This window comes from Serratia grimesii (assembly GCF_900186025.1).
GTDB classification, from domain to species: domain Bacteria; phylum Pseudomonadota; class Gammaproteobacteria; order Enterobacterales; family Enterobacteriaceae; genus Serratia; species Serratia grimesii.
Window position 1 is genome coordinate 357,281 of the sequence record NZ_LT883155.1, and the last position, 57,671, is coordinate 414,951.

The 57,671-nt window shown below is 53.5% G+C and carries 50 protein-coding genes, 4 tRNA genes, 1 rRNA gene and 1 pseudogene (1 of these 56 cut by a window edge); 35 read left to right on the top strand and 21 right to left on the bottom strand.

Annotation, left to right across the window (positions count from 1 at the left end):
• Positions 1 to 74: 74 nt before the first annotated feature.
• A 5S ribosomal RNA gene (gene rrf, locus SGBXF1_RS01615) occupies positions 75 to 190 on the top strand.
• A 285-nt stretch (positions 191 to 475) separates the two neighbouring features.
• Here the strand turns inward: rrf and actP are convergent.
• The 3 genes from actP to acs all read right to left on the bottom strand — a co-directional run bounded on the left by actP (position 476) and on the right by acs (position 4,487).
• Positions 476 to 2,128 carry a cation/acetate symporter ActP gene (gene actP / locus SGBXF1_RS01620; RefSeq protein WP_061808703.1) on the bottom strand — a complete coding sequence of 551 codons (1,653 nt, stop codon included), beginning with the start codon at positions 2,126 to 2,128 and terminating at the stop codon, positions 476 to 478.
• Positions 2,125 to 2,436 carry a DUF485 domain-containing protein gene (locus tag SGBXF1_RS01625; protein WP_037426939.1) on the bottom strand — a complete coding sequence of 104 codons (312 nt, stop codon included), beginning with the start codon at positions 2,434 to 2,436 and terminating at the stop codon, positions 2,125 to 2,127. The genes actP and SGBXF1_RS01625 overlap by 4 nt, the downstream gene beginning before the upstream one ends.
• 92 nt (positions 2,437 to 2,528) lie before the next feature.
• Positions 2,529 to 4,487: an acetate--CoA ligase gene (gene acs / locus SGBXF1_RS01630; RefSeq protein ID WP_061808704.1), complete on the bottom strand. Its 1,959-nt coding sequence runs from the start codon at positions 4,485 to 4,487 to the stop codon at positions 2,529 to 2,531.
• 811 nt (positions 4,488 to 5,298) lie between these two features.
• Here acs and gltP point away from each other — a divergent pair.
• Complete coding sequence (gene gltP / locus SGBXF1_RS01635) at positions 5,299 to 6,615, top strand: glutamate/aspartate:proton symporter GltP (protein ID WP_037426887.1); 1,317 nt, start codon at positions 5,299 to 5,301, stop codon at positions 6,613 to 6,615.
• Between the two features lie 65 nt (positions 6,616 to 6,680).
• Here gltP and actS read toward each other — a convergent pair whose 3' ends face one another.
• Entirely contained in the window at positions 6,681 to 7,433 is a 753-nt protein-coding gene (actS, locus tag SGBXF1_RS01640; RefSeq protein ID WP_186427725.1) for an amidase activator ActS, read from the bottom strand.
• A 165-nt stretch (positions 7,434 to 7,598) separates the two neighbouring features.
• Here actS and SGBXF1_RS01645 point away from each other — a divergent pair, with 165 nt between their 5' ends.
• Entirely contained in the window at positions 7,599 to 8,345 is a 747-nt protein-coding gene (locus tag SGBXF1_RS01645; RefSeq protein WP_037426891.1) for a sulfite exporter TauE/SafE family protein, read from the top strand.
• A gap of 27 nt (positions 8,346 to 8,372) precedes the next feature.
• Here SGBXF1_RS01645 and SGBXF1_RS01650 read toward each other — a convergent pair.
• Positions 8,373 to 8,857 (bottom strand): annotated as a pseudogene (locus tag SGBXF1_RS01650) (DUF4942 domain-containing protein); the annotation flags it as partial.
• A gap of 773 nt (positions 8,858 to 9,630) precedes the next feature.
• Here SGBXF1_RS01650 and SGBXF1_RS01655 point away from each other — a divergent pair.
• From SGBXF1_RS01655 to SGBXF1_RS01680, 6 genes are read left to right on the top strand one after another with little or no spacing between them, the layout of a single operon-like run.
• Complete coding sequence (locus tag SGBXF1_RS01655) at positions 9,631 to 11,241, top strand: tryptophan halogenase family protein (protein ID WP_186427726.1); 1,611 nt, start codon at positions 9,631 to 9,633, stop codon at positions 11,239 to 11,241.
• The gene (locus tag SGBXF1_RS01660) at positions 11,241 to 12,323 is read left to right on the top strand and encodes a monodechloroaminopyrrolnitrin synthase PrnB family protein (RefSeq protein WP_037426637.1); all 1,083 of its coding nucleotides are present in this window, start codon (positions 11,241 to 11,243) and stop codon (positions 12,321 to 12,323) included. The genes SGBXF1_RS01655 and SGBXF1_RS01660 overlap by 1 nt, the downstream gene beginning before the upstream one ends.
• Before the next feature lie 44 nt (positions 12,324 to 12,367).
• Entirely contained in the window at positions 12,368 to 14,071 is a 1,704-nt protein-coding gene (locus tag SGBXF1_RS01665) for an NAD(P)/FAD-dependent oxidoreductase (protein ID WP_130382660.1), read from the top strand.
• Positions 14,072 to 14,092: 21 nt separating this feature from the next.
• On the top strand, positions 14,093 to 15,187 hold the full coding sequence (locus tag SGBXF1_RS01670) for a Rieske 2Fe-2S domain-containing protein (RefSeq protein WP_202819435.1): 1,095 nt from the start codon (positions 14,093 to 14,095) through the stop codon (positions 15,185 to 15,187).
• Positions 15,187 to 15,357 (top strand): flavin reductase, encoded by a 171-nt coding sequence (locus SGBXF1_RS01675; RefSeq protein ID WP_186427727.1) that lies wholly within the window; start codon positions 15,187 to 15,189, stop codon positions 15,355 to 15,357. Before SGBXF1_RS01670 ends, SGBXF1_RS01675 begins: the two co-directional genes overlap by 1 nt.
• Positions 15,354 to 16,598, top strand: coding sequence for a cation:proton antiporter (locus tag SGBXF1_RS01680; RefSeq protein ID WP_186427728.1), 1,245 nt, complete (start codon positions 15,354 to 15,356; stop codon positions 16,596 to 16,598). The genes SGBXF1_RS01675 and SGBXF1_RS01680 overlap by 4 nt, the downstream gene beginning before the upstream one ends.
• 393 nt (positions 16,599 to 16,991) lie before the next feature.
• Here SGBXF1_RS01680 and SGBXF1_RS01685 read toward each other — a convergent pair.
• From SGBXF1_RS01685 to aspA, 6 genes are all read right to left on the bottom strand, one after another.
• Positions 16,992 to 17,067 (bottom strand) — tRNA-Phe (locus SGBXF1_RS01685).
• A 159-nt stretch (positions 17,068 to 17,226) separates the two neighbouring features.
• Positions 17,227 to 17,802 (bottom strand): division control transcriptional repressor DicD, encoded by a 576-nt coding sequence (gene dicD / locus SGBXF1_RS01690; protein ID WP_037425894.1) that lies wholly within the window; start codon positions 17,800 to 17,802, stop codon positions 17,227 to 17,229.
• Positions 17,803 to 17,842: 40 nt separating this feature from the next.
• Positions 17,843 to 19,549, bottom strand: a complete 1,707-nt coding sequence (locus SGBXF1_RS01695) for a protein-disulfide reductase DsbD (RefSeq protein WP_186427729.1) — start codon at positions 19,547 to 19,549, stop codon at positions 17,843 to 17,845.
• Positions 19,525 to 19,848 carry a divalent cation tolerance protein CutA gene (gene cutA, locus SGBXF1_RS01700; RefSeq protein WP_037425900.1) on the bottom strand — a complete coding sequence of 108 codons (324 nt, stop codon included), beginning with the start codon at positions 19,846 to 19,848 and terminating at the stop codon, positions 19,525 to 19,527. Before cutA ends, SGBXF1_RS01695 begins: the two co-directional genes overlap by 25 nt.
• A 125-nt stretch (positions 19,849 to 19,973) precedes the next feature.
• Positions 19,974 to 21,275, bottom strand: coding sequence for an anaerobic C4-dicarboxylate transporter (locus tag SGBXF1_RS01705; RefSeq protein WP_037425903.1), 1,302 nt, complete (start codon positions 21,273 to 21,275; stop codon positions 19,974 to 19,976).
• A gap of 249 nt (positions 21,276 to 21,524) precedes the next feature.
• Entirely contained in the window at positions 21,525 to 22,961 is a 1,437-nt protein-coding gene (gene aspA, locus SGBXF1_RS01710) for an aspartate ammonia-lyase (RefSeq protein WP_061807521.1), read from the bottom strand.
• A 346-nt stretch (positions 22,962 to 23,307) separates the two neighbouring features.
• Between aspA and SGBXF1_RS01715 the strand changes: the two genes are divergently transcribed.
• From SGBXF1_RS01715 to SGBXF1_RS01730, 4 genes are all read left to right on the top strand, one after another.
• On the top strand, positions 23,308 to 23,799 hold the full coding sequence (locus tag SGBXF1_RS01715; protein WP_186427730.1) for an FxsA family protein: 492 nt from the start codon (positions 23,308 to 23,310) through the stop codon (positions 23,797 to 23,799).
• A gap of 185 nt (positions 23,800 to 23,984) precedes the next feature.
• On the top strand, positions 23,985 to 24,278 hold the full coding sequence (locus SGBXF1_RS01720) for a co-chaperone GroES (RefSeq protein ID WP_004952634.1): 294 nt from the start codon (positions 23,985 to 23,987) through the stop codon (positions 24,276 to 24,278).
• 45 nt (positions 24,279 to 24,323) lie between these two features.
• Complete coding sequence (gene groL / locus SGBXF1_RS01725; protein WP_037425911.1) at positions 24,324 to 25,970, top strand: chaperonin GroEL; 1,647 nt, start codon at positions 24,324 to 24,326, stop codon at positions 25,968 to 25,970.
• A gap of 238 nt (positions 25,971 to 26,208) precedes the next feature.
• Positions 26,209 to 26,553 (top strand): DUF4156 domain-containing protein, encoded by a 345-nt coding sequence (locus SGBXF1_RS01730; protein ID WP_037425914.1) that lies wholly within the window; start codon positions 26,209 to 26,211, stop codon positions 26,551 to 26,553.
• A 78-nt stretch (positions 26,554 to 26,631) separates the two neighbouring features.
• Here SGBXF1_RS01730 and epmB read toward each other — a convergent pair whose 3' ends face one another.
• Positions 26,632 to 27,660: an EF-P beta-lysylation protein EpmB gene (gene epmB / locus SGBXF1_RS01735; RefSeq protein WP_037425917.1), complete on the bottom strand. Its 1,029-nt coding sequence runs from the start codon at positions 27,658 to 27,660 to the stop codon at positions 26,632 to 26,634.
• 42 nt (positions 27,661 to 27,702) lie between these two features.
• Between epmB and efp the strand changes: the two genes are divergently transcribed.
• The 4 genes from efp (at position 27,703) to sugE (ending at position 29,240) form a co-directional block, all read left to right on the top strand.
• Positions 27,703 to 28,269, top strand: a complete 567-nt coding sequence (gene efp, locus SGBXF1_RS01740) for an elongation factor P (protein ID WP_004952647.1) — start codon at positions 27,703 to 27,705, stop codon at positions 28,267 to 28,269.
• Positions 28,270 to 28,343: 74 nt separating this feature from the next.
• Positions 28,344 to 28,472, top strand: coding sequence for an entericidin A/B family lipoprotein (locus tag SGBXF1_RS01745; protein ID WP_232103375.1), 129 nt, complete (start codon positions 28,344 to 28,346; stop codon positions 28,470 to 28,472).
• Between the two features lie 121 nt (positions 28,473 to 28,593).
• Positions 28,594 to 28,725 (top strand): entericidin A/B family lipoprotein, encoded by a 132-nt coding sequence (locus SGBXF1_RS01750; protein ID WP_012004877.1) that lies wholly within the window; start codon positions 28,594 to 28,596, stop codon positions 28,723 to 28,725.
• 197 nt (positions 28,726 to 28,922) lie between these two features.
• Positions 28,923 to 29,240 (top strand): quaternary ammonium compound efflux SMR transporter SugE, encoded by a 318-nt coding sequence (gene sugE / locus SGBXF1_RS01755; RefSeq protein WP_037425920.1) that lies wholly within the window; start codon positions 28,923 to 28,925, stop codon positions 29,238 to 29,240.
• Here the strand turns inward: sugE and blc are convergent.
• From blc to frdA, 5 genes are all read right to left on the bottom strand, one after another.
• Positions 29,234 to 29,767: an outer membrane lipoprotein Blc gene (blc, locus tag SGBXF1_RS01760; protein WP_186427731.1), complete on the bottom strand. Its 534-nt coding sequence runs from the start codon at positions 29,765 to 29,767 to the stop codon at positions 29,234 to 29,236. The two genes, sugE and blc, sit on opposite strands and share 7 nt — an antisense overlap.
• 87 nt (positions 29,768 to 29,854) lie before the next feature.
• Positions 29,855 to 30,214 (bottom strand): fumarate reductase subunit FrdD, encoded by a 360-nt coding sequence (frdD, locus tag SGBXF1_RS01765; RefSeq protein WP_020824891.1) that lies wholly within the window; start codon positions 30,212 to 30,214, stop codon positions 29,855 to 29,857.
• A 12-nt stretch (positions 30,215 to 30,226) separates the two neighbouring features.
• Complete coding sequence (gene frdC / locus SGBXF1_RS01770) at positions 30,227 to 30,619, bottom strand: fumarate reductase subunit FrdC (protein WP_037425927.1); 393 nt, start codon at positions 30,617 to 30,619, stop codon at positions 30,227 to 30,229.
• Between the two features lie 15 nt (positions 30,620 to 30,634).
• Positions 30,635 to 31,369, bottom strand: coding sequence for a succinate dehydrogenase/fumarate reductase iron-sulfur subunit (locus SGBXF1_RS01775; RefSeq protein ID WP_037425930.1), 735 nt, complete (start codon positions 31,367 to 31,369; stop codon positions 30,635 to 30,637).
• Positions 31,362 to 33,158, bottom strand: coding sequence for a fumarate reductase (quinol) flavoprotein subunit (gene frdA / locus SGBXF1_RS01780; RefSeq protein WP_037425933.1), 1,797 nt, complete (start codon positions 33,156 to 33,158; stop codon positions 31,362 to 31,364). The genes SGBXF1_RS01775 and frdA overlap by 8 nt, the downstream gene beginning before the upstream one ends.
• 385 nt (positions 33,159 to 33,543) lie before the next feature.
• Here frdA and epmA point away from each other — a divergent pair, with 385 nt between their 5' ends.
• Positions 33,544 to 34,521, top strand: a complete 978-nt coding sequence (gene epmA / locus SGBXF1_RS01785) for an elongation factor P--(R)-beta-lysine ligase (protein ID WP_037425937.1) — start codon at positions 33,544 to 33,546, stop codon at positions 34,519 to 34,521.
• A gap of 250 nt (positions 34,522 to 34,771) precedes the next feature.
• On the opposite strand, the gene mscM is transcribed toward epmA, so the two are convergent.
• From mscM to rsgA, 3 genes are all read right to left on the bottom strand, one after another.
• Entirely contained in the window at positions 34,772 to 38,119 is a 3,348-nt protein-coding gene (gene mscM / locus SGBXF1_RS01790) for a miniconductance mechanosensitive channel MscM (protein WP_061807518.1), read from the bottom strand.
• A 13-nt stretch (positions 38,120 to 38,132) separates the two neighbouring features.
• Positions 38,133 to 39,026 carry an archaetidylserine decarboxylase gene (gene asd, locus SGBXF1_RS01795; protein WP_186428452.1) on the bottom strand — a complete coding sequence of 298 codons (894 nt, stop codon included), beginning with the start codon at positions 39,024 to 39,026 and terminating at the stop codon, positions 38,133 to 38,135.
• A 75-nt stretch (positions 39,027 to 39,101) separates the two neighbouring features.
• Positions 39,102 to 40,151, bottom strand: coding sequence for a small ribosomal subunit biogenesis GTPase RsgA (gene rsgA, locus SGBXF1_RS01800; RefSeq protein ID WP_186427732.1), 1,050 nt, complete (start codon positions 40,149 to 40,151; stop codon positions 39,102 to 39,104).
• 183 nt (positions 40,152 to 40,334) lie between these two features.
• On the opposite strand from rsgA, the gene orn reads away from it, so the two are divergent.
• The 4 genes from orn to SGBXF1_RS01820 all read left to right on the top strand — a co-directional run bounded on the left by orn (position 40,335) and on the right by SGBXF1_RS01820 (position 41,430).
• Entirely contained in the window at positions 40,335 to 40,880 is a 546-nt protein-coding gene (gene orn, locus SGBXF1_RS01805) for an oligoribonuclease (protein WP_061807516.1), read from the top strand.
• 204 nt (positions 40,881 to 41,084) lie between these two features.
• Positions 41,085 to 41,160 (top strand) — tRNA-Gly (locus SGBXF1_RS01810).
• Between the two features lie 64 nt (positions 41,161 to 41,224).
• Positions 41,225 to 41,300 (top strand) — tRNA-Gly (locus tag SGBXF1_RS01815).
• Positions 41,301 to 41,354: 54 nt separating this feature from the next.
• Positions 41,355 to 41,430 (top strand) — tRNA-Gly (locus SGBXF1_RS01820).
• Positions 41,431 to 41,728: 298 nt separating this feature from the next.
• Here SGBXF1_RS01820 and queG read toward each other — a convergent pair.
• Entirely contained in the window at positions 41,729 to 42,868 is a 1,140-nt protein-coding gene (queG, locus tag SGBXF1_RS01825) for a tRNA epoxyqueuosine(34) reductase QueG (RefSeq protein WP_037426493.1), read from the bottom strand.
• On the opposite strand from queG, the gene nnr reads away from it, so the two are divergent.
• From nnr to rnr, 13 genes are all read left to right on the top strand, one after another.
• A complete protein-coding gene (gene nnr, locus SGBXF1_RS01830) occupies positions 42,867 to 44,378 on the top strand; it encodes a bifunctional ADP-dependent NAD(P)H-hydrate dehydratase/NAD(P)H-hydrate epimerase (protein WP_186427733.1) in 1,512 nt (503 codons plus the stop codon). The genes queG and nnr overlap by 2 nt on opposite strands.
• 14 nt (positions 44,379 to 44,392) lie before the next feature.
• Positions 44,393 to 44,863 (top strand): tRNA (adenosine(37)-N6)-threonylcarbamoyltransferase complex ATPase subunit type 1 TsaE, encoded by a 471-nt coding sequence (gene tsaE / locus SGBXF1_RS01835; RefSeq protein ID WP_037426487.1) that lies wholly within the window; start codon positions 44,393 to 44,395, stop codon positions 44,861 to 44,863.
• Positions 44,864 to 44,870: 7 nt separating this feature from the next.
• Complete coding sequence (gene amiB, locus SGBXF1_RS01840) at positions 44,871 to 46,667, top strand: N-acetylmuramoyl-L-alanine amidase AmiB (RefSeq protein ID WP_037426485.1); 1,797 nt, start codon at positions 44,871 to 44,873, stop codon at positions 46,665 to 46,667.
• A gap of 22 nt (positions 46,668 to 46,689) precedes the next feature.
• The gene (mutL, locus tag SGBXF1_RS01845; RefSeq protein WP_037426482.1) at positions 46,690 to 48,564 is read left to right on the top strand and encodes a DNA mismatch repair endonuclease MutL; all 1,875 of its coding nucleotides are present in this window, start codon (positions 46,690 to 46,692) and stop codon (positions 48,562 to 48,564) included.
• Positions 48,557 to 49,498 (top strand): tRNA (adenosine(37)-N6)-dimethylallyltransferase MiaA, encoded by a 942-nt coding sequence (miaA, locus tag SGBXF1_RS01850; protein ID WP_186427734.1) that lies wholly within the window; start codon positions 48,557 to 48,559, stop codon positions 49,496 to 49,498. Before mutL ends, miaA begins: the two co-directional genes overlap by 8 nt.
• A 114-nt stretch (positions 49,499 to 49,612) precedes the next feature.
• Positions 49,613 to 49,921, top strand: a complete 309-nt coding sequence (hfq, locus tag SGBXF1_RS01855) for an RNA chaperone Hfq (protein ID WP_012004894.1) — start codon at positions 49,613 to 49,615, stop codon at positions 49,919 to 49,921.
• A 95-nt stretch (positions 49,922 to 50,016) separates the two neighbouring features.
• On the top strand, positions 50,017 to 51,297 hold the full coding sequence (gene hflX, locus SGBXF1_RS01860; protein WP_037426478.1) for a ribosome rescue GTPase HflX: 1,281 nt from the start codon (positions 50,017 to 50,019) through the stop codon (positions 51,295 to 51,297).
• Positions 51,298 to 51,501: 204 nt separating this feature from the next.
• Positions 51,502 to 52,761 carry an FtsH protease activity modulator HflK gene (gene hflK / locus SGBXF1_RS01865; protein WP_037426476.1) on the top strand — a complete coding sequence of 420 codons (1,260 nt, stop codon included), beginning with the start codon at positions 51,502 to 51,504 and terminating at the stop codon, positions 52,759 to 52,761.
• A gap of 3 nt (positions 52,762 to 52,764) precedes the next feature.
• Positions 52,765 to 53,772 carry a protease modulator HflC gene (hflC, locus tag SGBXF1_RS01870; RefSeq protein ID WP_037426474.1) on the top strand — a complete coding sequence of 336 codons (1,008 nt, stop codon included), beginning with the start codon at positions 52,765 to 52,767 and terminating at the stop codon, positions 53,770 to 53,772.
• 63 nt (positions 53,773 to 53,835) lie between these two features.
• Positions 53,836 to 54,036, top strand: coding sequence for a DUF2065 domain-containing protein (locus tag SGBXF1_RS01875; protein WP_020438320.1), 201 nt, complete (start codon positions 53,836 to 53,838; stop codon positions 54,034 to 54,036).
• 97 nt (positions 54,037 to 54,133) lie between these two features.
• A complete protein-coding gene (locus SGBXF1_RS01880; RefSeq protein WP_061807523.1) occupies positions 54,134 to 55,432 on the top strand; it encodes an adenylosuccinate synthase in 1,299 nt (432 codons plus the stop codon).
• A 224-nt stretch (positions 55,433 to 55,656) separates the two neighbouring features.
• The gene (gene nsrR, locus SGBXF1_RS01885) at positions 55,657 to 56,082 is read left to right on the top strand and encodes a nitric oxide-sensing transcriptional repressor NsrR (protein ID WP_061807511.1); all 426 of its coding nucleotides are present in this window, start codon (positions 55,657 to 55,659) and stop codon (positions 56,080 to 56,082) included.
• A 59-nt stretch (positions 56,083 to 56,141) separates the two neighbouring features.
• Positions 56,142 to 57,671, top strand: partial view of a ribonuclease R gene (gene rnr / locus SGBXF1_RS01890; protein ID WP_037422566.1) — the 5' portion only. The gene runs 954 nt beyond the window's last position; the window shows 1,530 of its 2,484 coding nt (coding positions 1-1,530); its start codon is at positions 56,142 to 56,144; its stop codon lies beyond the right edge, outside the window.

Consider the following 57,671-nt stretch of genomic DNA (forward strand, 5'->3'; position numbering starts at 1 on the left):
CTAGATTTTCAGCGATGTTCCGAGATTGGTTCTGATGGCTACGTGAGGTAGCGGTTGGAATGAAACAGAATTTGCCTGGCGGCAATAGCGCGGTGGTCCCACCTGACCCCATGCCGAACTCAGAAGTGAAACGCCGTAGCGCCGATGGTAGTGTGGGGTCTCCCCATGCGAGAGTAGGACACTGCCAGGCATCAAATAAAGTAGAAAGCCCCATGCGAAAGCATGGGGCTTTTTGCTGTGTCTGCTATCCGGAGTTTGGCGCTGGCATGGAGATTAATACAACAACAAGGCCACCCTTACGGATGGCCTTGTTGTTATGTGCGAAAGTAACAAACTGTGCAGCTACGCTACAGCTCGGTATTTCTATTAGCAATATGTTCTCTGCAGCACACCGTCAGCCATCATCCGCCAAGAGAAAAGGCCCCGAAGGGCCTTTGATTAGGGTGTGTTTGTTTTTTTTCACTTATTATTCAGGTTAATGCGAGCTGCCTTGTGAGATCCCCAACCCGGTTTGCGAACGAACAAACTGGGCACGGAAGCGTTCACGTTCTTGTTGTCCGGCCAGAGAACTGTCGGTAACCGAGAACAGCCAAGTGCCGACAAAGGCCACGATCATGGAGAACAAGGCAGGATATTCGTAAGGATAAATCGGTTTCTCATGACCGAGGATTTGCACCCAAATGGTCGGCCCGAGAATCATCAGGATCACCGCCGTCAACAACCCTAACCAGCCGCCAATCATGGCCCCACGCGTAGTCAGGCGCGACCAGTACATTGAAAGAATGATAATCGGGAAGTTACAGCTGGCGGCGATGGAGAATGCCAGGCCCACCATAAAGGCGATATTCTGTTTCTCAAACAAAATCCCCAGCGCAATGGCCACAACGCCCAGTATGACTACGGTAATTTTGGACACTCGCAGTTCGTCACGCTCAGTTGCTTTGCCGTTTTTAATCACACTGGCATACAAATCATGAGATACCGCAGATGCACCCGCCAACGTTAGCCCAGCGACGACGGCCAAAATGGTGGCAAAGGCGACGGCCGAAATAAAGCCAAGGAAGAAGTTACCACCGACCGCATTGGCTAAATGCACCGCAGCCATATTGGTGCCGCCCAGCAGTGCCCCTGTGGCGTCTTTGAACGCAGGATTAGGGCTAACTAACAAAATGGCACCGAAGCCGATAATAAAGGTCAGGATATAGAAGTAACCGATAAAACCGGTCGCATAGAACACGCTCTTACGGGCCTCTTTTGCGTCACTGACAGTAAAGAAACGCATCAGAATATGCGGTAGACCGGCAGTACCAAACATCAGGGCTAACCCTAAAGAAAGCGCTGAAATAGGATCGGAGACCAGCCCTCCTGGGCTCATGATGGCGATACCTTTCGGATGCACCTTCACAGCTTCGGCAAACAGGGTATTGAAGTCAAAATTCACTGATTTCATTACCATTAATGCCATGAAGCTGGCACCTGCCAACAGTAATACCGCTTTGATAATCTGTACCCACGTGGTGGCTAACATGCCACCGAATAAAACGTACAGCACCATTAAAATGCCAACCAAGATAACGGCCACGTGGTAGTTGAGACCAAACAGCAATTGGATCAGCTTACCGGCCCCGACCATCTGTGCAATCAGATAGAGCGCGACAACCACCAGTGAGCCACAAGCCGAGAGCGTGCGAATCGGTTTTTGTTTCAACCGGTAGGAAGCCACGTCGGCAAAGGTGTAACGGCCCAGGTTACGCAGGCGTTCTGCAATCAGGAACAAAATGATCGGCCAACCAATCAGGAAGCCGATGGAGTAAATCAGCCCGTCATAACCCGAGGTATACACCAGTGCAGAAATGCCGAGGAAAGAGGCCGCTGACATAAAGTCGCCAGCAATAGCCAGACCGTTTTGCAGGCCGGTAATTTTCCCGCCGGCAGTGTAGTAATCCTGGCGTGAACGGGTGCGCTTAGAGGCCCAATAGGTGATGTACAGTGTGGCGCCGACAAACAGTACGAACATGACAATCGCCTGAATGTTCAACGGTTGGCGTTTCACTTCACCACCAATGGCATCGGCAAAGGCCAGACCTGGCAGGGTCAGCAAAGCGGCGGCAGACAGTAAACGCTTCATTGCTTCACCTCACGCAGGATTTCTGCAGTCAGGCGATCAAATTCGCCATTGGCGCGGAACACGTAGATCCCTGTGAGAACGAAAGAGATCACGATCAGGCCAACGCCAACCGGGATCCCGCGGGTAATGGTCGATCCTTCGGCGATCGGTGTGCCCAACCACTGAGGATCGAAAGCGATCAATAAAATAAAGCCAACATAGAGGGCTAGCGTAATCAGCGAGAGCAGCCAGGCAAAGCGGCTACGTTTTCGCACCAACTCTATAAAGCGCGGGTTTTCCTCAATCCCTTGATAAATGGTGTCATTCATCAGAGTGTCTCCAGTAGGTATTGAACGAATGCGCCGCGCTTACGGCCGATCAGCGGGTTATTTCCCCTTTGATCGGCCTGAGGCGGCGTAAATTATGACGGCACTTTCATTGATTGTTTTTCTTCCAACAGCTTGTCGACTACGGCCGGATCTGCCAGCGTTGAGGTGTCCCCCAGGTTGCTGGTATCGCCGGCGGCAATTTTGCGCAGGATACGACGCATGATCTTGCCGGAACGCGTCTTGGGCAGCGAATCTGTCCAGTGCAGGACGTCCGGCGTGGCGATCGGCCCTATCTCTTTGCGTACCCAGTTACGTACTTCGGTATAGAGCTCTGGTGAAGGTTCTTCGCCATGATTCAGTGTGATATAGGCGTAAATCGCCTGACCTTTAATGTTATGCGGGATACCCACGACTGCGGCTTCAGCGATTTTCGGGTGTGATACCAGAGCTGACTCGATCTCGGCGGTACCCAAACGGTGGCCGGATACGTTCAGCACGTCGTCGACGCGGCCGGTGATCCAGTAATAGCCATCTTCGTCACGGCGAGCGCCGTCACCGCTGAAATACATGCCTTTAAAGGTGGAGAAATAAGTTTGTTCGAAGCGGTCGTGATCGCCAAACAGAGTACGTGCCTGGCCCGGCCATGAATCGGTGATTACCAGGTTACCTTCACAGGCACCTTCCTGCAGTGTACCTATGTTATCGACCAGCGCTGGCTGTACGCCAAAGAATGGTCGTGTCGCGGAACCAGCTTTTAACTCGGTAGCTCCAGGCAGTGGTGTGATCATAAAACCACCGGTTTCGGTCTGCCACCAGGTGTCGACGATCGGGCATTTGCCGTTGCCGATTTTATTGTAATACCACTCCCAGGCTTCCGGGTTGATCGGCTCACCGACCGACCCCATGATGCGCAGTGAGTCGCGCTTGGTACCTTCAATTGCCTTGTCACCCTCGGCCATCAGGGCGCGAATGGCCGTCGGCGCGGTATACAGGATATTGACCTGGTGTTTGTCGATGACCTGCGACAGGCGGTTTACACCAGGGTAGTTAGGGACACCTTCAAACATCAGGGTAATGGCACCGCAGGCGAGTGGGCCATATAACAGATAGCTGTGCCCAGTGACCCAGCCAACATCGGCGGTGCACCAGTACACGTCGCCATCATGGTAATCAAATACATACTTAAAGGTCATTGCGGCATACACCAGATAACCACCGGTAGTGTGCAGCACACCCTTGGGTTTGCCGGTCGATCCTGAGGTATAAAGGATAAACAACGGATCTTCAGCATTCATCTCTTCTGGTGGGCAATCGGCTGAAACACCTTGGGTGAGTTCATGCCACCACAGGTCACGCCCTTCCTGCCAGTAGCCTGGTTTGCCGGTGCGTTGGAACACGACGACATTGGTGATGCTTTTCACGCCTGGGTTCTTTAATGCATCATCGACATTCTTTTTCAGCGGAACGGCACGTCCGGCGCGCAGGCCTTCATCAGCTGTGATAACCAGCTTGGAATTAGAGTCGATAATACGGCCGGCTACCGCTTCCGGCGAGAAACCACCAAAGATTACCGAATGTACGGCTCCGATGCGGGCACAGGCCAGCATGGCGACAGCGGCTTCGGGTACCATTGGCATATAGATAGCTACGACGTCGCCTTTTTTGACACCCAGCTTTTTCAGCACGTTGGCGAATTGGCAGACATCGTGGTGCAGCTGTTTGTATGTCACTTTTTTTGACTGGGTGGGATCGTCACCTTCCCAGATAATAGCCGTTTGGTCACCACGCTCGGCCAGATGGCGGTCGAGGCAGTTGGCTGCGAGGTTCAGCGTACCATCCTCAAACCAGCGGATGCTGATATGGCCCGGATCGAATGAGGTATTCTTTACCCGGCTATAAGGTTTCATCCAGTCCAGGATTTTTCCCTGCTCGCCCCAGAAGGCTTCTGGGTCTTGCACAGATTGTTGATAATATTGTTGATATTGTGTCGGATTAATCAGGGCGTGTTCTGCAATTGCAGAAGGAATAGCGTGTTTATGCACTTGGCTCATAGCTTTTCTCCTTGAAGTTGTTAATGATATGTCAACTGAAGGTTAAGTATAGTTTGCTCCGATTCTTTGTTTCTTTTTTGCGCGGCAGATCACGCAACGAAGATATTGATTTGTAATAGTTCTGCCTCATTTGCGTGGGGTATCTGCCTGCTTGGCGGGAGAAAACGGTTAGATAGGAAGTTTTGGTCAGAAAACGCTATCTAAAGAACTAAAAAGAATAAACAAGTCACCGGTAAATTCATTTCTATAGAGAATAGTAGACACAATACAGACTGAATTAACTGTCCTTTAAATCATTATGGAGCATAGACTTTCGTTAATATTCGATGTTGATATTAATTCTCTGCTTGCCAGATTGGTTTTTTAATAGTTAAACGGTTCTGGTTAATCTTAACTTTCGATATTTTTCATTTATTCTAGACGATTTTCATTTTTAAAACTTTTACGCAACACAATATAAACACCCGTATCGGACTAAACATGCAAAATTAACGCATATTTGCTGAAATTAAATATCCTGCCACACTCTGGTTTCGTGATGTCCATCACATAAAATTACCCTGTTAATAACAACAAGTTATGTGCATATAAATGAAGATTAAAATTTTAATAGATTAAATTTTGCACTAAAGTCAGATAAAACAAGGCTTGCAGACCATGCCACTCAGATGGTACAGATTTAGATAGCGGCACACTAAGGGCAGGTGATCGCTTCCTGGTTATTAACATAAGCCTGTATTAGATGATTAAGTGCTTTTTTCGTCGCGTTAATATAAATACGCCGAAAAGAGCTTTTGAGGACTTTTTGGGTATGAAGAGTGTAAAAATCAGTCTTGCTTGGCAAATTCTGATCGCATTGGTGCTGGGTGTTATTGTAGGGGCGGTGCTCCATAATCAAACTGAGTCACGTGAGTGGCTGGTCAGTAATATTCTTAGCCCGGCGGGCGATATATTTATTCGTCTGATTAAGATGATTGTGGTACCGATTGTTATTTCTACATTGGTTGTGGGTATCGCCGGGGTAGGGGATGCGAAAAAACTAGGCCGGCTCGGATTGAAAACCATTATTTACTTCGAAGTGATCACTACGATTGCCATCGTGGTGGGGCTGACGTTAGCTAATGTTTTTCAACCCGGCCATGGCATCGATATGTCGACGCTAACCGCGGTCGATATCTCGCAATATGAAAAGACCACGGAGCAGGTACAAAGTGGTTCACATAGCCTGGTGGCGACTATTTTGTCGTTGATCCCATCAAACGTCTTTGCCTCAATGGCGAAAGGCGACATGCTGCCGATTATCTTCTTCTCGGTGTTGTTTGGTCTTGGTCTGTCGTCATTACCGAAAGAAACCAAAGAGCCGTTGCTGAAGGTGTTTAAAGCCGTTTCTGAAAGCATGTTCAAAGTGACTCATATGATCATGCGCTATGCGCCGGTAGGGGTGTTTGGTCTGATCTCAGTGACGGTTGCCAACTTTGGCTTTGCCTCGTTGTTACCGTTGGCCAAGTTGGTGCTGCTGGTATATTTCGCGATTGCCTTTTTCGCACTGGTGGTTCTGGGGGCAGTGGCCCGTTTGTGCAATCTGCGTATTTGGACGCTGATCCGCATCCTAAAGGATGAATTGATCCTGGCCTTCTCCACCGCCAGTTCGGAAACGGTGCTGCCGCGTATCATTGAAAAGATGGAAGCTTATGGTGCACCGAAAGCGATCACCAGTTTTGTTGTGCCGACTGGTTACTCTTTCAATCTGGATGGTTCCACGCTGTACCAAAGCATTGCTGCCATTTTTATTGCTCAGCTATACGGAATTGAGCTTTCCCTGGGTCAGGAAGTTGTCTTAGTGGTGACGCTAATGCTGACCTCGAAGGGCATTGCCGGTGTGCCGGGGGTGTCCTTTGTGGTGCTGTTGGCAACATTAGGCAGTGTTGGGATCCCACTGGAAGGGTTGGCATTTATTGCTGGCGTTGACCGTATCCTGGATATGGCGCGTACGGCGCTGAACGTAGTGGGCAATGCGCTGGCTGTGCTGGTAGTTGCCAAATGGGAACATCAGTTCGACAGCAAAAAAGCGTTGGCCTACGAGAAAGCGTTTTTGTCCGGCCAGGCAAAGCAGATAAGTGAGTCTTAATCGCTTTTTGACGAGATGATAAAAAACCCGCCTGATGGCGGGTTTTTTTATTGTCTATTCCTGGTTCAGCAGGCAGGTGCAGAGCCTTGAGCTGGCAAGAAGCGGAGCGGATCTAATGCGGTGGCACGATAGCGGATTTGGAAGTGCAGCATCACCTTGTCAGTGCCAGTACTCCCCATGGTGGCAATTTTCTGTCCGGCTTTTACTTCCTGAGCATTGCTAACCAGCAGGGTATTGTTATGAGCATAAGCACTGATGTACTCATCATTGTGTTTGATCATAATCAGGTTGCCATAACCTCGCAGCTGATTGCCAACATACACCACCCGACCTTTGGCAGCAGCAAACACGGGCTGGCCGCGGTTACCGGCAATATCAATGCCTTTGTTACCGCCGTCGGCCGTAGAGTACTTACTGACGATATTGCCCTGGGTTGGCCAACGCCAGCATTTGATACTGCTACGGATTGGAGGTGGTGCCGCTGCCGCGATCTGGCTGGCGGATTGTGTTTTGCGGGATTTGCCTTTCTTCGCCGTCGCGTTATTTAACGCCAGCTTTTGGCCAATCTCGAGGTTGTAAGGTTTGGGGATCTTATTGCGTCGGGCTAACTCGCTGACTTCGCTGTTGGTGATCCAGGCAATATAAAACAGCGTATCGCCGCGCTTGACGGTATAGGTGTTGCCGTTATAACTGCCTCTGGCTAACTGATCATAATCGCGATTGTAGCTGTTCGATTTCTTTCCGGAGCCGCACCCCAATAATCCCAGACTGACCACGCACACGGCGATCAGCCGCCATACAGCGAATGTGCTTCCCATACTCAAATATCGTCCTTAAACGTCGTCGCGCTTGATAGTGATCTCCATATAGTACCACCAACGGTCAGGTGGTCAAAAACGCCGCCATAGACTAAATTCTACCGGGCTAAAGCAGCAGGCTTTACCGTTCGGCTCAATAATGTTCATGGATTGGGAACAGCTAATATGCAAGAAACGTTAACGCTATCAAGCTATCTGGTACTGGCAGTCACTTTATTAGTGGCTTATGTCATCTTTGGTATAGCTGGTTTTGGTACTGCATTAGTCGCCAGCCCGGTGATGGCGCTTTATATCCCGGTTGCACAAATCGTCCCTTTGCTGGCGCTGTTGGATATGTGTGCGGCTATTATTAACGTCAGTCGCGATGGACGTAATGCACAGTGGTCGGAATTGAAACGACTGGTTCCATTGATGATAATCGGCAGCTTGTTGGGGGCGGCGATCCTGCTCAAGACTCGGCCAGAAATTCTGTTGCTGGCGCTGGGAATTTTTGTGGTGGTTTACGCGCTCTATTCACTCAGTGGTTTAAAGCCCGCCCGGCAATTTTCACCCAGGGCGGCGGTACCTTTTGGTTTGGTTGGGGGGATATTCAGCGCACTATTTGGTAGCGGCGGTTTTATTTATGCCATCTATCTCAGTGGTAGAGTTGAAAAAAAAGAGGCTTTTCGCATAACCCAGACCACGCTTATTGGCATGAGTACCCTGACCCGTGTGATCATTTTTGCAGTAGCCGGCGTGTATCTGGATGTGGACTTACTGTTGTTGGCATTAGCCTTGGCGCCGGGAATGTTGGTGGGTATTACTTTGGGCCGGCATTTCACCTTGAGGATGTCGCGTGAGCAATTCCTCAAGCTCATCAATGTGATCTTGTTGGCTTCCGGAGCTATGTTGATTGTTAAGTACTTTAGTTGACGGCGATGGCGGGGCGAAGCTGAACTACCAACGGTTATAGCTCACCAGATTGTTCACGATGATTTTTTATCAAATTGACATGGGCTGCTGCTTTTATAATCCCAGCTCAAACCTCTAGACACATTGAACACACCCCGCTCAAAGACTTCAGCTTTGCTGTGGTGTAACTGCTCAAAGGTGCTGAGAATGTGTCCTCACTGATTTCCGGCAAGTCTCCGTCATCCAAGCTTTATTCCACTGGTCACGTGCTTGTGCATCCATCAACGAAAGCATCCCGGACTTCAACATCAGGTCACGTCAGATGCTGCGATCGATGTTACGGGTGATGGCTTTCATCGCTGTTTCCGTTTTTCCGTAAACCAGCAGTCATAGCGATGCCCCGGGCGCATAGCCCAGTCTTTGGCGTTGCCGCCACCAATGGCACTGGTCAGCGTCGATATTTCGCTAAGTTGGTGGATAAGGGCGGTAATTTGTACCAGCGCAGCATTACGCTCAGTGACGATACGCTCAATGCTGGTGTACCAACGGTGGGTTCGCTGTGGCGTGGTAGCCTGTGGGGATGGGAGAAGGAATTATACCCACCAATATTGCCCTCGACGATATGTCAATGGATGGGTATTTGAGGCAGAAAACAATTTCCGAATATCGTTGAGTATTCGTATGAAAGTTAAATGGATAATTGTTTTTAGACTGAATGCTTGACTGTGCAAATAATATTATTCTACGGATATTTTTATACGTAAGTAACGTATGAATCGGTATCGATTATTTTTGTTGGCTGGCAAGTTGATAATGCACCACCTATAACTAACTGGGTGTTTAATTCATAGCATTGTAAGCGTGCTAACAATTCAAAATCCATTAATATCTAATTGATAGGGTATTGATTTAAAGAATAGGAAAAATCTTAACTAGCGGTGGTTGAAAACATAGAACATGAAATTTTAGATAAGGTGCGCCGCCTCTTTTGTTATAAAAATACAGTTAAAATAGTGCGTTATGCGTAAATTGCTTTGGGGTTGCAGGGGTATTATAAGGCTTGTTTTTTATTATTTTGAATAATGATGTGATCTTGTTTTTCCTGCTTTTACCGTAATTCTAACCGGTTGAAAATAATATTTTAACCGGTGGTTTGGTGGTGCTTAATTAGGATTGCGAGGGGGTATTTTGCGTGAGGATATATCACCGAGTTAATTCTAAAACGTAATTTGCACTTTTTAGATTAGATTCTAGTCTGAATTAGAACCTAATTTAACATCTCCACTACTTCCTATGGGAGAGTGTCATGAGCAAACCGATCAAGAATATCGTCATCGTGGGCGGCGGCACTGCGGGCTGGATGTCCGCCTCTTATCTCGTCCGGGCGCTCCAACAGCAGGCGAACATTACGCTCATCGAATCTGCGACGATCCCCCGGATCGGTGTGGGCGAGGCGACCATCCCGAGTTTGCAGAAGGTGTTCTTCGACTACCTCGGAATACCGGAACAGGAGTGGATGCCTCAGGTGAACGGCGCGTTCAAGGCCGGCATCAAGTTCGTGAATTGGAGAACGTCTCCCGACCACTCGAGCAACGATTACTTCTACCATTTGTTCGGCAATGTGCCGAGCTGCGACGGCGTGCCGCTTACCCACTACTGGCTGCGCAAGCGCGAACAGGGCTTTCAGCAGTCGATGGCGTACGCCTGCTACCCGCAGCCCGGGGCGCTCGATGGCAATCTGGCACCGTGCCTGCATGACGGCACCCGTCAGATGTCCCACGCGTGGCACTTCGACGCGCACTTGGTGGCCGATTTCTTGAAGCGCTGGGCCGTCGATCGCGGGGTGAACCGAGTGGTCGACGAGGTCGTGGAGGTCAACCTGAACGAACACGGCTTCATCTCCAGCCTGTTGACCAGAGAGGGCCGAAAGCTGGAGGCTGATCTGTTCATCGACTGCTCAGGCATGCGGGGGCTCTTGATCAACCAGGCTCTGAAAGAGCCCTTCATTGACATGTCCGACTACCTATTGTGCGACAGCGCGGTCGCGACTGCCGTACCCAACGACGACGCGCAAGCGGGGGTCGAACCCTATACCTCCTCGATCGCCATGAACTCGGGGTGGACCTGGAAGATTCCGATGCTGGGTCGGTTCGGCAGCGGCTACGTCTTCTCAAGCAAGTTCACCTCCCGCGACCAGGCTACCACCGACTTCCTCAACCTCTGGGGCCTCTCGGACAATCAGCCGCTCAATCAGATCAAGTTCCGGGTCGGGCGCAACAAGCGATCGTGGGTCAACAACTGCGTCTCTATCGGGCTGGCGTCGTGCTTTTTGGAGCCCCTGGAATCGACGGGGATCTACTTCATCTACGCGGCGCTTTACCAACTCGTGAAGCACTTCCCCGACACCTCGTTCGACCCGCGGTTGGCCGACGCGTTCAACGCCGAAATCACCTACATGTTTGACGACTGCCGAGACTTTGTCCAAGCGCACTATTTTACTTCGTCACGCGAAGACACGCCGTTCTGGCTTGCGAACCAGCACGACCTGCGGCTTTCCGACTCCATCAAAGAGAAGGTTGAGCGCTACAAGGCGGGGCTGCCGTTGACCACCACGTCGTTCGACGATTCCACGTACTATGAGACCTTCGACTTCGAATTCAAGAACTTCTGGTTGAACGGAAACTACTACTGCATCTTTGCCGGCCTGGGCATGCTGCCCGACCGGTCGCTGCCGCTCTTGCAATTGCGACCGGAGTCGATCGAAAAGGCTGAGGTGATGTTCGCCCGCATCCAGCGTGAGGCCGAGCGTCTGCGGGCGAGCCTGCCGACGAACTATGACTACCTGCGGTCGCTGCGCGATGGCGAAGTGGGGCTGTCTCGACCCGGGCCGACGCCCGCGTCGCCGGAGAGCCGGTAGTGGAGCGCGCCCTGGACCGGGCATGCGTATTCGCTGCCACGCACGCTGCCGTGGCAACCTGTGATCCGTTGCAGGCTCGCTCGCTCGTTTTGCAACTGCCGGGCCTGAACCGTAACAAGGACGTGCCCGGTATCGTCGGCTTGCTGCGTGAGTTCCTCCCGGTGCGCGGCGTGCCCTCCGGTTGGGGTTTCGTCGAAGCCGCCGCCGCGATGCGGGACATTGGTTTTTTCCTGGGGTCGCTCAAGCGGCACGGACACGAACCCGTGGACGTGGTGCCCGGGCTCGAGCCGGTGCTGCTCGACCTGGCGCGCATGACCGACCTGCCGCCGCGTGAGACGCTCCTGCATGTGACGGTTTGGAACCCCGCAGCGGCCGACGCGCAACGGAGTTACACCGGGCTCAGCGACGAAGCACACCTGCTTGAGAGCGTGCGTATCTCGATGGCGGCCCTCGAAGCGGCCATCACGGTGACCGTCGAACTGCACGACGTCCCCTTGAGGTCGCCCGCGTTCGCGCAAGGGTGCGACGACCTGGCAGCCTATCTGCAAAAAATGGTCGAATCGATTGTCTACGCATACCGCTTCATCTCGCCGCAGGTCTTCTACGACGAGCTCCGCCCCTTCTATGAACCGATCCGCGTCGGGGGCCAGAACTACCTTGGCCCCGGCGCTGTAGAAATGCCCCTCTTCGTGCTGGATCACGTCCTGTGGGGCTCGCAATCGGACCACCCGGCTTATCAAGAATTCAAAGAGACGTACCTGCCCTATGTACTTCCCGCGTACAGGGCAGTCTACGCCCGGTTCGCTGGGAAGCCGTCGCTCGTCGACCGCGCGATCGGCGAGGCGCGAGTAGGTGCGCAGGGCGAACCCGTCCGGGCCGGGCTGGCGGCGCTCAACCGGATCTTCGTGATCCTGCTGCGCTTCCGGGCACCTCATGTTCAATTGGCGGAGCGGGTGTACGAAGCCGGGCGAAGCGGCCCGGCAATCGGCAGTGGAGGGTACGCGCCCAGCATGCTCGGCGATCTGGTCACGCTCACGCTTGCCGCGCGCTCCCGCATTCGCACCGCTCTCAACGAGTTCTGACGCGCACGGCCATCTGTTCCATCTCATTAAGGAGATTTGCCCTCATGACTCAGAACAGCCCTGCGAACGGGCGCGATAACAACCACTTCGACGTGATCATCCTCGGCTCGGGCATGTCCGGCACCCAGATGGGGGCTATCCTGGCCAAACAGCAGTTTCGCGTGCTGATCATCGAGGAGTCGTCGCACCCGCGGTTCACGATCGGCGAATCGTCGATTCCCGAGACGTCTCTAATGAACCGTATCATCGCCGATCGCTACGGTATTCCGGAGCTCGACCACATTACGTCGTTTTACTCGACGCAGCGTTACGTCTCGTCGAGCACGGGCATTAAGCGCAACTTCGGCTTCGTGTTCCACAAACCCGGCCAGGAGCACGACCCGAAGGAGTTCACACAGTGCGTCATCCCCGAGTTGCCCTGGGGACCGGAGAGCCATTATTACCGGCAAGACGTCGACGCCTACCTGTTGCAAGCCGCCATTAAATACGGCTGCACGGTCCGCCAGAAGACTAAAGTGACCGAATACCACGCCGATAAAGACGGCGTCGCGGTGACCACCACCGAGGACGAACGGTTCACCGGCCGGTACATGATCGACTGTGGAGGACCCCGCGCGCCGCTCGCGACCAAGTTCAATCTCCGCGAAGAGCCGTGTCGCTTCAAAACGCACTCGCGCAGCCTCTACACGCACATGCTCGGAGTCAAGCCGTTCGACGATATTTTCAAGGTCAAGGGGCAGCGCTGGCGCTGGCATGAGGGGACCTTGCACCACATGTTCGAGGGCGGCTGGCTCTGGGTGATTCCGTTCAACAACCACCCGCGGTCGACCAACAATCTGGTGAGCGTCGGCCTGCAGCTTGATCCGCGTGTCTACCCGAAAACGGACATCTCCGCGCAGCAAGAGTTCGACGAATTCCTCGCGCGGTTCCCGAGCATCGGGGCGCAGTTCCGCGACGCTATGCCGGTGCGTGACTGGGTCAAGACCGACCGCCTGCAGTTCTCGTCGACTACCTGCATCGGCGATCGCTACTGCCTGATGCTGCACGCGAACGGGTTTATCGATCCGCTCTTCTCCCGGGGGCTCGAGAACACTGCGGTGACCATTCACGCGCTCGCGGCGCGCCTCATCAAGGCGCTGCACGACGATGACTTCTCCCCTGAACGCTTCGAGTACATCGAACGCCTGCAGCAAAAGCTTTTGGACCACAACGACGACTTCGTTAGCTGCTGCTACACGGCGTTCACGGACTTCCGCTTGTGGGACGCGTTCCACAGGCTGTGGGCAGTCGGCACGATCCTCGGGCAGTTTCGGCTCGTACAAGCCCACGCGAGGTTCCGTGCTTCGCGCGACGAGGGTGACCTCGATCATCTCGACAACGACCCTCCGTACCTCGGGTACCTGTGCGCAGACATGGAGGGCTACTACCAGTTGTTCAACGACGCCAAAGCCGAGATCGAGGCCGTAAGCGCCGGGCTCAAGCCGACCGGGGAGGCTGCGGCGCGGATCCACGCCCTCATCGACGAACGAGACTTCGCCAAGCAGATGTTCGGTTTCGGGTACTGCATCACCGGGGACAAGCCGCAGCTCAACAACTCGAAGTACAGTCTACTGCCGGCGATGAAGCTGATGCACTGGACACAAACCAGCGCGCCGGCAGAGGTGAAAAAGTACTTCGACTACAACCCGATGTTCGCGCTGCTCAAGGCGTACATTACGACCCGTATCAGCTTGACTCGTAAGAAGTAATCGGCCGTCGAGGACACAAAAATGATGAGCGACATTCAATGGGTTCAAACGAGCGTTGAGGAACATCCTTCGAGGGTGTACGACGCGACCACGAGCGTGGCCGCGAGTTGGTACGTCGCGATGCGCTCGGACGACCTCAAGGATAAGCCGAAGGAGTTGACGCTCTTCGGCCGTCCGTGCGTGGCGTGGCGCGGAGCGACGGGGCAGGCCGTGGTGATGGACCGCCACTGCTCGCACCTTGGCGCGAACCTGGCCGACGGGCAGGTCAAGGACGGGTGCATCCAATGCCCGTTTCATCACTGGCGGTACGACGAGCAGGGCCAGTGCGTTCACATCCCCGGTCACAACCAGACGGTGCGCCGGCTGGAGCCCGTGCCGCGATCGGTGCGCCAGCCAACGTGGGTCACCGCTGAGCGATACGGCTACGTGTGGGTCTGGTACGGCTCCCCAGAGCCGCTGCACCCGCTGCCCGAAATCGCCGCAGCCGACGTCGACAACGGGGACTTTATGCACCTGCACTTCGCATTCGATACGACGACGGCTGTCTTGCGGATCGTAGAGAACTTCTACGACGCGCAACACGCGTCCCCCGTGCACGAGCTCCCGATTTCGGCCTTCGAGCTCAAGCTGTTCGACGATTGGCATCCGTGGCCAGAGGTTGAGTCTCTGGCACAGGCGGGCGCGTGGTTCGGTGCCGGGATCGACTTCACCGTGGACCGGTATTTCGGGGCCTTCGGCATGCTGGCACGTGTGCTCGGCCTGAATATGTCGCAGATGAACCTGCACTTCGATGGTTACCCCGGCGGGTGCGTCATGACCGTCTCCCTGGACGGAGACTTCAAATACAAGCTGCTCCAGTGTGTGACGCCGGTGAGCGACGGCAAGAATGTCATGCACATGCTCATCTCGATCAAGAAGGTGGGGGGCGCTTTGCGCCGCGCAACCGACTACGTGCTGTTCGGGCTGCAGACCCGACAGGCAGCGAAGTTTGACGTTAAAATCTGGAACGGGATGAAGCCTGACGGCGGCGGCGCGTACAGCAAGTACGATAAGCTCGTGCTCAAGTACCGTGCGTTCTACCGGGGCTGGGTCGACCGCGTTGCGAGTGAGCGGTGATGCGTAAGTCGGCGGCCCTAAACGAGCCGGTCGCGGACAGGTCGTTCCGCCAGGCGCTCGCGAACCTGGCGAGCGGCGTCACGGTCATCACGGCGTATGGCGCGGCGGATCCGCTCGGGCTCGCGGCCAGCAAGTTCGTGTCGGTGCCGCTTTTTCCGAGGCATTCATGACTGTCTGGCTGTTGCAACTGGTGCTGGTGATCGCGCTCTGCAACGTCTGCGGCCGCATTGCCGAACGGCTCGGCCAGTGCGCGGTCGTCGGCGAGATCGCAGCCGGTTTGCTGTTGGGTCCTTCGCTGTTGGGCGTGATCGCACCGGATTTTTACGATGCGTTGTTCGGCCCACACACGCTGTCGGCGATGGGGCAAGTCGGTGAAGTCGGCTTGATACTGCTGATGTTTCAGGTTGGTCTGCATATGGAGTTGGGCGAGACGCTGCGCGACAGGCGTTGGCGCATGCCCGTCGCCATCGCCGTGGGTGGGCTCGTCGTACCGGCCGCGATCGGCATGATTGTCGCCACTGTCTCGAAAGACATGCTCGCCAGCGATGCGCCGGCGCTGCCTTATATACTCTTCTGCGGTGTCGCGCTTGCGATATCAGCGGTACCGGTGATGGCGCGCATCGTCGACGACCTGGCGCTCAACGCCATGGTGGGCGCGCGGCACGCCATGTCTGCCGCTATGTTGACGGATGCGCTCGGATGGATACTGCTTGCCACCATTGCTTCGCTATCGAGCGGGCCTGGTTGGGCATTTGCGCGCATGCTCGTCAGCCTGCTCGCGTATCTGGTGTTGTGCGCGTTCCTGGTGCGCTTCGTGGTTCGACCGATGCTTATGCGGCTCGCATCGACTGCGCATGCGGCGCGCGACCGCTTGGCCGTGTTGTTATGTTTCGTAATGGCGTCGGCACTCGCGACGTCGCTGATCGGATTTCATAGCGCATTTGGCGCACTTGCGGCGGCGCTATTCGTGCGGCGCGTGCCCGGTATTGCAAATGAGTGGCGGGAGAACGTCGAAGGTTTTGTCAGGCTTGTGCTGATGCCGGTATTTTTCGCGTATGCGGGGCTACATGCGTCGATCGGCACGATCGACGACGCGGCATCATGGATGTGGTTCGGCGTATTCCTCGCGGGTGGATTCATCGGCAAGTTCGGCGGCAGTTATCTGGGCGCGCGTGCCACCGGGCTTGAGCCACGCGATGCGATGTTGGTTAGCTCGCTGATGAATACGCGCGGCTTGATGGAGCTCATCGTCCTGTCAATCGGTCTGCAGATGCAGATCCTTCCGCCAAAGGTCTATACGATCCTCGTGGTGTTCGCGCTGGTGACGACGGCGCTGACTGTACCGCTGGTTCGATTCACGCTGCGCGTGCAATTGCGCACGACGCCGGCAATCCCGGACGCCGATAAGTGACGTACATCTGATAGGTTACGCTAATTGAAAATTGCTGCCTCTGGCGGATCGCTACAGGGTGTTTTCATGCAGAATTAGTGGTGCCGGACTCGGACAACCGGCGTTTACGCTGAGTTGAACAACGCTTTAGCGTTGGCCCGTAGGGTGAGGCCCTTGGCCGAATAATCGAACTTGTTCGATGGAAAGTCCTATCCCTGAAAGCAAAAAAACCGCCATAGGCGGGTTCTTCTAAACAGGGTTCTGGACTCGGACAACCGGCGTTTACGCCGAGTTGAACAATGCTTTAGCGTTGGCCCGCAGGGTGAGGCCTTTGGCCGAATAATCGAACTTGTTCGATGGAGAGTCCCTACGCCAGAAAGCAAAAAACCCGCCATAGGCGGGTTCTTCTAAATATGGTGCCCGGACTCGGAATCGAACCAAGGACACGGGGATTTTCAATCCCCTGCTCTACCGACTGAGCTATCCGGGCAACGCGCAGCATTAAACCGTATTGGTCGAAGGCAGTCAACGGCTTTATCAACGAAATCAGGTAAAACGCGTCTGGTTGCTGGCTTTTCGGTCAAAGGGCATGAAAATTGCACCAAGACTGTCAGCGTTCGGCGGCGGCAGTGTACCGCCACGAGTGAGTTTAGCTTAATGCCCCGTTCCTGCGACACTGGGCCACTTGTAAGATGTCCTCCGCCAGTCGCTTCGCGACAGATACGTCCTGTAGCTGACGTTTTACCAGCAGTTTACTCAGGCAACCCTCCTGAATCAGCTCCATCTGCTGTGCCACCATATCGGCGTCATCGGCGTCCATTTCACGCAGTAGATCACGGGTCAGATCCAACGATGTCAGCTTCTGTTGTTCCGCTAACTGATGGATAGGGTGGTCCACCTCTGGGAAGAAACTGCAGGCGGCAATAAACAGGCAACCTGGGTAGCGGTCATGTTTGACGTATTCTTCCAGAACGTCATAGCGCGCCAGCAGCTTTTGTTGTGGACTTAGGGTTTCGTCCAATAATAATTGGCGGCGCCAGGTGTCAATTTGCTGACCGTGATAACGCAGGCAGTCATACAATAATGCTTCGCGATCCGGCCAGAATCGCTTCAGGTCACTCGGTTGCACGTCGAGTTTATCTGCCAACATTTCTAATGTGGCGGTCGCCAGGCCCTGTTGTTCCAACAGCCCCAGTGCCGTATCAAGAACATGTTCACGTTGCACTTGTGCTCCCTCCAAATTCGGTTCTGAATTTCAGTGTTATTTATTGCACCACTTTCTGCAAATGCGCGTTGAACGCCGCTGCATCCATAAATCCGGTTACTCGTTGGTTTGTTAACTCTTGTCCAGCGCCATTAAAGAACAGAATTGTCGGTAATCCCAAGACTTTTAGGTGTTTGAGAAGCGCGACCTGCTCAGTATTGTTGGCGGTCACATCGGCTTGCAGCAGCACTGTATTGGAAAGGGTTGTCTGAACCGTTGTATCGCTGAAGGTGTACTTTTCGAACTCCTTGCAGGCTACACACCAATCTGCGTACAGATCCAGCATTACTGGCTTCCCTTGCGCTTGTTGTAGCGCAAGATTGAGCTCTTCTACATTATTAATACGCGTGAAGTTCAAATGTTGCACTGTAGCTTGTTGTACGCTGTTGGCACCAAACGCCCAGTCTTGTAGCGGGCGTGCGGTAATCACCGTTGCTGCCAGCAGCAGTAATTGCAACGCGCGCACCCAGCCGCGGGAAGTTTTCAGACTTAACGTGAATGCCCAACCGAAGAACGCCAGGCCGAGCAGGCTCCACAACCGCAGCCCCCACAAGTCGCCAATGACGCGTTCCAACAAGAATACTGGCAACGCCAGGATCACAAAGCCAAAGGCTTCTTTGACATACTGCATCCATGGGCCGCTACGCGGCAACAGGCGATTGCCGAACAGCGTCACTAACACCAGTGGAATACCCATGCCTAATGCGTAGAGGTACAACGTACCTCCGCCAGCCCACATGTTACCGCTTTGGGCAATGTACAGCAGGATAGCGCTGAGCGGCGCAGTGGTGCACGGAGAACAAATCAGCCCAGCCAGCGCGCCCATCAGGAATACGCCAGGTAACGAACCGCCTTGTTGGGTGTTGCTCCAGCCCGCCAGTCGTGTTTGCAGTGAAGAAGGCAATTGCAGCGAATACAGACCGAACATCGACAATGCCAATGCGATAAACAGTATCGACAGCCCGATGAGAACATACGGGTGTTGCAGTGCTGCCTGGAACTGTAGCCCGGCAGCGGCAACCACTAAACCCAGCAGGGTGTAGGTCAGCGCCATACCTTGAACATACACCACGGACAGCGCCAGTATGCGCCCACTGCTGTGCGGTTTTTCACGCCCAAGGATGATGCCGGAAATCAGCGGATACATCGGCAACACGCAGGGGGTGAAAGCAATGCCAATGCCAATTAGCAGTGCCCACAGAGGGGAGAATGGCAGACTGGCTGGTGCAGGTGCTTCAGGCGCAACGGCAGGTGGCGCGGTGTCGGTACTTACGGCATCCAAAGGGATCACCCGTGTTTCCGGTGGGTAGCAGAAACCCGCTTCGGCGCAGCCCTGATAAGTCACACTCAGGCTGGCACCACTGACCGCCTGCTGTAGGGGTATGGGCAGAGTAAGCTGTTGTTTGAAAATAGCCACTTCGCCGAAGAACTCATCTTTATGACTCAGTCCGGCGGGTAGCTTAAAGGCCCCTAACGTCGCCTGCTGTGGCACCAGTTTGATCTGCTGGCGGTACAGGTAATATCCGGGGCGGATTTGCCAGTTTAGCGTGAGCTGGTGGTCTTGCTGCTTAAAATCAAAGGCAAAAGCCTGATCGACGGGCACGAATTGGCTGCCACCATTTTGGGTGAACAACGATGCCTGAGCCGCCTGTGGCAAAAAAAACAGGCTGCAAAGCAGAAATATCAATTTAATGAGGCGTTGATCCATAACAGGTAGTCTTTATCTCCAGCCATCACCGGCAGCACCAGCAGCTCGGGCGTTTGATACGGGTGATGTTGTTTCAAGTAGTTGAGCAGGGCGTCTTGGTGGTGGCGATCGCTTTTGAACAGCATTTGCACTTCGTACTCCTGTTCCAGTTTCCCTTCCCAGTAGTACAACGATGATGCGCCGGGTAGCAGCGTGGCGCAAGCCGCCAGCTTTTCTCCCAAGACCCGGGCTGCCAGGTCTTGTGCCGTGGCTTCATCGGGTGCGGTGCAGAGTATGACGATAGCTTCGCAATCAGACATCTTCGGCCCTCTCATCCAAATTATCAGTGGGCACTATACCTTGAAGGACGGTCGGCTAGAAGGCGAGTTTATCGCCAGTGGGGCAGGGTTGGGGGAAACCGGGGCGGTAAGCCCCGGTGAACGCATTACAGCATTACGCTACCAAGCAGGAAACCGAATAGCACCGCTAATATCACTCCGATGGTGCCCGGAATAAAGAATGGGTGGTTAAATACAAAGCGCCCGATGCGCGTGGTGCCGGTGTCATCCATCTGCACTGCCGCGACCAGTGTTGGGTAGGTTGGCAGGATGAACAGACCGGAGACGGCGGCGAAAGACGCTACGGCGGTCAGTGGCGATACATTCAGTGCCAGCGCCATTGGCATCAACGCCTTGGCAGTGGCCGCCTGAGAGTACAGCAGCGCCGAGCAGAAGAAGAAGATCACGGCCAGCAGCCATGGGTGTGATTGAATCACGCTGCCTGCTGTCTCTTTGATCCAGTCAATATTGGCCTGCACGAAAGTATCACCCAACCAAGCCACGCCCAGAATACAGATACAGGCGCTCATACCGGCCTTGAAGGTGCTGGAGTTCAGCACGGAGTCAGTATCGACGCGGCACAATAGCGTCGTCAGGGTGGCTACGCTCAGCATGATGATCAAAATCGCGTTGGTGGTGTTCATCAAGGGTTTTGCTACCAGGCCCAGGCCTGGGCTGTTGATGATGGCGTAGGCGACCACGCACAGCACACCCAGCAGGAACAGCAATACAGAGACTTTGGCACGTGGCTTGATTTCCATTACCTTGTTGCCGCGCAGAGTCACTAGGCCTTCTTCAAGGCGCTTCAGGTACACCGGGTCGTCAGACAATTTAGAATCGAACAGCCAGCTCACCAGCAACGACATCACCAGTACAGCGCAGAAAGTTGAAGGCATTACCACCATCAGCAGATGCAGATAGCTGACACCGTGGCCTTCCATCACGGAAGACATGTAAACCACAGCAGCTGAAATGGGTGAGGCAGTGATGGCAATCTGAGCGGAAACCACGGCGGTAGACAGTGGGCGGCAAGGCTTGATGCCCTGTTCTTTCGCCACTTCTGCAATGACGGGCAGTGCGGAAAGGGAGATGTTGCCGGTACCGGCAAAGATGGTCAGAAAATAGGTGACGATCGGCGCTAAAATCGTGATGTGTTTTGGATTCTTGCGCAGCAGTTTTTCAGTTTGCTGCACCAAATAATCCATACCGCCAGCGACCTGCATTGCTGAGATCGCGGCAATTACAGCCATGATGATAGAAATCACGTCGAAAGGGATGCTACCGGGCTTCACGCCAATCAGCGCCAAGACCAAAACCCCGAGACCGCCTGCAAATCCAATTCCGATACCGCCCAGCCTGGCCCCTAAAAAAATGGCCAGCAGAACGATAACCAATTCTACGGCTAACATAGTGTCTACTCCTTAAAATGAGCTTTGCCCTTCATTCTTGATGCCGCATCTGCGTTGGCTACCAGTACTCACCCCAGTCACTTACTTGAGCAAGCGCCTCGGGATTCACTCTCTTGCCGCCTTGATGTAGCCCCAATTATTTTGGGTGTAAATTGAAAATAAAAAGTTAAATTTTTGTGGGCGATGGAAAGTAAAAAGGCACGCTATCCAGGGGATTTAGCGTGCCTTTTTGGCTACCGGGTGTATCTGCTATTGTTCATTTTCATCCGTATAGCGTTTGGCTTTATAGGCCGGGTGCATCAAGTTCTCCACGGAGAAGATGTCATCCAACTCGGCTTCAGTCAGCAGACCGCGTTCCAATACGACTTCACGTACGGTTTTACCTGTTTCGGCGCAGATCTTCCCGACGATGTCACCATTGTGGTGGCCAATGAACGGGTTCAGATAGGTGACGATACCGATAGAATTGAAGACGTAGTGTTCGCACACTTCTTTATTCGCGGTGATGCCGTTAATGCATTTTTCCAGCAGGTTATAGCATGCGTTGGTCAGGATATGGATAGACTCAAACATGGCCTGGCCAATGACCGGCTCCATCACGTTCAACTGCAATTGGCCTGCTTCGGCCGCCATGGTAACGCAAGTGTCGTTGCCAATCACCTTGAAACACACCTGATTGACCACTTCCGGGATAACCGGGTTCACTTTGGCTGGCATGATAGAGGAGCCCGCCTGCAGTTCCGGCAGGTTGATTTCGTTCAAGCCGGCGCGTGGCCCTGAAGACAGCAGGCGCAGGTCATTACAGATTTTAGACAGTTTAACCGCCAGGCGTTTCAGTGCGCTGTGTACCATCACATAAGCGCCGCAGTCTGAGGTGGCCTCGATCAAATCTTCGGCTGGCACCACCGGCAGATTACTGATTTCTGCCAGTTTCTGGACTGCCAATTGTGGGTAACCTTCAGGGGTGTTCAGCGCTGTACCAATCGCGGTGGCACCCAGGTTCACTTCCAGCAATAGCTCAGCAGTGCGATGCAGGTTACGGGTTTCTTCTTTCAGCAGGACGCTGAAAGCGTGGAATTCCTGGCCCAGAGTCATAGGGACGGCATCCTGCAGCTGGGTACGACCCATTTTCAGGATGTTTTCAAATTCTTTGGCCTTATGGTCAAAACCTTCGCGCAGTTGGTTGATGGCGTCGATCAGCTTTTGGTTGGAGGCGTAAACTGCAATACGGAAACCGGTCGGGTAGGCGTCGTTAGTGGATTGGCATTTGTTGAGGTGGTCGTTAGGGTTCAGGTATTGATATTCCCCTTTCTGATGACCCATCAATTCCAGACCGATATTCGCCAGTACTTCGTTGGTGTTCATGTTCAGAGAAGTGCCTGCGCCGCCCTGGAACACGTCTACCGGGAACTGGTCCATGCATTTGCCTTTATCCAGCACTTCGTCACAGGCCTGGATGATGACATCAGCGATTTTACGCGGAATGGTTTTTAGTTCTTTGTTCGCCATCGCTGCGGCTTTTTTTACCATCACCATGCCACGAACAAATTCGGGCACATCGCTAATTTTGCTGTTGCTGATATAGAAGTTTTCAATCGCACGCAGAGTGTGAACACCGTAATAGGCTTCTGCGGGGACTTCACGTGTTCCTAACAGGTCTTCTTCGATACGAATGTTATTTGACATGAGAACCTTCTTTAAATTGCTGCCGAATTAATTAATTGTCAGGTAACCAAATTATGTTGCCGAAGGCTTCAGGCGTGAAACGATTAACCATAGTGCCCGTTGCTGCCCAGATCATATGCTGGTTAGTAATAAATGACTGAATCCAGATCACCTTCTGGGCCTTCTTAAATCACGTGTTTCGTGTTCTGTGATCTCATTCACGTTTACTAACTTTAGCAATAAAAAAGGGCCTTTGGTTGAAATGGCTACCGGCTGACCCCATTGTATTGAGGTCGGCCGTTTACCGGCCTCTTTTTCCGCGTTGTCGCCCTTGTGCGGCTGCGCAACGCTACCAGAGGAGAACCAGGTGCGCTGGTTACCGTTACTGCTGATATTTCTGTTGGCTTACATAGAAATATCCCTATTTATCAAAGTTGCCGCCGTATTGGGTGTGGCGATTACTCTGTTGCTGGTGGTGTTCACCTCCTGCGTCGGCATTTCGTTGGTGCGCAATCAGGGCATGAAAACTTTCATGCAAATGCAACAGAAACTGGCCGCCGGTGAAAGCCCAGCAGCGGAGATGGTGAAGAGTGTTTCGCTGGTGCTGGCGGGCTTCCTGCTGCTGGTCCCGGGCTTCTTTACGGACTTCCTCGGTCTGCTGTTGCTATTGCCGCCAGTGCAGAAGTCGCTGACGTTGAAGTTGATGCCGCATCTGTCCGTCTACCGCCCTGGTGGTTGGGGACAGGGGGGCGATGCTGCCAATGGCAACACCTTCGACGGCGAATTTCAGCGTAAGAATGATGATCGCTATACGTTGGATCACCAACCTGACGATCATGACACGCGTAACGATCGCTGAAAAAACGCGGCTCAGGCCGCGTTTTTTGTATCTGTAGCCCAGTATTGCCATTAAAAGCGAAAATTTTTTTGGCCGGCCCCTTGAAGGGGGATGGAATGCCCCCATTTCAAATTCCACGAGGCCGGTAATAACAATCCGGTGACAACCCTAAATCTGATAGAGACCTTCTTACAGGAGAGCGTTCAATGAGTATTCGTCCATTGCATGACCGCGTTATCGTCAAGCGCAAAGAAGTTGAATCAAAATCTGCTGGCGGCATCGTTCTGACTGGCTCTGCAGCGGGTAAATCTACTCGTGGTGAAGTAGTTGCAGTTGGTAAAGGACGTGTTCTGGAAAGCGGCAACATCCAGCCGCTGGATGTAAAAGTTGGCGATATCGTGATTTTCAACGACGGCTACGGCGTGAAAGCAGAGAAGATCGACAATGAAGAAGTGTTGATCATGTCCGAAAGCGACATTCTGGCAATTGTTGAAGCGTAATTACGCTTTTATCTTCTGAACTGAACGAGTTGAAGGGAAATACCAATGGCAGCTAAAGACGTAAAATTCGGCAATGACGCTCGCGTGAAAATGCTCCGCGGTGTGAATGTTCTCGCTGATGCAGTAAAAGTGACCCTGGGCCCGAAAGGCCGTAACGTAGTGCTGGATAAATCCTTCGGCGCTCCTACCATCACTAAAGATGGCGTATCTGTTGCTCGTGAAATCGAACTGGAAGACAAGTTTGAAAACATGGGCGCGCAAATGGTGAAAGAAGTTGCCTCTAAAGCGAACGACGCTGCAGGCGACGGTACCACCACTGCAACCGTACTGGCTCAATCCATCATCACCGAAGGCCTGAAAGCAGTGGCTGCCGGCATGAACCCGATGGATCTGAAGCGCGGCATCGACAAAGCGGTTATCGCTGCTGTTGAAGAGCTGAAAAAACTGTCCGTACCTTGTTCTGACTCCAAAGCTATCGCTCAGGTAGGCACTATCTCTGCAAACTCCGACGAAACCGTGGGTAAACTGATTGCAGAAGCGATGGAAAAAGTGGGTAAAGAAGGCGTCATCACCGTTGAAGAAGGCACTGGCCTGCAAGACGAGCTGGACGTGGTTGAAGGTATGCAGTTCGATCGTGGCTACCTGTCTCCATACTTCATCAATAAACCAGAAACAGGTTCTATTGAGCTGGAAAGCCCGTTCATCCTGCTGGCAGACAAGAAAATCTCCAACATCCGTGAAATGCTGCCAGTACTGGAAGCCGTAGCGAAAGCAGGCAAACCACTGCTGATCATTGCTGAGGATGTTGAAGGCGAAGCACTGGCTACTCTGGTCGTTAACACCATGCGCGGCATCGTGAAAGTGGCTGCGGTTAAAGCACCTGGTTTCGGCGACCGTCGTAAAGCCATGCTGCAGGACATCGCTACCCTGACTGCCGGTACCGTTATCTCTGAAGAGATCGGTCTGGAGCTGGAAAAAGCGACCCTGGAAGACCTGGGCCAGGCTAAGCGTGTTGTGATCAACAAAGACACCACCATCATCATCGATGGCGTGGGCGACGAAGCGACTATCAAAGGCCGCGTTACCCAGATCCGTCAGCAGATCGAAGAAGCGACCTCTGACTACGATCGTGAAAAACTGCAAGAGCGTGTCGCTAAACTGGCTGGCGGCGTTGCCGTTATCAAAGTTGGCGCAGCAACTGAAGTTGAAATGAAAGAGAAGAAAGCACGCGTTGAAGATGCCCTGCACGCAACCCGTGCTGCGGTTGAAGAGGGCGTGGTTGCTGGCGGTGGTGTTGCACTGATCCGTGTAGCAAGCAAAATCGCTAACCTGAAAGGCGACAACGAAGACCAGAACGTCGGTATCAAGGTTGCTCTGCGCGCAATGGAATCTCCACTGCGTCAGATCGTAATCAACGCCGGTGAAGAAGCTTCCGTGATTGCTAACAACGTGAAAGCAGGCGAAGGCAGCTACGGCTACAACGCTTACACCGAAGAATACGGCGACATGATCGCGATGGGTATCCTGGATCCAACCAAAGTAACCCGTTCTGCTCTGCAGTACGCGGCTTCTGTGGCTGGCCTGATGATCACCACCGAATGCATGGTAACCGACCTGCCAAAAAGCGACGCACCTGATTTAGGTGGCGCTGGTGGTATGGGCGGCATGGGCGGCATGGGCGGCATGATGTAATCATCCCCCACGTTAGCGTGTGCAAAAGCCCCGGCCAATTGGTCGGGGCTTTTTTTTGCGTGCTTTATCGCACGGCTTTTGATGATATTTTTGCAGACCGGACTGATTTAGCTGGTAAACTGATCTTTCATCAGCTGTCGCTCAAGACGTTGGCCAGCACCAGTGGCAACGGATGCTTAAGAGATGGCAACGCTTTCTGATAAGCTTTTGCGAAATTCTCAAATAGATGGGGAACAAGATGCGGATTAAAGCCTTACTGGGTCTTTCGGCAGCCGTGCTGCTGGCAGGTTGCAGCAGCACCAATGAACTGTCCGCCGCAGGCCAACAGGTTAAATTCACTGACACCAAACCGGCAGCAGAATGCCAGCTGGTGGGCGAAGTGACCGGCACTCAGAGCAACTGGTTGTCAGGTAACGGTGGTGAAGGTAGTTCCATGCGTGGGGCGGCAAACGATCTGCGTAATAAAGCTGCGGCAATGGGTGGCAATGTGATTTATGGTGCAACCAGCCCAAGCCAGAACTTGCTATCAAGCTTTGCCCCATTAGACAGCAAAATGGTCGGCCAGGTTTATAAGTGCCCGTAACATAATACTGTTTACAACATGGCATAAAAAAGAGGCATGCTCAGGCATGCCTCTTTTTGTATCGATAAACCGTCACGGTCAGTCTTGCATCAGGTGCAGATCGAGCGGGGTTTTGCTTGGCTTACCGCCGACTTCACGGGTAAGGCGAGGCACCATATAGCCAGAAACCTTGCTCAGCAGTGACTGCATGATCTTACGCGCCTCGTCATCACTGACCATAAAGTGCGCGGCTCCCTGTACCTTATCTAGCACGTGGATATAGTACGGCAGAATACCGGCGTCGAATAACGCGTTACTCAGCGCCGCCAGCGTGTCAGCATTGTCATTAATGCCACGCAGCAGCACGCTTTGATTCAGCAACGTGACACCGGCCAGACGCAGTTGTGCCATGCTGGCCTGAAGTTCACGGTCAATCTCATTGGCATGGTTGATATGCGTTACCATCAACACCTGTAGGCGTGATGCTGATAGCCTCTGGCATAGCTCAGGCGTAATACGTGCAGGGATAACGACGGGTAAGCGGGTATGAATACGCAGCCGTTTCAGGTGCGTAATGGCTTCTAACTCGCCGATCAGCCAGTCCAGTTCATGGTCTTTCGCCATCAACGGGTCACCACCGGAGAAAATAATCTCATCCAGTTCTGGGTGTTGGCGGATATAATCCAGCGCCTGACGCCAGTTGGCCTTGTTGCCCTGGTTGTCCTGATACGGGAAATGGCGGCGGAAGCAGTAACGGCAGTTGACCGCACAGCCGCCTTTAACCAACAGCAAAGCACGATTACGGTATTTATGCAGCAGGCCTGGCACCACACTACGTTGTTCATCCAGTGGGTCGTTTGTGAAGCCAGGCGCATTGATGAACTCTTCGCTGGCAGTCAGTACCTGGCGCAGTAAGGGGTCATCGGGATCGCCGGGACGCATGCGTGCGGCGAAGGCGCGTGGTACGCGCAGTGCGAACAGGCGTCGGGCTTCGCGGCCCTGCGGCAGCTCTGGATGCGTATTCAGTGATAAAAGCTGCAGTAATTCATCGGGATCGGTAATAACATCGGCGAGTTGATGCAACCAATCTTCTCTATATGCCGTACTTTGGGTTATAATGTGTGCCATTTTTTTGGCTAAGCTACCAGTTTAAATATTCAGAGGGCCATCATGGCGACTTATTCTAGCAACGATTTCCGTCCGGGTCTTAAAATCATGTTCGAGGGTGAACCTTACGCCATCGAATCCAGTGAGTTCGTTAAGCCGGGCAAAGGCCAGGCGTTTGCACGCGTTAAAATGCGTCGTCTGCTGACCGGCAGCCGCGTTGAAAAAACCTTCAAATCTACTGACTCTTGCGAAGGCGCAGACGTTGTAGATACCAACATGAACTACCTGTACAACGACGGTGAGTTCTACCACTTCATGCACCCTGAGACTTTCGAGCAGCACGGTGTTGAAGAAAAAACTGTTTCTGATGCGGCAAAATGGCTGCAAGATAACGCAGAATGTATCGTTACCCTGTGGGACGGTCGTCCTATCGCGGTTCAGCCGCCGAACTTCATCGAAGCTGAAATCACTGATACCGATCCAGGCCTGAAAGGCGACACTGCTGGTACCGGCGGCAAGCCTGCTACCCTGAGCACTGGCGCTGTGGTTAAGGTTCCATTGTTCGTACAGATTGGCGAAGTTGTCCGTGTTGACACCCGCTCTGGCGAATACGTTTCACGCGTTAAATAAGTTTCAACACAAAGGAGCCAAGCTTGGCTCCTTTGTTTTATCCCTTCCCGTATATTGTTGGCAGAATCTGCATAATGAAGAAAACGCTGTTAGCCGTTGTCTCCTTATTGTTACTGATGTCCCTTAGCGGTTGTAATACTTTCCGTGGCTTCGGTGAAGACGTTCAGCACCTGGGTGGCGCTATCTCGCGTACGGCCAGTTAATAATTATTAATTTAATTAATGTATTTGTGCGAATAAAACCATTTTAAACAGCAACTCCCGTTAATATTTACTAAGCTTAGAAAGCTGTACTTATTCATCACTGACAAATAAGGACTTTCATATGCTGAAGAAAAGTATTATCGCGATTTTCTCTTTGATGTTCTTAGCCTCATTGACCGCATGCAATACCACTCAAGGCGTGGGCGAAGATATTCAGGCTGGCGGTAAGGCCATCCAGCGCAGCGCGGAATAGCCCGCATTCTTGATCCTGGTGGTATTTCCCTCGGTGGGATACCACCGCATCGTCAAACCTGCTTGCCTGCCTGTTTACGGGCCTGATATCCTGCCTCTGGCGGCTCTCCTTGCCCGTCACTTCTCATAAAACTGAACGGGACGACCCGTTTGCGTGTCATTGTTCGGGGACGACCCCACAGTTATGGAGGCCGTCTCATGGCTTGGATTATTTTACTTATCGCGGGATTACTTGAAGTTGTATGGGCTATTGGCCTGAAATACACCCATGGATTTACCCGCCTGACGCCAAGCATCATTACTGTCGTTGCAATGGTGGTCAGTATGGTGCTGTTGGCGAACGCGATGAAAACGCTACCTGCGGGCACCGCTTATGCCGTGTGGACGGGGATCGGTGCTGTGGGGGCGGCGATTATGGGGATGGTATTGCTGGGGGAGTCGACCAATATTGCACGTATTATCAGCCTGTGCCTGATTGTTGTCGGCATACTCGGGCTGAAGTTCAGCAGTCATTGATTCTGAGATTGCTTCACCCAGATTAGCTTATCCGTATCAAAGCCGTTGTTTTTCGCGGTTTGTACTAATCTGTCGCGCGTGGCGGCATCTAGCGTCGGCGTGCGCGACAGAATCCACAAATACCCCCGGTTTGGGCCGCAAACCAGTGCGTAGCGATAATTCGCATCCAACTCAATCACGTTATAACCACCGTAGAAGGGCCCAAAAAAGGACACCTTAAGTGCAGCTACCTGCGGTGATCCAGTAAAGTAGGCCTTGCCTGTGCTTTCCTGCCATTGTTGTTTTTGCACATTAAAACCTCGATTAACCACTTTGAGGCCACCGTCTTCGCGTGGGCTGTAATGGGCGGTGACCTGCTCAAGGCCGCGTTCAAAGCGATGATCAAAGCGAGCAATTTCATACCAGGTACCGAGGTAACGTTTGCTGTCGAAATCATTCACTACTTTGATATTCTGTGGTGGAGAAACGCTGCAAGCGGCGGAAAGGAAAGCGGGAATAATCGAGCATAGCTTTGACCGAAAACGCATGGGTTACTCCTGTTTACCGGATTGAAATAAACAGTTTAGCCTAAAGGCAAAGCAGGCGACCAACGGGAGTTGGCCGCCAGATGTGTTTTATAGAGTAACCACGCCAATCACGGTGACTACGCTGAGGATTGCCGCCAGACCGTAGAATACCCACTTGCCCGCTGGCACGTGGATTTTCAGATCGTGCATCGCGTGGTGGATACGGTGTAGACCGCACCACAGTGGCAGGATGATCATCAACAGCAGGAACAGGCGACCGATCAGGCTCTGGCAGAAGGCCAGCACGCGGTCATAACCGAGTGCATCTCCGGGGAACCATCCCAGCGGCAGCAGAATACCGACCAGCAACACGATAGCGGGCGCGATGATTGCCCCCCACATGCCTCCGGCGCCGAATAATCCCCAGAAAACCGGTTCGTCTGAGCGTTTAGGTGCTTGATTTATCATGTTTCCTCCGGATTACAGCAAGGCCACGGCCAGGATGACCACGCTGGCGACCAGCGTTACCGCCCACAGCGCTTTGACGATAGGCCCAGGCCCCATTTTCTCGCTGTTGACCACGATATTGGCGGCTTTCGGTGCCAAATCGAACCAGGTTTTGGTGTGCAGCAGCGCCGCCAGCAGGGCGACCACGTTAATCAGCAGCACCAATGGGTTTTGCAGAAAACCGACGAAACCTGCCCAGCTATCCGCTCCGCCTTTCAGCGCAAAAACGCCGTAGATCAGCACGATGCTGAACCACACTGCTGGCACCGAGGTCCCTTCACGCAGCATATAGAAACGGTAGAAGCCGAGCTTTTGCCACCAGGTCGGCGTCATGGTGCGCACATAGGGCTTACGTTGTGTTGTCATTGCTGTTTATCTCCCTTATTGCGGCTTCAGCATGGCGATCATGAAGTCTTTGGCGCTTTCCACCTTGCCCTGCTGAATAGCAGCGGCCGGATCAACGTGTTTTGGACAGACTTCAGAACAATAGCCAACAAAGGTGCAGCTCCAGACGCCGTTCTGGCCGTTGAGCTGTGCCATGCGCTGTTTCTGGCCGTGGTCGCGGTTATCCAGGTTGTAGCGATGCGCCAGGGTGATAGCCGCAGGACCAATAAACTCTGGATTCAAACCGAACTGTGGACAGGCGGCGTAGCACAGACCACAGTTGATGCAACCGGAGAACTGGTGATACTTGGCCATCTGCGCAGGGGTTTGGACGTTAGGACCATCTTCCGGTTTACGGTTATTGCCGATGATATAAGGCTTAATGGCTTCCAGGCTTTCGATAAAGTGAGTCATATCGACCACCAAATCACGTTCAATCGGGAAGTTACCTAATGCCTCTACTTTCATACCGTCGGTATATTCGCGCAGGAAGGTTTTGCATGCCAGTTTTGGCACGCGGTTGACCATCATGCCGCACGAGCCGCAGATCGCCATACGGCATGACCAGCGGTAGGAAAGGTCGGGTGCCAGGTTATCCTTGATGTAGCCCAGTGCGTCGAGCAACGAGGTCTGCTCATCATAAGGTACTGCGAAGGTCTCGAAATGCGGTTCGGCATCACGTTCTGGGTTATAGCGCATGACCTCGATTTTTAGCGTGTTCATCTCAGCCATTTGCCTGCTCCTTATCCTTTTTATCTTGCGCTTCGGCTTCAGCGCCGTACACACGTTTGGCCGGTGGCAGTTTGGTGATCTTCACGTCGCTGTATTCCAGGCGTGGTGCACCGTTCGGGTTATGGAACGCCAGTGTATGCTTCAGGAAATTCACGTCGTCACGTTCGGTACAGCCTTCATCCAGACGCTGGTGGGCGCCACGGGATTCTTTGCGGTTTATGGCCGAGTGTGCCATGCATTCGGCCACGTCCAGGCCGTAGCCCAACTCGATGGTGTAAAGCAGATCGGTATTGAATACGCTGGAGCTGTCGGTGATTTTGACGCGCTTGAAACGTTCTTTCAGCTCAGCCAGTTTATCGACAGTTTTCTGCATCAATTCTGGTGTGCGGTAAATGCCACAGCCTTCTTCCATCGACATACCCATCTCGTCGCGGATCTTGGCCCAGTTCTCGTTGCCTTCCTGTTTCATCAGGTTGCTTAGCCGGGTTTCGACGTCACGCCCTTGCGCATCCAGCGCACTGCCGTTGGCCGGACCGCTTTCCAATGCCCGCCGTGCTGCGTGTTCACCGGCGACTCGGCCAAACACCACCAGTTCTGCCAGTGAGTTGGAGCCCAGGCGGTTAGCACCATGCAGGCCGACGGAAGAACATTCGCCGACGGCAAACAGCCCTTTGATGCGTGTTTCACAGTTTTGGTCGGTTTCAATGCCGCCCATGGTGTAGTGCGCAGTCGGACGCACCGGGATAGGCTCTTTCACCGGATCGACGCCGACATAGGCTTTGGCCAGTTCACAAATAAACGGCAAGCGCTCAAGCAGTTTCTTCTCACCCAGATGACGCAGGTCGAGATAAACCACGTCCCCACGTGGTGTTGGGACGGTGCGGCCAGCACGCCATTCGTGCCAGAAAGCTTGCGAAACTTTGTCGCGCGGGCCCAGTTCCATGTATTTATTCTTCGGTTCGCCCAGTGGGGTTTCTGGCCCCATACCGTAGTCTTGCAGATAGCGATAGCCGTCTTTATTCACCAGGATGCCGCCTTCACCACGACAACCTTCGGTCATCAGGATGCCGGAGCCTGGCAAGCCGGTCGGGTGATATTGGACGAATTCCATATCACGCAGCGGTATGCCGTGATGGAACGCCATGCCCATGCCATCACCGGTAACGATGCCGCCGTTGGTGTTGTAGCGGTATACGCGTCCAGCACCACCGGTCGCCATAATCACTGCATTGGCGCGGATCTGCACGCGGGTGCCTTCCATCATGTTCATCGCGATCAGGCCACGGGCCTGACCGTCATCCACCAGAATATCCAGTACAAAATGCTCGTCAAAACGCTGGATTTGCGGGTATTTGAGTGATGTCTGGAACAGGGTGTGCAGCATATGGAAGCCGGTTTTATCGGCGGCGAACCAGGTGCGTTCAATCTTCATGCCGCCGAAGCGACGCACGTTGACTGAACCGTCTGGTTTACGGCTCCACGGGCAACCCCACTGTTCAAGTTGGATCATTTCACGTGGGCAGTTGTGAACGAAATGGTCGACGACGTCCTGTTCACACAACCAATCGCCACCGGCAACGGTGTCGTTAAAGTGGTAGTCAAAGGTATCGTGATCCTGAGTAACGGCGGCGGAGCCCCCTTCGGCGGCCACGGTATGACTGCGCATCGGGTAAACTTTAGAGATCAGCGCGATTTTCAGTTGGGGATTGGCTTCCGCTGCGGCTATTGCTGCACGTAAACCAGCACCCCCGGCCCCAATAATGGCAAGATCGGCGTTAAAGGTTTGCACTGCATTCCTCCAATATTCTTGTTAAGAACGGCAAATTAAATATCTATGCTTAATATTTATAAAAATTCTTCGGGTGCTAACTAATTGAGTTCATTGTCGTTGCATAAAGACTAAGGATAGATATCTCCCACCAATAATGTGGAATTAACTATACCTAAAGATAAGTAGAAGAAATTTGATGTGATCGATTGTTTTGCCTTTTAACGCGAAGCTGGAAGGATAATTGCCTTCAAGGGGTATTTAACGTTTATTCACCTTTTATTAACCTTGTTGCTAAGTATTTATCAGGAAATACCGCCATTGAAGGCACCGGGCTGTTAAGAATTTGTTTGCATGCCAGGATACGAGTAGACTGCATCCCCTGTTTGATTTCGGAGTAATTACCATGAGCGAAACGGCAAGCTGGCAGCCAAGTGCACCCATCGCCAATTTGTTGAAACGCGCAGCGATCCTGACTGAGATCCGGCGTTTCTTCGCCGATCGTGGCGTATTGGAAGTTGAAACGCCAACCATGAGCCAGGCGACGGTCACCGATATCCACCTGTTCCCGTTCCAGACGCGTTTCGTCGGGCCCGGTGCAGCGGATGGCCTGACGCTGTACATGATGACCAGCCCGGAATACCACATGAAACGGTTGTTGGCTGCGGGTAGCGGACCGATCTATCAGATGGGGCGCAGTTTCCGCAATGAAGAAGCTGGTCGCCACCATAACCCGGAATTCACCATGCTGGAGTGGTACCGTCCGCATTACGACATGTACCGGCTGATGAATGAAGTGGACGATCTGTTGCAGCAGGTATTGGATTGCGACAGCGCGGAGACTCTGTCGTATCAGCAGGCGTTCTTACGCCATCTGGATATTGATCCGCTGTCAGCGGAGAAAGCACAACTGCGTGAAGCTGCGGCCAAGCTTGATCTGAGCAATATTGCCGATACCGAAGAAGATCGCGATACGTTGTTGCAGTTGCTGTTCACCGTTGGTGTTGAACCTAACATTGGCCGTGACAAGCCGGCGTTTGTTTATCATTTCCCGGCCAGCCAGGCATCGCTGGCGGAGATCAGCACCGAAGATCACCGGGTGGCAGAGCGTTTCGAGGTCTATTTCAAAGGCATTGAGCTGGCGAATGGCTTCCGTGAACTGACGGACAGCCGCGAGCAAGGTCAGCGTTTTGCGCAGGATAACCGCAAACGTGCGGAACGTGGCTTGCCTCAGCACCCAATTGATAACAATCTGCTGGATGCTTTGCAGCACGGCATGCCGGAATGTTCTGGTGTGGCGTTAGGGATTGATCGGTTGGTTATGCTGGCGTTGGGGGCCGAGAGCCTGAGCGAAGTGATTGCCTTCCCGGTCGACCGTGCATAACTGCGATACCCGTCGTCTTTTAAGCTGCAGCGTTCAAATCTGTTCCTGACAGATTTATCGCTAACCTCAGTTACTGTAGAGGGCGAATAAATTGGTCCTGATGAATGCGGACGTAGCATGCGGCGCCCCTACAATAGCTGGGGATGAGCGAGTTGGCCGCCTGGCTGCAATTTGAAAGCCATAGGGTATATTGTGGTGATAAAAGGGTTCGGTGTTGCATTGCACGCCAAACCCTTTTTGCATTCTGCGTTTACAAACTGCCCGATTCTCGCTTGGTACTTGGCGTCGGTGTTGATGGCGGAGTGCGGCCGTTACTGGTCAAACGCGACAGCGTCTCGCTGCGGACCTGGAACGGAGGGTATGGCAGCGTAATGCCGTGCTCGCGATAACCGGCCAGGATCAACTGATGAATCTCGTGACGCAGTGGCATGCGGTGGCCCATTTCTGCGGCGTAGATACGCAGTTCAAAGATCTGGATACCTTGCTGTAGATCGACCAGATACACTTCTGGTGCCGGGTTATCCAGCACCAGCGAGCAGCGCTCAGCGGCGTTTGTCAGGATCTTGGTCACTTCTTCACTGTTGGCATCCGCAGGCGCCGGCACGGTCAGTACCACACGGGTAAGGTTGTCTGACAGCGACCAGTTAATGAACTGTTCGGTGATAAATGCCTTGTTCGGCACGATGATCTCTTTGCGATCCCAATCCGAAATCGTCGTAGCACGGGTGTTGATCTTGGTGACGCTACCGGTCAGGTTGCGGATCGTCACCGTATCGCCGATACGGATCGGTTTCTCGAACAAAATGATCAGGCCGGAGATAAAGTTAGAGAAGATCTCCTGCATACCAAAACCCAACCCCACGCTGAGCGCAGTCACTACCCATTGCAGTTTCGACCACTCGATGCCGATCCAGGCAAAACTGAGCAATGCTCCGAACAGCAGCAGCAGATACTTGGTGATGGTGGTGATGGCATAGCCAGTGCCTGGCGTCAGATCCAGGTGTTGAAGCACTGCCAGTTCCAACAGCGCCGGCAGGTTACGCACCAGCTGCATGGTGACGATCAGCACCAGAATGGCGATCAATACCGCACCAAGGGTGATTGGATGCGCGGTATCCACCCCATTGACCGTCGAGCTGACGTTCCACAGAGTGATGTTTTCCAGGAAGCTAAAGGCGGAATGAATTTCTGACCACAAGACGATCACTGACACGAGCGCGATCATTGTCAGGATCGAGCGAACCAACCGCAGTGATTGGGCACTGATGGTGTCCAGATCGATCTCCGAGTCATCCAGATCCATCGAACCTTCGGTGCTGTTGGGGGCGTGTGAGGTTTCCTCTTCACCACGCGCTCGCTGGGCCAGGATATCGGCACGGCGCTGTTTGGCGCGGTCGAAGGCGATACGGCGGCGCTGGATCAGCATCCAACGGCGAATAATATGGTAAATCACTAGCAGGAAGAACCAGATTGCGACCGAGGTTTCCAACCGTGCCAGCAGCGCCTGTGACGTAGTCAGGTAGCCGACAGCGGAAGCCAGCGCCGCCAGCACCGGTGCCGACAGCAGCAGCCCCCACAGCGCGGTGTTGATCATGTTCTCGCCGGAGCCTTTCTTGTCCAGATACAGCGGAATTCCGGCACGTTTCAGGCTGTTGGTGACGATAGCCAGCGCTAAACACAGCAGGATAAAGCACAACCGGCCGAGGGTGTTGGCAAACTCGCGTTCTTTCAGGCTGTCGAAGGTGATCAGAGCCATAATCAGCGGCACGATCAGCCAGATCGACATTTTGTAGTAGCGCATGGCGCGTGAAACTTGCTTCGCCGGCCAGCGGAAGTGCACGATGAATAACCCTTGCGGGTGAGCAAACGCGGCGCAGATCATACATACCCAGAGGATCGGCAGTGTGGCCGTCACTCCTTTGCCGATTGCTTCGGCGACCGGGTAATTCCAGGCGCTTTGCAGGCCAAACCCGAGTGCTGCCCACAGTACAGGTAGTGGTAGAGCAACCAGAATTGACCAGAACACGGTGCGTACGGTCAGGAAAAATTCGTCTTGGGTGACCTTACCAACCCGGCTGCTGGCTCGTGTCAGAAAGTCGTGATAGTGCTTACGGGAACTGATGCTGAAAATGACCAGCAGCAGAGCACCGAAAATGGGGATCAGTGTTTCGCGGCTGGTCACCATCATCATAAAGGCGCCACCGAGCTGCGATAACGTATCCAGAGACAGCAAGAGCGTGAGATCATGCGCCACATTAATCGGGTAGGACAGGGTAATCGGATTAACATCCGGCACCCAGAACAGATAGCGGTGTGTAGCGTCCTTAATCTCGTTCAGTGCTTCAATCAGCTGGGTATTGGCCACTTTCAGCTTAGTTAGCTCGAGAATTTGTGTATCGCAGCCAGAAAGCAGTGAATTCAGGAGTTCACGCTGGGTACGCAACTGAGCGTCGACAATGCGTCGTTCCGCGCTAGTCAGTTCACTGCCGTCGTCACGTTTGAACTCTCGCTGAGGCAGTTTCTCCAACTGGCTTTCAAACTGCAGCCGTTGCACGCGCAGTTGAGCCATATCGCCATCGAGCTGCTGTGGCTTGGGCATTTCCGGTAGTGTTGCCACCTGAGCGCGCAGGGTTTCGCCGAGCGCCGATGAAGAACCGAGCCACTGAGCTTGTTCGATAATGGTACTTAATGCCTGACGCACCTGCAGTGTTTGGGCGGCGGCCTGGCGTTGTTGGGATGAGATCAGGTCCATACGCTGGGCCTGATTATTCAAGGCGGCAGAAAGCTCCCGGTTAATCTGTAACTGCTGACTGATGCTTTTTGGCAGATCGCCATTTTGTTCGGCGAGCTGTTCGGTCTTTTCCAACGCCAGTTCGGCTTCACGCTGCCGTTGCGCGTTGAGGTTGTTGCGTAGCGCTTGCAGTTGGACGTCAATCTTCTCATGGCGCTTTTTGTAGACTTCGGCGCGCATTCGCGCCAGTTCCTGGCGGTTGTTGGCCGACAGTTGCGCCAGTTCGAGTTCATCAACCTTAGCTTTACGCGCTGCGGCCTCTGCCTGCAACAACGCCAGTGCTGCTTGCGCATGCGGGGTAGTTGGGTTGGCGGGCTGAGCTTGCAGGCGGCGTTGTACTTCAGTCAACGCACGGCGAGCATCGGTCTGCTGTTGCGGCAATTGACCAAGAGAGTCGCTGATCTCTCGTGTACGATCCTGTTCTTGTTGAAGCAAGCGAGCCTGTTCCAGCAGCAGACTACTGGTCTGCAGTATTTGCTGTTCCAGATCGCTGGCCGGCAGGTTATCGCCGTTTGGCAAGATTTTACTGTCTTCCAGCGTTAACTGACGGCGCAGCTCCTGCGTCATCTTGGGGAAGTCGTCGATCACGCGTTGATACTGTTCAACGCGCGTTAACGACTCTTTACGCTCCGACAACCAATTGAGGGCGCTTTGCAGTGCCTCTGTCGTTTCCGCCTGATTAGGCGCGCTTTTGTTGCTCTCGGCCTGCTTCAGCTCTTGCTTAATCTGAGCTTCAGTGGGCACCGTAGCGGCCAGCACCGGTTGAGACAGTAAACAACCGAGCAATAGCGTGATAATCAGGCGCACAGCGTCAATTCCTTTAGATCTGTGGTGATGCGGCGGCAGGCGCGGCTGGGATTTCTGCATAGGCCTCGCCCATGCGGGTCACGGTGCCGTTATTTAACTGTGGAGCAAAGGCTACGCTGCCTGGAGTAAACAGATTGATGACGGTAGAGCCAAGTTTGAAACGACCCATTTCAGCGCCTTTTTCCAAAGCGATAGCACCTTCAGCGCCTTCTTCCGGATAGGTCCAGCGTTTGATCACGCTTTCGCGTGGTGGCGTTACGGTGCCGGCCCATACCGTTTCGATACTGCCGACGATTGTAGCACCGACCAGAATCTGCACCATTGGCCCGATGGCGGTATCAAATACGCAGATGACACGCTCATTGCGTGCGAACAGGTTCGGCACATTGGCGGCGGTTAGCGGATTGACGGAGAACAGGTCACCCGGGACATAAATCATTTCGCGGAGCACACCAGCGCAAGGCATATGCACACGGTGATAATCACGCGGAGCCAGGTAAGTGGTGGCAAACAAGCCGTTACGGAAGGGTTCCGCCAACATGTAGTTGCCGGCCAGTAACGCTTCCAGGCTGTAGTAATGACCTTTAGCCTGGAAAATTTGATCGTCGTTGATCGGGCCGAGCTGGCTTATCGCGCCATCGGCAGGCAGCGCCAACCAGTTGGCGTCGTCGATAATCGGACGCGCACCGTCACGGAGTGGCCGCACAAAGAACTCGTTAAAAGTGCCATAAGAAGCCAGGTCAGGGTTTTGTGCTTCCTGCATGTCCACGCGGTAATAGCGGGCAAAAGCCTTAACCACCAGTTGGGTCAGCCAGCCAGCTTGTTTATCCGCACCCCAGCCAGCCAGGCGGGTGAGTGCCAGCTTTGGCAACCAATACTGCAATTTAATTTTGATGCTATCCAGCACGTTAACCTCGTAAATCGGGGTAAAGGGCGCGCATTGTAACTGTGGATCCGCCACAGTCAACGCCGCCCGGTATTATCAGTCTGCGGCGTCCGTGAAGTTCTTGCGAACCTTCACTTGCGCCATGCTTTCCAGAATACGGTGGTAGTTGTCAAAACGTTCTTTCGCGATATCGCCTTTCTCCATCGCTGCACGGATGGCACAACCTGGATCGGTATCGTGGCGGCAGTCGCGGAATTTGCAACCGCCTAAATAGTTACGGAATTCGACAAAACCTTGAGTGATTTGTTCCGGTTCCAGGTGCCACAGACCAAACTCGCGTACGCCTGGGGAGTCAATCACATCACCGCCGTGCTGGAAATGGTACAGCCGTGCAGCGGTAGTGGTATGTTGCCCGAGGCCAGAGACATCGGAAACCTGATTTACCAGAATTTGCTCTTTGGACGCTGGCAGCAAAGCGTTCAGCAGGCTGGACTTGCCGACCCCGGATTGGCCTGCAAAGATGCTGATGCGCCCGACTAGCGCTTGTTCAAACGCTTCCATACCTTCACGTGTCTGGCTGGACACTTCCAACACTCGATAACCAATCTTGCGATAGGTATCCATCATACCGTCGACCCGTTTGCGCGCTTCGGCGTCCAACAGATCAATCTTGTTCAGGACGATCAGCGGCTCAACTTCCAGCGTTTCACTGGCCACCAGGTAACGGTCTATGATGTTCAGAGAAAGTTCGGGTAAGATCGCCGAAACGATAACGATTTGGTTGATATTAGCGGCGATTGGCTTCACGCCGTCATAGAAGTCCGGGCGTGTCAGGACCGAGGTGCGTTCATGTACCGCCTCGACAATCCCTTTGACCCCTTCATGGGTACCGACACCAGGACGCCACACCACGCGATCACCGGTTACCAGTGAACGCAACGTACGGCGGATATTACAGCGATGCTGGGTGCCATCCGTTGCTTCAACGTCAGCGTGCATACCAAAACGGCTGATTACGATGCCGTCCTGCGGCTCGCCCAGTTGGGAATCATCCAGTTCCGGTTTGTTATCAGTGCGCTTCAGGCGACGTTGATGGTTCGCCTGCACGCGGCGTTCTTGACCTTTGGACAGTTTGTTCTTGCTCACTGCGCCTCACTTGAATCCGCTTTATCGCTCATGGCGACCAAAAAGACTATGATACACGCTATTTTATATTAAATAACCGTTGTTAGCCGCCACGCGCAGCGCACCTCTGCCAGCAAACAGCCAGCGTCGGTCGCCGCCTTGTCCACAGTTTGTTTATCTTTTGGCTTTTACGCAGGAAATATCATGACAGGAAACGAAAATAACCTGATTTGGATCGATCTGGAAATGACTGGGTTGGATCCTGAGCGCGATCGCATTATCGAGATCGCTACATTGGTCACTGACGCCAATCTGAACATCCTTGCAGAAGGGCCGGTAATCGCCGTACATCAATCTGATGAACAGCTAGGGCTGATGGATGACTGGAACGTGCGCACTCATACTGGCAGCGGGCTGGTGGAGCGTGTGAAGGCCAGCCAGTTCGACGACCATGCCGCTGAGCTGGCTACCATTGCCTTTTTGCAGCAGTGGGTGCCTGCGGGCAAATCACCGATTTGTGGCAACAGTGTTGGCCAGGACCGTCGCTTCCTGTTCCGTTATATGCCAGAGCTGGAGGCTTACTTCCATTACCGCTATCTGGATGTCAGCACGCTGAAAGAGTTGGCGCGTCGTTGGAAGCCGGAAATTCTGAGCGGTTTTAAAAAGCAAGGGACTCATCAGGCGATGGATGACATCCGTGAATCGGTGGGTGAGTTGGCCTATTACCGTGAGCATTTCATCCAGTTGTAATAGATGTGGGCCCCCTCGACAGGGGCCGTATTACCAAAGGCACCTGAATTCGCCGCTTAATTAATCAGTTTGCCGTTTTAATCAGCAATCAAACAAAAATCGTGTTTTTTTGCTTTCAGGGGCTTGCGGCAAAAAGGATTTCTCGTATAATGCGCACCCCGTACCGATGAAGAATTTCGTTTAGTTCCGACATCGATGCGCCGGGCGGGAATAGCTCAGTTGGTAGAGCACGACCTTGCCAAGGTCGGGGTCGCGAGTTCGAGTCTCGTTTCCCGCTCCAAATTCAACAATGCTGCTTTTGTGGCGTGATGAATAAAAATAGTATCAAGTAGTACCCATGCGACGCGGGAATAGCTCAGTTGGTAGAGCACGACCTTGCCAAGGTCGGGGTCGCGAGTTCGAGTCTCGTTTCCCGCTCCAAAAAATTCAAAGGCCATGTTTTGTTTGATGGCCGGATGCCCAAAGCATCTCAATGCGGGAATAGCTCAGTTGGTAGAGCACGACCTTGCCAAGGTCGGGGTCGCGAGTTCGAGTCTCGTTTCCCGCTCCAATTTTATCTTCGATTTATCTCAGTCCAACGCCTTTACCGGCGCGGTTCCTTGCCCCGTTATACATATCCTGTCGAAATGTTGTGAACAGACTTATCCACAGGTAGCGTACATAATACCGTCAGCTCAAAAAATCAACGCCACACAAATGAAATATTTATTGCATTGATTTGTAAGTATATTTATTTATCGGAAAACGTTATGCCGATCACTTGCTCTTTTTGTTGCAGTTGAAAGACAAAGCATTTTTATTTTTATGCACAAATCCACAGAGTGACTCTCGGGTCAGGATGAAAGCGTTTAGGCATCCCTCGGTAATCCTTTTTCCACAGCGCGTACCAATCGTTTTTTCTGCATTGTCTGCACTTCTACACCTTGCGCCTCACGCCGTATCCATTGCTGTTCAATAGCCCAATGGATATGTTCGTCCAGCATGGCGTTCTGTTCTAAGCGGGAACGCAGTGCCATCACCACGGCATCCTGATAAGGGGCATTGCCCAGTGCGACGGCGATATTACGCAGCCAGCGCAAATGGCCGATTCGCCTGATGGCAGAACCTTCGGTGATGCGTAGGAATTTTTCTTCGGTCCAACCAAACAGGTCTATGAGTTGTGGCGCATGCAGGGCGGCGCGTGGGCTGAAATCATCTTCGTCGGTGAGCTGTGAGAAGCGGTTCCACGGGCAAATCAGCTGGCAGTCGTCACAACCGTAAATGCGGTTGCCCAATAATGGGCGGAATTCTTCTGGAATAGCCCCTTCCAGCTCGATGGTCAGGTAGGAGATGCAGCGCCGGGCATCCACAGTATAAGGGGCGACGATGGCCCCCGTTGGGCAGGTGGTGATGCAGGCAACACAACGGCCACATTGCTCCTGCTGTGGTTCATCTACTGGTAACGGCAGATCGATAAGCAGTTCGCCGAGAAAAAACCAGGAGCCAGCCTCACGATTCAAAATAAGTGAGTGTTTACCAACCCAGCCAATCCCGGCCTTGGAGGCCAGTGCACGTTCCATCACCGGTGCGGAATCGACAAACGGGCGAAAATTAAGCTCCCCACAATAGGCTTGGATCTGATCGCCGAGCTTTTTGAGCCGTTGGCGCAGTAGTTTGTGGTAGTCACGGCCCAGCGCATAGCGGCTGATGTAGCCCAGATTAGGGTTTTGGAGTGTGCTAGCAAAGGCCGCTTTGGCTGGCAGGTAATTCATGCGTACGCTGATCACTCGCAATGTCCCCGGTAGTAGCTCATGAGGGCGGGCACGTAACATGCCATGGCGCGCCATCCACTCCATCTCACCGTGATATTGTTTGTCCAACCATGCCTGCAGTTTGGGTTCTTCCGCACTGAGATCGGTGTCGCAGATGCCGACCTGCTGGAATCCTAGCGATTGCCCCCATTGCTTGATATGTTGGGCGAGTTGATTGAGATCGAGGGGGTGAGTCATGACGGGCCACAGTGAAAAACAGTACTCTGATAGTTTATCACACTCTGTCTGGTCTGCGGACTGGATCCGGCGTTCGGAAGCGAGCGCCGCTGCTTCGCTGGGTATCTCGCTCTATCAACTGATGCAGCGCGCTGGTGAGGCGGCTTACGCCCTGGCGCGCGACCAATTTCCTGCTGGCCACCATTGGTTGGTGTTGTGTGGCCATGGCAACAATGGTGGCGACGGCTATGTTGTCGCTCGGCTGGCGGCGGCAACTGGCGTTAAGGTGAGCTTGATCGCCTGTGAAGGTACACGTCCATTACCGCCAGAAGCCGATGCAGCCAGGCAAGCTTGGCTGGCCAGCGGTGGTGAAATTCATCCGGCCAACACCCGTTGGCCAGAAGGCATTGATTTGATTATCGATGGTTTGCTAGGTACCGGATTAAGCAGTGCGCCGCGGGCGCCGTACGACGCTCTGATTGAAGCCGCGAACCGCAGTCTTGCGCCAGTGATCGCACTCGATGTCCCTTCAGGCCTGTTGGCTGAAAGCGGTGCCGCTCCCGGTGCGGTCATCCGCGCGATGCACACGATTACTTTTATCGCCCTCAAACCTGGTTTGTTGACAGGCCAGGCACGTGATTGGGTCGGGCAACTTCACCAGAGTACGCTAGGATTATCTGGTTGGCTGGTGAAGCAACCGGCTCAGATTCAGCGGCTTACTGCTCAATCGTTACCTCAGTGGTTAAAACCACGCCGTCCTTGCTCGCATAAAGGTGAACAGGGGCGCCTGTTGGTGGTAGGAGGCGATCATGGTTTTGGTGGTGCAATACGTATGGCGGCAGAAGCGGCTTTACGCAGCGGTGCGGGGCTAGTGCGAGTGCTTACTCACATAGAGCATGTTGGCCCCTTACTGACCGCCAGACCAGAACTGATGGTACAACCGTTGAATGACGATGCGCTGCAACAGGCGCTCAACTGGGCAGATGTGCTGGTCGTGGGGCCAGGGCTGGGCCAGGGGGAATGGGCTAGGAATGCGCTGAAAGTATTGCAAGCCAGTGATAAACCGGCGTTATGGGACGCGGATGCGCTGAACTTACTGGCATTAAATCCCGAGAAGCGTCAGAATCGTGTAATTACCCCGCATCCTGGGGAGGCCGCCCGCCTACTAGGGTGCCGTACCGCTGATATTGAGAGTGACCGCTTACTTGCAGTACGCAATCTGGTGGCACGTTACGGCGGCGTTGCCGTGTTGAAAGGCGCGGGTACGCTGATCGCAGACGACCAAGGCCAGATGGCGATAGCTGACGTCGGTAATGCTGGTATGGCCTCCGGTGGTATGGGCGATGTCCTGTCAGGCATAATCGGCGGTTTGGTGGGGCAAAAGCTCTCGCTGTATGATGCAGCCTGTGCCGGGTGTGTGGTACATGGCGCAGCCGCCGATCGTGTGGCGGCAAGACAAGGAATAAGGGGAATGTTGGCGAGCGATTTAATGCCGGAAATTCCTTATTACGTTAATCCTGAGTTGGCATAAATAGAAACTATCGAATGAAAGAACTCGTTTTACCTCTGTCGGATGAGGCATCGACTGTCGCATTGGGTGCCGCCTTGGCTAAGGCGTGCGATCGCGCCAGCGTAATTTATCTTTACGGTGACCTGGGCGCCGGTAAAACCACCTTCAGCCGTGGGTTCCTGCAGGCATTAGGCCATCAGGGCAACGTTAAAAGCCCAACCTACACGCTGGTGGAGCCCTATGCGCTGCAACCGTTAGCGGTATACCATTTTGATCTGTATCGCTTAGCCGATCCGGAAGAACTCGAATTTATGGGCATTCGCGATTATTTTGCGCAGGATGCTATTTGCTTGGTGGAATGGCCGCAGCAGGGTACAGGCGTATTGCCGGAGCCGGATCTGGAGCTACATCTCAGCTATCAGGATCAGGGCCGAGAGGCAAAAATTCAGGCGGTTTCCGCCTACGGCAGCCAGCTTTTAGACCGTATTCACGGGCCACAGGAATGACGCCGCAATGACGTATGCGTTGAGAAAACTATTCGTAATCGCCCTGATCGCCGTATTGGGGCCTTTGGGTGTGGCTAGTGCGCTGGCTGCATCATCGCTATCAGATATTAAAGTTACCAATGCTCAGCGAGAAGCTACGGTATCTGTGAGTTTCACCGGCCCGCCGGACTATGCCTTCTTCCCGTTACACGGTCCGGACCGCGTGGTTTTGGACGTTAATCAGAAAGGCAAGGTCGGTGGTTTGCCGCTGAATTTCAGCGGTCAGAACCTGGTGAAAAGCATTCGTTCCAGTACGCCGAAAGATGCCCAGAGTGTGCGTTTGGTGTTTGATTTGACTCAGCGCTCGAAGACTCGGGTCGCTACTCGTCAGAATGGCAGTGTCTATACCGTGGTGTTCACTATTGCTGCTGAAGGCAGTGCTAATACCAACATCGTGCGTAAAACCCCTGCGCCTGCGCCGCTGGTTGTAAGCCAGCCGACGCGTAAAGCACCGGTGGTTGTGGAAGAGTCTGAGCCGGAACCGGTGCGTAAAGCGCCAAGCGGTTCGAATCCTTTTACTAATAAACCTACCGTTGTTGCAGGTACCGCATCAGAGGTTACGCCGCGCAGTAGCCGAGTTTCCGCAGGTTCTGGCGATCGGGTGGTAGTGGCGATTGACGCAGGTCATGGCGGGCAGGATCCAGGGGCGATCGGCCCGAACGGGCTGAAAGAGAAAAATGTCACTATCGCCATCGCGCGTCGTCTGCAAGCGCTGTTGGATGCCGATCCCCAGTTTAAACCGGTGTTAACGCGTAATGGCGACTACTTCATCTCAGTAATGGGGCGTTCCGATGTGGCACGTAAGCAGGGCGCAAACGTGTTGGTGTCCATTCATGCTGATGCTGCACCAAATCGCAGTGCTAATGGGGCTTCTGTTTGGGTTCTGTCCAACCGCCGAGCTAACAGTGAGATGGCGGGTTGGCTGGAACAACATGAGAAACAATCTGAACTACTGGGTGGTGCGGGGGATTTGCTGGCCAACAGCCAGGCGGATCCTTATTTGAGCCAAGCGGTACTGGATCTGCAATTCGGTCACTCACAACGTGTGGGTTACGATGTCGCAGTCAAAGTATTGCAGCAGTTGCAGAGTGTTGGTTCATTACATAAGCGTCGTCCAGAGCACGCCAGCCTTGGCGTACTGCGTTCGCCGGACATTCCATCATTGCTGGTGGAAACAGGATTTATCAGTAATAGCACGGAGGAGCGGCTGCTCGGCAGTAGCGCATATCAGGATAAAATTGCCAAGGCGATCCACAATGGCCTGCGCAGTTATTTCCTGGCGCATCCGCTACAAGCCGACCCAAAGGTGGAAAACCGACCGCTGGACGTCGCAGCGGCGGTTAAATCCTCAACACCAGACGTCGTCAGTCAGCCTACTCCGGTCGTTAGTTCGGCCGGGGGTAGCCGTATTAGCGGTAAAACACAGATTCATGTGGTGAAACGGGCGGAGACGCTCTCCGGTATTGCCGACAGTTATGGCACCACCATGGCGGCGTTGCGTGATCTGAACAAGCTGAAGAAGGATGGCGTGTGGGTCGGTCAGCGTCTCAAAGTGCCCGCGGGAAAATCCGTCGCCGTAGTTAGCACGGTCGCCAAGGCCAAATCCAGCGTGAAGAAGCCGTCGAAGCATAAAGTGGCCCGCGGTGATACGCTGACATCTATTGCTAGCCGTTATGGTGTCAGTGTCAGTGACCTTAAACGTGTGAATAAACTGAAGTCGGACGTCGCGCCGCTGGATCGGACGTTGACCATTCCGCAGGCCTAGCGCCAATATTACAGGAGTCAGCATGCCCATCCAGGTGTTACCGCCCCAACTTGCTAACCAGATTGCCGCCGGTGAAGTGGTTGAACGGCCTGCATCAGTGGTCAAGGAACTGGTGGAAAACAGTCTGGATGCTGGGGCGACGCGGATTGATATTGATATCGAACGCGGGGGTGCCAAGCTGATTCGTATCCGTGATAATGGCTGTGGCATCGGCAAGGACGATCTGGCGTTGGCATTAGCCCGCCATGCCACTAGTAAAATCAGCACGCTTGATGATTTAGAAGCCATTGTCAGTCTCGGATTTCGCGGTGAAGCGCTGGCCAGTATCAGCTCAGTTTCGCGTTTGACACTAACCTCACGTACCGCAGAACAAAACGAAGCTTGGCAGGCCTACGCCGAAGGCCGTGATCAGGCGGTGACGGTCAAGCCGGCGGCACATCCGATAGGTAGCACGCTGGAAGTTCTGGACTTGTTCTACAACACACCAGCGCGGCGCAAATTCATGCGCACCGAGAAAACCGAATTCGGCCATATCGATGAAGTGGTGCGCCGCATTGCGCTGGCGCGTTTCGATGTGGCGATCAACCTCAGCCACAACGGCAAACTGATCCGCCAATACCGCGCTGCGAAAGACGAGAGTCAGCATGAGCGACGGTTGGGTAGTATTTGCGGCCCGGCCTTTTTGCAGCATGCGCTGAATATCTCATGGCAGCATGGCGATCTGACCATTCGTGGTTGGGTGGCCGATCCTGCGGGCACACGACAACTGGGCGAAATGCAGTATTGCTACGTCAACAGTCGCATGATGCGCGATCGTTTGATCAATCACGCTATCCGCCAAGCCTATCAGGATCAACTGAAAGACGACCAGCAGCCCGCTTACGTGCTGTATCTCGAGGTGGATCCCCATCAGGTTGATGTGAATGTTCACCCGGCTAAACACGAGGTGCGATTCCATCAGGCGCGGCTGGTGCACGATTTTATTTATCAGGCGGTAACCACCGTGTTGCAGCAGATCGGCAATGCGCCGTTGCCGCTGGCTGATGAGCAGGATCAGGAACCTGCACCCGTTTGGCAGCCTGAAAATCGCATTGCTGCCGGCGGTAACCATTTCTCACAACCGGCACCGTATCGCGAGCCGCAATCTGCCGAACCCGCCGTCGTGCGTGAACGTGCCCCGCAACCTGTCTATCATGCAGGCGGGGGGTATCAAAAGCGTGAAGGCGAACTGTACGGCAAGCTGTTACAAGCGACTACGACGGCTGAACCTCAGCAAGCAACGCAGAAGCAACCACTGTTCCCACCGGCCAAGTCCGCACAGGAAACACCGCTGTCCGGTAGCCAGCACAGTTTTGGACGCGTACTGATGATCCACCCACCCTGCTATGCGTTGATTGAAAACTGTCAGCAACTGATGTTACTTAATTTACCGGTGGCTGAACGCTGGTTGCGCCAAGCGCAGCTTAATCCGTCAGAAGAGGGGTTACGGCCGCAACCGCTGTTGATCCCTATCAAGCTGGCGTTGAGCAAACAAGAAGCGGCCGCCTGTGTGCATCATCAACCGTTGTTGGTCAAAATGGGGTTAGACCTGCAGTCTGATCATGGGCGTGTGACCTTGCGCGCAGTACCTTTACCATTACGCCAACAAAATTTACAAAAACTGATACCCGAACTGTTAGGCTACTTGGCCGAGCATCAGGAGATGTCGCCCGCGGTGTTGGCAACATGGTTCGCCCGCCATTTAGGCAGTGAACACGAACAGTGGAACACCTCGCAAGCGATACAATTACTGACCGACGTTGAACGACTTTGCCCGCAGCTGGTCAAATCACCACCGAGCGGACTTTTACAACCTGTTGATTTACAGGCTGCACTGGCAGCCCTTAGGCATGATTGAAACTGAAATGACACCACGTCCCCCGGCTATTTTTATCATGGGGCCGACCGCCTCGGGCAAGACCGCGTTGGCGATCGCGCTGCGTGAACGCCTGCCTGTGGAATTGATCAGCGTGGATTCCGCGCTGATTTATCGCGGCATGGATATCGGCACTGCCAAACCGAGCGCTGAGGAATTGGCGCAGGCACCGCACCGGTTGATTGATATTCGCGATCCTGTTGAAGCCTATTCAGCAGCGGATTTTCGCGCTGATGCGTTGAAAGAGATGGCTGAAATCACCGCTGCCGGACGTATCCCGCTGTTGGTGGGGGGCACCATGCTCTATTTCAAAGCACTGTTGGAAGGATTATCGCCGTTACCCTCCGCGGATCCTGTGGTGCGTGAACGCATTGAACAGCAGGCTGCAGAGCAGGGGTGGGACGCTCTACACCGTCAGTTACAAGAGATTGATCCCGTTGCGGCATTGAGAATTCATCCTAATGATCCGCAGAGACTGTCCAGAGCACTGGAAGTTTTTTTTATTTCGGGTAAAACTTTAACGGAACTGACTAAAATTTCGGGTGAATCGTTGCCGTATCATGTTCACCAATTTGCGATAGCACCGACCAGCCGTGAGTTGATTCATCAACGCATTGAGCTGCGGTACCATCAAATGTTGGCGGCGGGTTTTGAGACGGAAGCGCGTGCACTTTTTGCACGGGGTGATTTGCATACGGATTTGCCTTCCATTCGCTGTGTCGGTTATCGCCAGATGTGGTCATATTTATCTGGTGAGATTAGTTACGATGAGATGGTTTATCGTGGTATTTGCGCAACGCGTCAGTTGGCCAAGCGCCAAATGACCTGGTTACGAGGCTGGAACTCGGTACATTGGCTGGACAGCGAGAAGCCGGGAGAGGCTTTGGACTCGGTAATACAGGTTGTTAGTGCATAGGTTGAGTGATTGTGTACAATTGATGAGTATTCAGCGCGCAAATTTTTTAGGTCGTTTATTTTAGAGCCGACAGGTTCTTAGTTAAAAACAACAAGCAAATAAGGAAAAGATAGAATGGCTAAGGGGCAATCTTTGCAAGATCCGTTCCTGAACGCATTGCGTCGTGAACGTGTTCCGGTTTCTATTTATTTGGTGAATGGTATTAAGCTGCAAGGCCAGATTGAGTCTTTTGACCAGTTTGTCATCCTGTTGAAAAACACGGTGAGCCAGATGGTTTATAAGCACGCTATCTCTACCGTTGTCCCGTCACGTCCGGTTTCGCACCATAGCAATACTCCGAGCGGCGGCACCAGTAACTATCACCATGGTAACAACCCGTCTGCGCCGCAACAGCCGCAGCAGGAAAGCGATGACGCTGAATAAAGCGCGTTGCGAGTCAACCATGACGGGGAGCATAAGCAGCCGTGGGCTGTTTATGTCCCCCAAACTCACGGGTTCCCGTTTGAGAGGTTGCACGCTTGTTTGACCGTTATGAAGCCGGTGAGCAGGCCGTCCTGGTTCATATCTATTTCTCGCAAGACAAAGATACAGAAGATCTCAGTGAGTTCGAATCCCTGGTGTCCTCTGCCGGTGTTGAAGCTTTGCAAGTGGTAACTGGTAGCCGCAAAGCCCCGCATCCCAAGTACTTTGTCGGTGAAGGAAAGGCCGAAGAAATCGCAGATGCGGTAAAAGCCAGTGGCGCATCTGTTGTCCTGTTTGATCACTCCCTTTCCGCAGCGCAAGAGAGAAATCTTGAACGCCTGTGCGAATGCCGGGTGATTGATCGCACCGGGTTGATTCTAGACATCTTTGCCCAGCGTGCCCGTACCCATGAAGGTAAGCTGCAGGTAGAGCTGGCGCAGTTGCGTCACATCGCCACGCGTTTGGTTCGTGGCTGGACGCACCTTGAGCGTCAAAAAGGGGGGATTGGCCTGCGCGGGCCAGGGGAAACCCAGTTAGAAACCGACCGTCGTCTGTTACGTGACCGCATTAGCTTGATTTTACGCCGCCTGGAGCGGGTAGCTAAGCAGCGTGAACAGGGTCGACGTGCGCGTACCCGTGCTGACGTGCCAACCGTATCGCTGGTGGGATATACCAACGCCGGCAAATCTACCCTGTTTAATCGAATAACGTCTGCTGATGTGTATGCGGCAGACCAACTATTTGCCACCCTGGATCCGACTCTGCGGCGTATTGACGTCGCCGATGTGGGCGATACCGTGTTGGCGGATACCGTAGGGTTTATCCGACACCTGCCGCATGATTTGGTGGCCGCCTTTAAGGCAACGCTGCAAGAAACGCGTCAGGCATCTTTGCTGTTACATGTAATCGACGCCGCGGATACCCGCGTCGATGAAAACATTGAAGCGGTAAATACCGTGTTGGCAGAGATTGACTCGGATGAGATCCCTACACTGCTAGTGATGAATAAAATAGATATGCTGGATGATTTTGTCCCGCGTATCGACCGCAACGATGAAAACTTACCGATCCGGGTGTGGCTGTCCGCCGCCAGCGGTGAAGGTATCCCGTTGCTGTATCAGGCGTTGACGGAGCGCTTATCGGGGGAAATCGCGCATTATGAGCTGCGCTTACCGCCAGAAGCAGGCCGTCTTCGTAGCCGTTTTTACCAGCTTCAGGCAATTGAGAAAGAGTGGAACGAAGAAGACGGCAGCATTGGCGTGGTGGTTCGTATGCCTATCGTCGAATGGCGCCGCCTCTGCAAACAGGAACAGGAACTGATTAACTTTATAGTATGATCATATCCTGTTACATTTGAGCACTCGGTCCGCAGGCATTATCGGCGCAGCACGTTTTTGGTGCGGTCAGCGCGCAAGAATCGGAGCGTACATCAAGTACGTGAGGATTCTGAGCACTGCTCAAACGAAAACGGGCAAGTAAGATAGCCTGCTGTAACTAAGCGTAAGCCTGAAGTACCCAATCACAGAATATGGAGCTAAAACATGGCGTGGAATCAGCCCGGTAATAACGGACAGGACCGCGACCCGTGGGGGAGCAGCAATAATAATGGCGGCAACTCTGGCGGTAATAACAAAGGCGGTCGCGATCAAGGGCCACCTGATTTGGACGATATCTTCCGCAAGCTGAGCAAGAAACTGAGCGGCTTGGGCGGAGGCAAAGGCTCCAACAGCAATAACAATGGCGGTACCGGTACCTCTGGTCCGGGCTTTAGTGGTCGTATCATCGGCATTGCTGCAGTTGCGGTGGTGGTGATTTGGGCCGCTAGCGGCTTCTACACCATTAAAGAAGCCGAGCGTGGTGTTGTCACCCGTTTTGGTAAGTTCAGCCACTTGGTGCAGCCGGGTCTGAACTGGAAGCCAACCTTTATCGATGAAGTGCGTCCGGTCAACGTGGAGTCAGTACGTGAACTGGCAGCCTCAGGCGTGATGCTGACTTCGGATGAGAACGTGGTACGTGTAGAAATGAACGTACAGTATCGCGTGACTAACCCGGAAGCGTATCTGTTCAGCGTAACGAATGCCGACGATAGCCTGAGTCAGGCGACTGACAGCGCCCTGCGTGGCGTTATCGGCAAGTACACCATGGACAAGATCCTGACCGAAGGCCGTACTATCGTACGTAGCGATACTCAACGCGTACTGGAAGAGACAATTCGTCCGTACAACATGGGTATCACGCTGCTGGACGTTAACTTCCAGGCTGCTCGTCCGCCGGAAGAAGTGAAAGCTGCATTTGATGATGCGATTGCCGCACGTGAAAACGAGCAGCAGTACATCCGTGAAGCAGAAGCTTACGCCAACGAAGTTCAGCCACGTGCGAACGGTCAGGCACAGCGTTTGCTGGAAGATGCCAAAGCGTATAAAGACCGTACCGTCCTGGAAGCTCAGGGTGAGGTTGCACGCTTTGCCAAGCTGTTGCCGGAATACAAGTCCGCACCGCAGATTACCCGCGAGCGTTTGTATATCGAAACCATGGAAAAAGTCCTGAGCCATACCCGTAAGGTATTGGTGAATGACAAAGGCAACAATCTGATGGTGTTGCCGCTGGATCAAATGCTGCGCGGCCAAACTGGCGCGGCGGCTGACGGCAATAAAGACACCAGCCTGATTCGTCTCAATCCCGCTCCGTCTGCCAACAGCGGCGCTAGCTCTAGCAGCCAGCGCACAAGCAGCGGCTCGGTCATGGACCAGCGCCGGGCGAATGCGCAGCGTGACGACACCACTCGCGTAGGGAGAGAGTAATCAATGCGTAAGTCTTTTATAGTTATCGTCCTCGCGGTGCTGGTGGCGTTATACGCCTCTTTGTTCGTGGTTCAGGAAGGCCAGCGTGGCATTGTGTTGCGTTTCGGCAAGGTATTGCGTGACAGCGACAACAAACCGCTGGTGTATGCACCGGGTCTGCACTTCAAGATTCCATTTATTGAATCAGTGAAAACCCTGGATGCGCGTATCCAGACTATGGACAACCAGGCTGACCGCTTTGTGACCAGCGAGAAGAAAGACCTGATTGTCGATTCTTATCTGAAATGGCGCATCAGTGATTTCAGCCGTTACTACCTGGCAACTGGCGGCGGTGATGTTTCACAAGCCGAAGTTCTGCTGAAACGTAAATTCAGTGACCGTCTGCGTTCCGAGATTGGTCGTCTGGATGTGAAAGACATCGTGACTGACTCGCGCGGTAAGCTGATGTCCGACGTACGCGATGCATTGAACACCGGTACTGTGGGTGATGATCAAGAGGTTGCAACCACTGAAGCTGATGATGCTATCGCTTCTGCTGCGGCGCGTGTTGAGAAGGAAACCACCGGCAACCTGCCGAAGGTTAACCCGAACAGCATGGCGGCACTGGGTATCGAAGTCATCGACGTACGTATCAAGCAGATTAACCTGCCGGCAGAAGTGTCTGACGCAATCTATCAGCGTATGCGTGCAGAGCGTGAAGCTGTAGCGCGTCGTCACCGTTCACAGGGTCAGGAAGAAGCTGAGAAGTTGCGTGCAACTGCAGACTACGAAGTCACGCGTACCTTGGCAGAAGCCGAACGTACAGCCCGTATCACTCGTGGTGACGGCGATGCCGAAGCGGCCAAACTGTTTGCTAACGCATTCAGCCAGGATCCGGACTTCTACGCCTTTATCCGTAGCCTGCGTGCGTATGAAACTAGCTTCAGCAGTAATAACCAAGACGTGATGGTACTGAGCCCGGACAGCGATTTCTTCCGCTACATGAAGTCGCCTGATTCCACGCGTAAGTAACCGCGACAGGTTAATGATCGAGGGCCCGTTTAAACGCGGGCCCTTTCTTTTTGGGAGTCACTGATGAATTCAACGATCTGGCTGGCACTTGGGTTAGTTTTGGTGCTGGAAGGGCTGGGCCCGATGCTGTTTCCGCAGGCCTGGCGTAAAATGATACTGGCGATGACCCAGTTACCTGATGCCACACTGAGACGATTTGGTGGTGGAATAGTGGTTGCGGGCTGTGTGATCTACTACATGTTGCGTAGTCGCGCAGGGGTTTAAAGTTTAGCCTAAAAAATACGCAACCTTATGCTAAAAGTGCTGAAACTCACGAATTACGGTGGTAGAATCCATTTTTAAGCAACCGGTGATTTTTAAAATGGGTAAGAACGTCGTCGTACTGGGCACTCAATGGGGTGACGAAGGTAAGGGCAAGGTCGTAGACCTGCTGACCGAACGGGCTCAATATGTAGTGCGCTACCAAGGGGGCCATAACGCTGGCCACACTCTGGTTATTAACGGTGAAAAAACCGTCCTTCATTTGATTCCTTCAGGCATTCTGCGTGCAAACGTGACCAGCATCATCGGCAACGGTGTAGTTCTGGCGCCAGATGCATTGATGAAAGAAATGGGTGAACTCGAAGCGCGCGGCATCCCGGTACGCGAACGTCTGTTACTGTCCGAAGCCTGCCCGCTGATCCTGCCTTATCACGTTGCGCTGGATAACGCGCGCGAGAAAGCACGTGGCGCGAAAGCTATCGGTACCACCGGTCGCGGTATCGGCCCGGCTTACGAAGATAAAGTGGCTCGTCGTGGTCTGCGCGTTAGCGACCTGTTCAACAAAGAAACCTTCGCCGTTAAGCTGAAGGAAATTGTTGATTACCATAACTTCCAGTTGGTCAACTACTACAAAGTTGAAGCTGTTGATTATCAGGCAACACTGGATTACGTGCTGTCTATCGCTGATATTCTCACTGCAATGGTTGTTGACGTATCTGAACTGCTGGACGGCGCGCGTAAGCGTGGCGACCTGATCATGTTCGAAGGCGCACAAGGCACCTTGCTGGATATCGACCACGGTACCTATCCGTACGTGACTTCTTCTAACACCACTGCTGGCGGCGTTGCTACCGGTTCTGGTATTGGTCCGCGTTACGTAGATTACGTACTGGGCATCGTAAAAGCCTACTCCACCCGCGTGGGTGCAGGTCCATTCCCAACTGAGCTGTTCGATGAAACCGGCGAATACCTGTGTAAACAAGGTAACGAGTTCGGCGCTACTACTGGCCGCCGTCGTCGTACCGGCTGGTTGGATGCCGTAGCTGTTCGTCGCTCAGTGCAGATCAACTCCCTGTCTGGCTTCTGCCTGACCAAGTTGGACGTGCTGGATGGCCTGAAAGAAGTGAAAATCTGTGTGGGTTACCGCATGCCAGACGGCCGCGAAATGACCACCACTCCGCTGGCAGCTGAAGGTTGGGAAGGTATCGAGCCAATCTACGAAAGCATGCCGGGCTGGAGCGACACCACCTTTGGCGTGAAAGAGCACAGCAAACTGCCACAGGCGGCGCTGGACTACATCAAGCGTATTGAAGAGCTGACTGGCGTACCGGTAGACATTATCTCTACTGGCCCAGACCGTAGCGAAACCATGATTCTGCGCGACCCGTTCGACGCATAATCTGGCAATAAAATAAACCGGGCGTGTCCCGGTTTATTTTTATCATTATTCTCCCCAGTTGCGGTTTCACGTCAAAAAATCCCTTCTTAACCTGTTCAAGAGCCCGACATGCGCTAAATAATTAGCGGCGAACTCTCCGGCTGGTTTATTATCCAATAAGTAATCTTTTGAATAATGCCGAAAATCGGCGTATCAGACGGGTAAAATGACACCCAGAGGTAGATGTGCAGTTAACAAGTTTTACTGATTATGGCCTGCGGGCGTTGATCTACATGGCCTCGCTGCCACCGGACAAAATGACCAGCATCTCGGAAGTCACTGAGGTCTACGGTGTGTCCAGAAACCATATGGTAAAGATCATCAATCAGTTAAGCAGGGTTGGGTTTGTGACCGCGGTGCGCGGTAAGAACGGTGGCATCCGTTTGGGCAAACCGGCCGAAACCATTCGCCTTGGCGACGTGGTAAGGGCGTTAGAACCGCTCTCACTGGTTAACTGCAACAGTGACTTTTGCCACATAACCCCTGCCTGCCGCCTGAAGCAGGTGCTGCAACAGGGCGTACAGAATTTCCTTGAAGAGCTGGACAGCCACACGCTGGCCGATATGGTTGAAGACAATCCATCGCTCTACAAGCTATTGCTTGTCGAATAAAGCGTCGCTGAGAAGACAAGGCTCAGCGGCACCCTGCTGATGACAACGGAGGAACCGCAATGTCACAAGATCCATTCCTGGAACGAGAAGCAGAAAAATATGAGTCCCCAATCCCGAGCCGTGAATTCATTCTGGCCCATCTGGCGAAAAGAGAAACGCCGGCCAGCCGCGAAGAGCTGGCCAAAGAACTGAATTTAACCGGGGAAGAGCCTTTAGAGGCATTACGCCGTCGTCTGCGTGCAATGGAGCGTGACGGCCAATTGATATTTACCCGTCGCCAGTGCTATGCACTGCCGGAACGCCTGGATCTGCTGCGCGGTACCGTCATTGGCCACCGTGATGGCTTCGGTTTCTTGCGTATTGAAGGCAGCAAAGACGACCTGTACCTGTCCGCCGAGCAGATGAAAATGGCGATCCACGGTGATGTGGTGCTGGCACAGGCGATGGCCGCAGATCGTAAGGGGCGTCGTGAAGCCCGTATTGTGCGCGTGTTGGTACCGAAAACCAGCCAAATCGTTGGCCGTTTCTTTATGGATGCCGGTACTGGCTTTGTCGTACCGGACGACAGTCGCCTGAGCTTTGATATCCTGATCCCGGCCGATGCGGTTAGCGGTGCGCGCATGGGCTTTATGGTGGTGGTTGAACTGACCCAGCGCCCGACCCGTCGTACCAAAGCGGTTGGCAAGATCGTTGAGATCCTCGGCGATAAAATGGGTACCAGCATGGCAGTGGATATCGCGCTGCGCACCCATGAAATCCCGCATGTTTGGCCACCGCAGGTGGAAAAGCAGGTTGCCGATCTCAGCGAGCAAGTGCCTGAAGCGGCCAAAAAAGGCCGTGTTGATCTGCGTCAGCTGCCGCTGGTGACCATTGACGGTGAAGATGCGCGCGACTTCGATGATGCAGTCTACTGTGAGAAAAAACGTGGCGGCGGTTGGCGCCTGTGGGTTGCCATTGCCGACGTCAGCTATTATGTACGTCCACGTACTGCACTGGATGACGAAGCGCGTAACCGTGCAACGTCGGTGTACTTCCCGTCGCAGGTTATTCCTATGCTGCCGGAAGTGCTGTCCAACGGGTTGTGTTCGCTGAACCCGCAGGTAGATCGCCTGTGTATGGTGTGTGAGATGACCATCTCCGCTCAGGGGCGCCTGTCGACATCCAAGTTCTATGAAGCGGTAATGAGTTCACATGCTCGCCTGACGTATAACAAAGTCTGGCATATTCTGCAGGGCGATCAGGAGCTGCGTGAGCATTATCACCCGCTGGTCAAACACCTGCAGGAACTTCACGCAATGTACAAGGTGCTGGATCAAGCGCGTGCTGAACGTGGGGGTATTGCTTTCGAAACTGAAGAAGCGAAGTTTATCTTCAACGCCGAACGTCGTATTGAGCGCGTCGAACCAACAGTACGTAACGATGCTCACAAACTGATCGAAGAGTGTATGATCATGGCGAACGTTGCCGCTGCACGCTTTGTTGAAAAGCATAACGAGCCAGCGCTGTTCCGTGTGCATGACCGCCCAAGCGACGATCACATTACGGCACTGAGAAGCGTATTGAGCGAGTTGGGCCTGACACTGGGTGGC

Excerpts from the sequence above, each read along its gene's own strand:
- actP (WP_061808703.1), bottom strand. The coding sequence starts at position 2,128 with ATGAAGCGTTTACTGTCTGCCGCCGCTTTGCTGACCCTGCCAGGTCTG.
- SGBXF1_RS01625 (WP_037426939.1), bottom strand. The coding sequence starts at position 2,436 with ATGAATGACACCATTTATCAAGGGATTGAGGAAAACCCGCGCTTTATA.
- acs (WP_061808704.1), bottom strand. The coding sequence starts at position 4,487 with ATGAGCCAAGTGCATAAACACGCTATTCCTTCTGCAATTGCAGAACAC.
- gltP (WP_037426887.1), top strand. The coding sequence starts at position 5,299 with ATGAAGAGTGTAAAAATCAGTCTTGCTTGGCAAATTCTGATCGCATTG.
- actS (WP_186427725.1), bottom strand. The coding sequence starts at position 7,433 with ATGGGAAGCACATTCGCTGTATGGCGGCTGATCGCCGTGTGCGTGGTC.
- SGBXF1_RS01645 (WP_037426891.1), top strand. The coding sequence starts at position 7,599 with ATGCAAGAAACGTTAACGCTATCAAGCTATCTGGTACTGGCAGTCACT.
- SGBXF1_RS01655 (WP_186427726.1), top strand. The coding sequence starts at position 9,631 with ATGAGCAAACCGATCAAGAATATCGTCATCGTGGGCGGCGGCACTGCG.
- SGBXF1_RS01665 (WP_130382660.1), top strand. The coding sequence starts at position 12,368 with ATGACTCAGAACAGCCCTGCGAACGGGCGCGATAACAACCACTTCGAC.
- SGBXF1_RS01670 (WP_202819435.1), top strand. The coding sequence starts at position 14,093 with ATGATGAGCGACATTCAATGGGTTCAAACGAGCGTTGAGGAACATCCT.
- SGBXF1_RS01675 (WP_186427727.1), top strand. The coding sequence starts at position 15,187 with ATGCGTAAGTCGGCGGCCCTAAACGAGCCGGTCGCGGACAGGTCGTTC.
- SGBXF1_RS01680 (WP_186427728.1), top strand. The coding sequence starts at position 15,354 with ATGACTGTCTGGCTGTTGCAACTGGTGCTGGTGATCGCGCTCTGCAAC.
- SGBXF1_RS01695 (WP_186427729.1), bottom strand. The coding sequence starts at position 19,549 with ATGGATCAACGCCTCATTAAATTGATATTTCTGCTTTGCAGCCTGTTT.
- cutA (WP_037425900.1), bottom strand. The coding sequence starts at position 19,848 with ATGTCTGATTGCGAAGCTATCGTCATACTCTGCACCGCACCCGATGAA.
- SGBXF1_RS01705 (WP_037425903.1), bottom strand. The coding sequence starts at position 21,275 with ATGTTAGCCGTAGAATTGGTTATCGTTCTGCTGGCCATTTTTTTAGGG.
- aspA (WP_061807521.1), bottom strand. The coding sequence starts at position 22,961 with ATGTCAAATAACATTCGTATCGAAGAAGACCTGTTAGGAACACGTGAA.
- SGBXF1_RS01720 (WP_004952634.1), top strand. The coding sequence starts at position 23,985 with ATGAGTATTCGTCCATTGCATGACCGCGTTATCGTCAAGCGCAAAGAA.
- groL (WP_037425911.1), top strand. The coding sequence starts at position 24,324 with ATGGCAGCTAAAGACGTAAAATTCGGCAATGACGCTCGCGTGAAAATG.
- SGBXF1_RS01730 (WP_037425914.1), top strand. The coding sequence starts at position 26,209 with ATGCGGATTAAAGCCTTACTGGGTCTTTCGGCAGCCGTGCTGCTGGCA.
- epmB (WP_037425917.1), bottom strand. The coding sequence starts at position 27,660 with ATGGCACACATTATAACCCAAAGTACGGCATATAGAGAAGATTGGTTG.
- efp (WP_004952647.1), top strand. The coding sequence starts at position 27,703 with ATGGCGACTTATTCTAGCAACGATTTCCGTCCGGGTCTTAAAATCATG.
- SGBXF1_RS01745 (WP_232103375.1), top strand. The coding sequence starts at position 28,344 with ATGAAGAAAACGCTGTTAGCCGTTGTCTCCTTATTGTTACTGATGTCC.
- SGBXF1_RS01750 (WP_012004877.1), top strand. The coding sequence starts at position 28,594 with ATGCTGAAGAAAAGTATTATCGCGATTTTCTCTTTGATGTTCTTAGCC.
- sugE (WP_037425920.1), top strand. The coding sequence starts at position 28,923 with ATGGCTTGGATTATTTTACTTATCGCGGGATTACTTGAAGTTGTATGG.
- blc (WP_186427731.1), bottom strand. The coding sequence starts at position 29,767 with ATGCGTTTTCGGTCAAAGCTATGCTCGATTATTCCCGCTTTCCTTTCC.
- frdD (WP_020824891.1), bottom strand. The coding sequence starts at position 30,214 with ATGATAAATCAAGCACCTAAACGCTCAGACGAACCGGTTTTCTGGGGA.
- frdC (WP_037425927.1), bottom strand. The coding sequence starts at position 30,619 with ATGACAACACAACGTAAGCCCTATGTGCGCACCATGACGCCGACCTGG.
- SGBXF1_RS01775 (WP_037425930.1), bottom strand. The coding sequence starts at position 31,369 with ATGGCTGAGATGAACACGCTAAAAATCGAGGTCATGCGCTATAACCCA.
- epmA (WP_037425937.1), top strand. The coding sequence starts at position 33,544 with ATGAGCGAAACGGCAAGCTGGCAGCCAAGTGCACCCATCGCCAATTTG.
- orn (WP_061807516.1), top strand. The coding sequence starts at position 40,335 with ATGACAGGAAACGAAAATAACCTGATTTGGATCGATCTGGAAATGACT.
- nnr (WP_186427733.1), top strand. The coding sequence starts at position 42,867 with ATGACGGGCCACAGTGAAAAACAGTACTCTGATAGTTTATCACACTCT.
- queG (WP_037426493.1), bottom strand. The coding sequence starts at position 42,868 with ATGACTCACCCCCTCGATCTCAATCAACTCGCCCAACATATCAAGCAA.
- tsaE (WP_037426487.1), top strand. The coding sequence starts at position 44,393 with ATGAAAGAACTCGTTTTACCTCTGTCGGATGAGGCATCGACTGTCGCA.
- amiB (WP_037426485.1), top strand. The coding sequence starts at position 44,871 with ATGACGTATGCGTTGAGAAAACTATTCGTAATCGCCCTGATCGCCGTA.
- mutL (WP_037426482.1), top strand. The coding sequence starts at position 46,690 with ATGCCCATCCAGGTGTTACCGCCCCAACTTGCTAACCAGATTGCCGCC.
- miaA (WP_186427734.1), top strand. The coding sequence starts at position 48,557 with ATGATTGAAACTGAAATGACACCACGTCCCCCGGCTATTTTTATCATG.
- hfq (WP_012004894.1), top strand. The coding sequence starts at position 49,613 with ATGGCTAAGGGGCAATCTTTGCAAGATCCGTTCCTGAACGCATTGCGT.
- hflK (WP_037426476.1), top strand. The coding sequence starts at position 51,502 with ATGGCGTGGAATCAGCCCGGTAATAACGGACAGGACCGCGACCCGTGG.
- hflC (WP_037426474.1), top strand. The coding sequence starts at position 52,765 with ATGCGTAAGTCTTTTATAGTTATCGTCCTCGCGGTGCTGGTGGCGTTA.
- SGBXF1_RS01875 (WP_020438320.1), top strand. The coding sequence starts at position 53,836 with ATGAATTCAACGATCTGGCTGGCACTTGGGTTAGTTTTGGTGCTGGAA.
- SGBXF1_RS01880 (WP_061807523.1), top strand. The coding sequence starts at position 54,134 with ATGGGTAAGAACGTCGTCGTACTGGGCACTCAATGGGGTGACGAAGGT.